General features: G+C 60.0%; 59 protein-coding genes (1 of these 59 only partly in view). 34 read left to right on the forward strand and 25 right to left on the reverse strand.

Features of this window, described 5'->3' with window-relative positions; genetic code table 11:
* The gene (locus P3T25_RS01035) at positions 1-1,698 is read left to right on the forward strand and encodes an adenylate/guanylate cyclase domain-containing protein (protein WP_429357263.1); all 1,698 of its coding nucleotides are present in this window, start codon (positions 1-3) and stop codon (positions 1,696-1,698) included.
* A 6-nt stretch (positions 1,699-1,704) separates the two neighbouring features.
* Here the strand turns inward: P3T25_RS01035 and P3T25_RS01040 are convergent, their stop codons facing one another.
* Both P3T25_RS01040 and P3T25_RS01045 read right to left on the reverse strand, forming a co-directional pair.
* The gene (locus P3T25_RS01040) at positions 1,705-2,493 is read right to left on the reverse strand and encodes an anti-sigma factor family protein (RefSeq protein ID WP_429357264.1); all 789 of its coding nucleotides are present in this window, start codon (positions 2,491-2,493) and stop codon (positions 1,705-1,707) included.
* A complete protein-coding gene (locus P3T25_RS01045; protein WP_429357265.1) occupies positions 2,490-3,029 on the reverse strand; it encodes a sigma-70 family RNA polymerase sigma factor in 540 nt (179 codons plus the stop codon). The genes P3T25_RS01040 and P3T25_RS01045 overlap by 4 nt, the downstream gene beginning before the upstream one ends.
* A 261-nt stretch (positions 3,030-3,290) precedes the next feature.
* Here P3T25_RS01045 and P3T25_RS01050 point away from each other — a divergent pair, with 261 nt between their 5' ends.
* The gene (locus P3T25_RS01050) at positions 3,291-3,536 is read left to right on the forward strand and encodes a DUF4148 domain-containing protein (protein ID WP_154559155.1); all 246 of its coding nucleotides are present in this window, start codon (positions 3,291-3,293) and stop codon (positions 3,534-3,536) included.
* A gap of 139 nt (positions 3,537-3,675) precedes the next feature.
* Positions 3,676-3,996, forward strand: a complete 321-nt coding sequence (locus P3T25_RS01055) for a DUF4148 domain-containing protein (RefSeq protein WP_154559156.1) — start codon at positions 3,676-3,678, stop codon at positions 3,994-3,996.
* A gap of 143 nt (positions 3,997-4,139) precedes the next feature.
* Here P3T25_RS01055 and P3T25_RS01060 read toward each other — a convergent pair whose 3' ends face one another.
* Entirely contained in the window at positions 4,140-4,436 is a 297-nt protein-coding gene (locus tag P3T25_RS01060; protein WP_233464776.1) for a cupredoxin domain-containing protein, read from the reverse strand.
* A gap of 85 nt (positions 4,437-4,521) precedes the next feature.
* On the reverse strand, positions 4,522-5,466 hold the full coding sequence (locus P3T25_RS01065) for a metallophosphoesterase family protein (RefSeq protein ID WP_429357266.1): 945 nt from the start codon (positions 5,464-5,466) through the stop codon (positions 4,522-4,524).
* 455 nt (positions 5,467-5,921) lie between these two features.
* Between P3T25_RS01065 and P3T25_RS01070 the strand changes: the two genes are divergently transcribed.
* On the forward strand, positions 5,922-6,185 hold the full coding sequence (locus P3T25_RS01070; RefSeq protein ID WP_429357267.1) for a hypothetical protein: 264 nt from the start codon (positions 5,922-5,924) through the stop codon (positions 6,183-6,185).
* 333 nt (positions 6,186-6,518) lie between these two features.
* Here P3T25_RS01070 and P3T25_RS01075 read toward each other — a convergent pair whose 3' ends face one another.
* A complete protein-coding gene (locus tag P3T25_RS01075) occupies positions 6,519-6,836 on the reverse strand; it encodes a DUF4148 domain-containing protein (RefSeq protein ID WP_154559160.1) in 318 nt (105 codons plus the stop codon).
* 382 nt (positions 6,837-7,218) lie between these two features.
* Here P3T25_RS01075 and P3T25_RS01080 point away from each other — a divergent pair, with 382 nt between their 5' ends.
* Together P3T25_RS01080 and P3T25_RS01085 are read left to right on the forward strand one after the other, a co-directional pair.
* The gene (locus P3T25_RS01080) at positions 7,219-7,521 is read left to right on the forward strand and encodes a hypothetical protein (RefSeq protein ID WP_233464777.1); all 303 of its coding nucleotides are present in this window, start codon (positions 7,219-7,221) and stop codon (positions 7,519-7,521) included.
* A gap of 245 nt (positions 7,522-7,766) precedes the next feature.
* Positions 7,767-8,810 (forward strand): patatin-like phospholipase family protein, encoded by a 1,044-nt coding sequence (locus P3T25_RS01085; protein ID WP_154559162.1) that lies wholly within the window; start codon positions 7,767-7,769, stop codon positions 8,808-8,810.
* Between the two features lie 99 nt (positions 8,811-8,909).
* Here P3T25_RS01085 and P3T25_RS01090 read toward each other — a convergent pair whose 3' ends face one another.
* Together P3T25_RS01090 and P3T25_RS01095 are read right to left on the reverse strand one after the other, a co-directional pair.
* Positions 8,910-9,287 (reverse strand): copper resistance CopC family protein, encoded by a 378-nt coding sequence (locus tag P3T25_RS01090; protein WP_429357268.1) that lies wholly within the window; start codon positions 9,285-9,287, stop codon positions 8,910-8,912.
* A gap of 80 nt (positions 9,288-9,367) precedes the next feature.
* Positions 9,368-10,537 (reverse strand): porin, encoded by a 1,170-nt coding sequence (locus P3T25_RS01095; protein WP_429357269.1) that lies wholly within the window; start codon positions 10,535-10,537, stop codon positions 9,368-9,370.
* A gap of 441 nt (positions 10,538-10,978) precedes the next feature.
* Here P3T25_RS01095 and P3T25_RS01100 point away from each other — a divergent pair, with 441 nt between their 5' ends.
* The gene (locus P3T25_RS01100) at positions 10,979-11,299 is read left to right on the forward strand and encodes a DUF4148 domain-containing protein (protein WP_154559165.1); all 321 of its coding nucleotides are present in this window, start codon (positions 10,979-10,981) and stop codon (positions 11,297-11,299) included.
* Between the two features lie 237 nt (positions 11,300-11,536).
* Here P3T25_RS01100 and P3T25_RS01105 read toward each other — a convergent pair whose 3' ends face one another.
* Complete coding sequence (locus tag P3T25_RS01105; protein WP_154559166.1) at positions 11,537-12,046, reverse strand: DUF1269 domain-containing protein; 510 nt, start codon at positions 12,044-12,046, stop codon at positions 11,537-11,539.
* Here P3T25_RS01105 and P3T25_RS01110 point away from each other — a divergent pair.
* From P3T25_RS01110 to P3T25_RS01120, 3 genes are all read left to right on the forward strand, one after another.
* Positions 12,045-12,488, forward strand: a complete 444-nt coding sequence (locus P3T25_RS01110) for a cytochrome b (protein ID WP_429357270.1) — start codon at positions 12,045-12,047, stop codon at positions 12,486-12,488. The two genes, P3T25_RS01105 and P3T25_RS01110, sit on opposite strands and share 2 nt — an antisense overlap.
* Before the next feature lie 360 nt (positions 12,489-12,848).
* Positions 12,849-13,190 (forward strand): DUF4148 domain-containing protein, encoded by a 342-nt coding sequence (locus P3T25_RS01115; protein ID WP_429357271.1) that lies wholly within the window; start codon positions 12,849-12,851, stop codon positions 13,188-13,190.
* Between the two features lie 67 nt (positions 13,191-13,257).
* Positions 13,258-13,638 carry a DUF4148 domain-containing protein gene (locus P3T25_RS01120; RefSeq protein WP_429357272.1) on the forward strand — a complete coding sequence of 127 codons (381 nt, stop codon included), beginning with the start codon at positions 13,258-13,260 and terminating at the stop codon, positions 13,636-13,638.
* A gap of 205 nt (positions 13,639-13,843) precedes the next feature.
* On the opposite strand, the gene P3T25_RS01125 is transcribed toward P3T25_RS01120, so the two are convergent.
* From P3T25_RS01125 to P3T25_RS01135, 3 genes are all read right to left on the reverse strand, one after another.
* Positions 13,844-14,443, reverse strand: a complete 600-nt coding sequence (locus P3T25_RS01125) for a lytic transglycosylase domain-containing protein (protein WP_429357273.1) — start codon at positions 14,441-14,443, stop codon at positions 13,844-13,846.
* 970 nt (positions 14,444-15,413) lie between these two features.
* Positions 15,414-15,623 carry a hypothetical protein gene (locus P3T25_RS01130; RefSeq protein ID WP_154559172.1) on the reverse strand — a complete coding sequence of 70 codons (210 nt, stop codon included), beginning with the start codon at positions 15,621-15,623 and terminating at the stop codon, positions 15,414-15,416.
* Positions 15,616-15,927, reverse strand: coding sequence for a hypothetical protein (locus P3T25_RS01135; RefSeq protein WP_154559173.1), 312 nt, complete (start codon positions 15,925-15,927; stop codon positions 15,616-15,618). Before P3T25_RS01135 ends, P3T25_RS01130 begins: the two co-directional genes overlap by 8 nt.
* Before the next feature lie 331 nt (positions 15,928-16,258).
* Here P3T25_RS01135 and P3T25_RS01140 point away from each other — a divergent pair, with 331 nt between their 5' ends.
* Both P3T25_RS01140 and P3T25_RS01145 read left to right on the forward strand, forming a co-directional pair.
* On the forward strand, positions 16,259-16,567 hold the full coding sequence (locus P3T25_RS01140; RefSeq protein WP_154559174.1) for a hypothetical protein: 309 nt from the start codon (positions 16,259-16,261) through the stop codon (positions 16,565-16,567).
* A gap of 53 nt (positions 16,568-16,620) precedes the next feature.
* Complete coding sequence (locus P3T25_RS01145) at positions 16,621-17,463, forward strand: transposase (RefSeq protein ID WP_429357274.1); 843 nt, start codon at positions 16,621-16,623, stop codon at positions 17,461-17,463.
* Positions 17,464-17,529: 66 nt separating this feature from the next.
* Here P3T25_RS01145 and P3T25_RS01150 read toward each other — a convergent pair whose 3' ends face one another.
* The 3 genes from P3T25_RS01150 to P3T25_RS01160 all read right to left on the reverse strand — a co-directional run bounded on the left by P3T25_RS01150 (position 17,530) and on the right by P3T25_RS01160 (position 20,983).
* Positions 17,530-18,402, reverse strand: coding sequence for a substrate-binding periplasmic protein (locus P3T25_RS01150; protein WP_429357275.1), 873 nt, complete (start codon positions 18,400-18,402; stop codon positions 17,530-17,532).
* 213 nt (positions 18,403-18,615) lie between these two features.
* A complete protein-coding gene (locus P3T25_RS01155; RefSeq protein ID WP_429357276.1) occupies positions 18,616-19,578 on the reverse strand; it encodes a substrate-binding domain-containing protein in 963 nt (320 codons plus the stop codon).
* Positions 19,579-19,612: 34 nt separating this feature from the next.
* A complete protein-coding gene (locus P3T25_RS01160; RefSeq protein ID WP_168435603.1) occupies positions 19,613-20,983 on the reverse strand; it encodes a leucine-rich repeat-containing protein kinase family protein in 1,371 nt (456 codons plus the stop codon).
* A 213-nt stretch (positions 20,984-21,196) separates the two neighbouring features.
* Between P3T25_RS01160 and P3T25_RS01165 the strand changes: the two genes are divergently transcribed.
* The 6 genes from P3T25_RS01165 to P3T25_RS01190 all read left to right on the forward strand — a co-directional run bounded on the left by P3T25_RS01165 (position 21,197) and on the right by P3T25_RS01190 (position 25,006).
* Positions 21,197-21,835 (forward strand): methylated-DNA--[protein]-cysteine S-methyltransferase, encoded by a 639-nt coding sequence (locus P3T25_RS01165; RefSeq protein WP_168435604.1) that lies wholly within the window; start codon positions 21,197-21,199, stop codon positions 21,833-21,835.
* Between the two features lie 161 nt (positions 21,836-21,996).
* Complete coding sequence (locus tag P3T25_RS01170; RefSeq protein WP_429357277.1) at positions 21,997-22,323, forward strand: ArsR/SmtB family transcription factor; 327 nt, start codon at positions 21,997-21,999, stop codon at positions 22,321-22,323.
* Positions 22,320-23,399, forward strand: coding sequence for an ACR3 family arsenite efflux transporter (arsB, locus tag P3T25_RS01175; RefSeq protein WP_429357278.1), 1,080 nt, complete (start codon positions 22,320-22,322; stop codon positions 23,397-23,399). Before P3T25_RS01170 ends, arsB begins: the two co-directional genes overlap by 4 nt.
* A 20-nt stretch (positions 23,400-23,419) precedes the next feature.
* On the forward strand, positions 23,420-23,842 hold the full coding sequence (arsC, locus tag P3T25_RS01180; RefSeq protein WP_266238987.1) for an arsenate reductase (glutaredoxin): 423 nt from the start codon (positions 23,420-23,422) through the stop codon (positions 23,840-23,842).
* A complete protein-coding gene (gene arsH / locus P3T25_RS01185; protein WP_154559181.1) occupies positions 23,842-24,606 on the forward strand; it encodes an arsenical resistance protein ArsH in 765 nt (254 codons plus the stop codon). Before arsC ends, arsH begins: the two co-directional genes overlap by 1 nt.
* Positions 24,607-24,700: 94 nt before the next feature.
* A complete protein-coding gene (locus P3T25_RS01190; RefSeq protein ID WP_154559182.1) occupies positions 24,701-25,006 on the forward strand; it encodes a panthothenate synthetase in 306 nt (101 codons plus the stop codon).
* Between the two features lie 96 nt (positions 25,007-25,102).
* On the opposite strand, the gene P3T25_RS01195 is transcribed toward P3T25_RS01190, so the two are convergent.
* On the reverse strand, positions 25,103-25,927 hold the full coding sequence (locus tag P3T25_RS01195) for a GNAT family N-acetyltransferase (protein WP_429357347.1): 825 nt from the start codon (positions 25,925-25,927) through the stop codon (positions 25,103-25,105).
* A 276-nt stretch (positions 25,928-26,203) separates the two neighbouring features.
* On the opposite strand from P3T25_RS01195, the gene P3T25_RS01200 reads away from it, so the two are divergent.
* Positions 26,204-26,806: a phosphatase PAP2 family protein gene (locus tag P3T25_RS01200; protein ID WP_266238989.1), complete on the forward strand. Its 603-nt coding sequence runs from the start codon at positions 26,204-26,206 to the stop codon at positions 26,804-26,806.
* Positions 26,807-26,824: 18 nt separating this feature from the next.
* Here P3T25_RS01200 and P3T25_RS01205 read toward each other — a convergent pair whose 3' ends face one another.
* The 3 genes from P3T25_RS01205 to P3T25_RS01215 form a co-directional block, all read right to left on the reverse strand.
* On the reverse strand, positions 26,825-27,817 hold the full coding sequence (locus P3T25_RS01205; RefSeq protein WP_171925946.1) for a helix-turn-helix domain-containing protein: 993 nt from the start codon (positions 27,815-27,817) through the stop codon (positions 26,825-26,827).
* 55 nt (positions 27,818-27,872) lie between these two features.
* On the reverse strand, positions 27,873-29,459 hold the full coding sequence (locus P3T25_RS01210) for an alpha/beta hydrolase family protein (protein ID WP_408517021.1): 1,587 nt from the start codon (positions 29,457-29,459) through the stop codon (positions 27,873-27,875).
* A gap of 265 nt (positions 29,460-29,724) precedes the next feature.
* Positions 29,725-30,432: a dienelactone hydrolase family protein gene (locus P3T25_RS01215; protein WP_154559186.1), complete on the reverse strand. Its 708-nt coding sequence runs from the start codon at positions 30,430-30,432 to the stop codon at positions 29,725-29,727.
* Positions 30,433-30,658: 226 nt separating this feature from the next.
* Between P3T25_RS01215 and P3T25_RS01220 the strand changes: the two genes are divergently transcribed.
* The 5 genes from P3T25_RS01220 to P3T25_RS01240 all read left to right on the forward strand — a co-directional run bounded on the left by P3T25_RS01220 (position 30,659) and on the right by P3T25_RS01240 (position 37,027).
* A complete protein-coding gene (locus P3T25_RS01220; protein WP_429357279.1) occupies positions 30,659-31,624 on the forward strand; it encodes a hypothetical protein in 966 nt (321 codons plus the stop codon).
* Positions 31,625-31,762: 138 nt separating this feature from the next.
* Entirely contained in the window at positions 31,763-32,161 is a 399-nt protein-coding gene (locus P3T25_RS01225) for a hypothetical protein (protein ID WP_429357280.1), read from the forward strand.
* 119 nt (positions 32,162-32,280) lie between these two features.
* Positions 32,281-34,389: a response regulator gene (locus tag P3T25_RS01230; protein ID WP_429357281.1), complete on the forward strand. Its 2,109-nt coding sequence runs from the start codon at positions 32,281-32,283 to the stop codon at positions 34,387-34,389.
* Positions 34,386-36,398 (forward strand): hybrid sensor histidine kinase/response regulator, encoded by a 2,013-nt coding sequence (locus P3T25_RS01235; protein WP_171925941.1) that lies wholly within the window; start codon positions 34,386-34,388, stop codon positions 36,396-36,398. Before P3T25_RS01230 ends, P3T25_RS01235 begins: the two co-directional genes overlap by 4 nt.
* Entirely contained in the window at positions 36,395-37,027 is a 633-nt protein-coding gene (locus P3T25_RS01240; RefSeq protein WP_171925940.1) for a response regulator, read from the forward strand. The genes P3T25_RS01235 and P3T25_RS01240 overlap by 4 nt, the downstream gene beginning before the upstream one ends.
* Before the next feature lie 715 nt (positions 37,028-37,742).
* On the opposite strand, the gene P3T25_RS01245 is transcribed toward P3T25_RS01240, so the two are convergent.
* Positions 37,743-38,174 (reverse strand): Lrp/AsnC family transcriptional regulator, encoded by a 432-nt coding sequence (locus P3T25_RS01245; protein WP_054040707.1) that lies wholly within the window; start codon positions 38,172-38,174, stop codon positions 37,743-37,745.
* A 218-nt stretch (positions 38,175-38,392) separates the two neighbouring features.
* On the opposite strand from P3T25_RS01245, the gene P3T25_RS01250 reads away from it, so the two are divergent.
* Together P3T25_RS01250 and ctlX are read left to right on the forward strand one after the other, a co-directional pair.
* Positions 38,393-39,469: an ornithine cyclodeaminase gene (locus tag P3T25_RS01250; RefSeq protein WP_429357348.1), complete on the forward strand. Its 1,077-nt coding sequence runs from the start codon at positions 38,393-38,395 to the stop codon at positions 39,467-39,469.
* Positions 39,470-39,526: 57 nt separating this feature from the next.
* Entirely contained in the window at positions 39,527-40,465 is a 939-nt protein-coding gene (gene ctlX / locus P3T25_RS01255) for a citrulline utilization hydrolase CtlX (RefSeq protein WP_154559192.1), read from the forward strand.
* Positions 40,466-40,620: 155 nt separating this feature from the next.
* Here ctlX and P3T25_RS01260 read toward each other — a convergent pair whose 3' ends face one another.
* From P3T25_RS01260 to P3T25_RS01270, 3 genes are all read right to left on the reverse strand, one after another.
* Entirely contained in the window at positions 40,621-42,933 is a 2,313-nt protein-coding gene (locus P3T25_RS01260) for a hypothetical protein (protein ID WP_429357282.1), read from the reverse strand.
* 939 nt (positions 42,934-43,872) lie between these two features.
* Complete coding sequence (locus P3T25_RS01265) at positions 43,873-45,789, reverse strand: SMP-30/gluconolactonase/LRE family protein (protein WP_429357283.1); 1,917 nt, start codon at positions 45,787-45,789, stop codon at positions 43,873-43,875.
* Positions 45,790-46,017: 228 nt separating this feature from the next.
* Positions 46,018-46,896 (reverse strand): LysR family transcriptional regulator, encoded by an 879-nt coding sequence (locus P3T25_RS01270; protein ID WP_429357284.1) that lies wholly within the window; start codon positions 46,894-46,896, stop codon positions 46,018-46,020.
* A gap of 115 nt (positions 46,897-47,011) precedes the next feature.
* Here P3T25_RS01270 and P3T25_RS01275 point away from each other — a divergent pair, with 115 nt between their 5' ends.
* Complete coding sequence (locus P3T25_RS01275) at positions 47,012-47,890, forward strand: NmrA family NAD(P)-binding protein (protein ID WP_429357285.1); 879 nt, start codon at positions 47,012-47,014, stop codon at positions 47,888-47,890.
* A 34-nt stretch (positions 47,891-47,924) separates the two neighbouring features.
* On the opposite strand, the gene P3T25_RS01280 is transcribed toward P3T25_RS01275, so the two are convergent.
* Positions 47,925-48,071, reverse strand: a complete 147-nt coding sequence (locus tag P3T25_RS01280; RefSeq protein WP_093637406.1) for a DUF3096 domain-containing protein — start codon at positions 48,069-48,071, stop codon at positions 47,925-47,927.
* Between the two features lie 39 nt (positions 48,072-48,110).
* Positions 48,111-48,536: a hypothetical protein gene (locus P3T25_RS01285; RefSeq protein WP_233464773.1), complete on the reverse strand. Its 426-nt coding sequence runs from the start codon at positions 48,534-48,536 to the stop codon at positions 48,111-48,113.
* Between the two features lie 265 nt (positions 48,537-48,801).
* Between P3T25_RS01285 and P3T25_RS01290 the strand changes: the two genes are divergently transcribed.
* From P3T25_RS01290 to P3T25_RS01320, 7 genes are all read left to right on the forward strand, one after another.
* A complete protein-coding gene (locus tag P3T25_RS01290) occupies positions 48,802-49,716 on the forward strand; it encodes a LysR family transcriptional regulator (RefSeq protein ID WP_429357286.1) in 915 nt (304 codons plus the stop codon).
* A 111-nt stretch (positions 49,717-49,827) separates the two neighbouring features.
* Complete coding sequence (locus tag P3T25_RS01295; protein ID WP_154559198.1) at positions 49,828-51,018, forward strand: CaiB/BaiF CoA transferase family protein; 1,191 nt, start codon at positions 49,828-49,830, stop codon at positions 51,016-51,018.
* A 13-nt stretch (positions 51,019-51,031) separates the two neighbouring features.
* Positions 51,032-51,988 (forward strand): hydroxymethylglutaryl-CoA lyase, encoded by a 957-nt coding sequence (locus P3T25_RS01300; protein ID WP_429357287.1) that lies wholly within the window; start codon positions 51,032-51,034, stop codon positions 51,986-51,988.
* A gap of 10 nt (positions 51,989-51,998) precedes the next feature.
* A complete protein-coding gene (locus P3T25_RS01305) occupies positions 51,999-52,385 on the forward strand; it encodes a VOC family protein (RefSeq protein WP_154559200.1) in 387 nt (128 codons plus the stop codon).
* 102 nt (positions 52,386-52,487) lie between these two features.
* Entirely contained in the window at positions 52,488-53,276 is a 789-nt protein-coding gene (locus tag P3T25_RS01310; RefSeq protein WP_429357288.1) for an NAD(P)-dependent oxidoreductase, read from the forward strand.
* Positions 53,212-53,430, forward strand: coding sequence for an NAD(P)-dependent oxidoreductase (locus tag P3T25_RS01315; RefSeq protein WP_429357289.1), 219 nt, complete (start codon positions 53,212-53,214; stop codon positions 53,428-53,430). The genes P3T25_RS01310 and P3T25_RS01315 overlap by 65 nt, the downstream gene beginning before the upstream one ends.
* A 32-nt stretch (positions 53,431-53,462) precedes the next feature.
* Positions 53,463-54,920 (forward strand): MFS transporter, encoded by a 1,458-nt coding sequence (locus tag P3T25_RS01320; protein ID WP_171925931.1) that lies wholly within the window; start codon positions 53,463-53,465, stop codon positions 54,918-54,920.
* Positions 54,921-55,087: 167 nt separating this feature from the next.
* Here the strand turns inward: P3T25_RS01320 and P3T25_RS01325 are convergent, their stop codons facing one another.
* Positions 55,088-56,082: the 3' portion of an NAD(P)/FAD-dependent oxidoreductase gene (locus P3T25_RS01325; RefSeq protein WP_154559203.1), read on the reverse strand. 808 nt of this gene lie beyond the right edge of the window; the window shows 995 of its 1,803 coding nt (coding positions 809-1,803); the start codon falls outside the window, past its right edge; it ends in the stop codon at positions 55,088-55,090.

Raw genomic sequence — 56,082 nt, forward strand, 5'->3', positions numbered from 1 at the left:
ATGTTGCGCTTTCCCAGTATTCAAAGATGGCGGCCGGCGGGAGTGCGATCGGTTCGGTTGACCACCGGACTGGTGCTGTTCACCTATGTAGGGGCGCACCTCCTGAATCACTCGCTAGGGAATATCTCGCTCGCGTTGCTGGAGCGTGGTCTGCTTGTACAGAAGTTTATCTGGCAGGGATGGCTTGGAACAGGCGTGCTGTACAGCGCGCTCGTGACGCATTTCTTCCTGGGTCTGTGGGCTCTGTATGAGCGGCGCTCGGTGCATTGGAATCGGGGTGAGGCGACGCAGCTCGTCCTCGGTCTTTGCATTCCGCCGCTGCTAGCCAACCATCTCGCCAATACTCGGGTCGCATTTGCCGCGTTCGGCCTGAACAAGGGTTACGCGCAGTTGTTGTACTCGTTCTGGATCGCTTCGCCGTTCTTCGGTCGAGCACAGTTGGTGCTGTTGGTGGTCGCCTGGTCGCATGGGTGTTGCGGCGTCTGGTTCTGGTTGCGGTTGAAGCCATGGTTTGGGGCGTGGCGAAGCGTGTTGCTGAGCGTCGCTGTGCTGCTCCCGGTGCTCGCTCTGCTAGGCTTCCTGCAAGGCGGACGGGAAGTGATTGCGCTTGCGCAGGATCCCGTCTGGCGCGCCGCGGCGACTCGGTCGACGGTCGTCGGGACGGGATTGCAAAATCTCTGGCTCGCCGATCTGCGCAACGACTTTTTGCTCTTCGATGGTGGCGCGCTGCTGTTGGTACTTGGGGCGCGGCTGCTGCGCACGGTCCGGGAGCGCCGGCACGGCCGGCTCTGCATCTTGTACCCAGAGGGGCGCAAGGTATTCGCGCCGCTCGGATTTTCGGTGCTGGAAGCGAGCCGGATGGCCGGAGTTCCCCATGCGAGCACGTGCGGTGGCCGTGCCCGCTGCACATTGTGTAGAGTGCGCGTGCTCAGCGATGTGCCGCTGCCCACGCCAGCCGAAGCGGAGCGGCGCGTCCTGGAGCGACTGGGCGTTGACTCGCAGACAGTGCGTCTTGCTTGCCAGCTGCGGCCGATCCATGATCTCTCCGTGTGGCCATTGGTGCCGCCGGCCGCATCCACGGCCTTCCTGCAACCGCGTCAGCGGGACGTCATGCCGCAAGAGCGATTCGCGGCGTTCATGTTCGTGGACATGCGGGGTTCCACACAGCTTGCAGCGGCGCAACTACCGTTCGACAGCATATTCGTAGTCAGTCGCTTCCTGAGCGCTGTCTGTGCCGCGGTGGTAGAGGCAGGCGGTATGCCAAACCAGTTCATGGGCGACGCTGTGCTCGCGATCTTCGGCTTACACGGCGAGCCAGCCATTGCTTGTCGCCAGGCGCTTTGTGCGGTGCCGTTGGTGGCAGCCAACATTGATCAACTCAACGCTGCGCTCGAACAGCAGTTGCAAACGCCCATCCGGTTTGGCATTGGATTGCATTGCGGCCGGGCTGTAATGGGTGAGATTGGCTTTCGCGAGCATGTGACATTCACGGCAATTGGTGACCCACTGAACGTGGCCTCAAGACTTGAGGAACTGACAAAAGAAATCGCTTGCGACGCTATCGTGTCCGAACAGGTGTTCCAGCATGCCGGCGTTTCGGCGGCAGACCTGCCGCAGCTTGAGGCACACCTGAAGGGCCGCCATGACCCGGTTCCCGTCCGCGTGCTGTCCAAGGCGTCCCAGATGCCTCAGGCCTGACGCCACCTAGGAAGCGGGATGCGCTCGCAGGTCCGTGATGAAGCCGTTCAGTTCCATGTTCCCGGCATCGGTAATTGCCCAGTAATTCATTCCTGCAGCACTCCAGTGCGCGAGATGATAGCCCTGCCGCTGATAGATATGAGGCGTGGCGCCCGCGTCGTCGCCCGGCCATACATAAAGATTGATCGGGTGCAGCTTGTACCGATAGACCATCACGGCCACCGGCCGCCCGTCCAGGTAATCCAGCCGCCCACCGACCAGGGGATATCCCTGCTGCGCCAGATCGACCACCGGCGGCGCAAAGTCCAGCTTGCCGTCAAACCACGGTTTCACTGTGTGCCGGTCGGTTGAAATCACATCCGAGAGATGGTTGAACTGCAACGAGCGGATATGGTTGTCCACAAGTTCCTGACTCAGGCGCGTCTCGCTCGACGGCACCGAGAGGTACAACCCCGCGCTCCACGTCAGCGCGACCACACTCATCACCATCGCACCAACTGGTGCCCAGCCCAATGACCCACCGCCGCTGCGCCAACCGAACAGCTCAACCAGCCGTTGCCAAAGCGATGGCCGCCCCGGCAACGCCGCCTTGATGCGTTTCACCAGTTCAGCGGGCGCCTCGACGCGCAAATCCGCCCGCCTGAGCTGCGCACTCACCTGGCGGTGCTGCGAGTAGACCTGCTGACACTGCTCGCAGCCTGCCAGATGGCGCTCGCATTCGAGCGCCTCGGACAGGCTCAATTCCTGGTCGAGATAGCCGGGCAGCAATTCGAAGGCCTGTTCGTGATCCATCATGCCTCCTGATCCGTCGGGGCGAGCAGTGCCGCAAGTTGCTGGCGGCCCCGTCCGAGGCGCGACATCACGGTCCCCATCGGGATGCCCACAATGGTGGCGATTTCCTTGTACGACAATTCTTCCAGCTCCCGCAGGACGATCACCTCACGGTATTCCAGACGCAGACTCTGCAACGCCTTGTGTACCCGCCTCCGGCTCTGGCTGCTTATGAGCATCGCTTCAGGATTGTCGTCGTGATCAGCGGTACTCGTCTCAAGACTATGCATATCTTCCTCAAACTCCAACGTATCCGGTGCGTGGCCCCGGTTCTGCTGATACCAGGTGTAGAAGGTATTGCGCACAATGCTTAGCAACCAGGCACGGGCATCGTCGCCGCGGAATCCGCCAAAAAAACGGAACGCGCGCAGATACGCTTCCTGCACCACGTCCTGGGCATCCTGGTCGTTATGCGTCAGCCATCGCGCTACATTGAAGGCGGAATTCATATGAGGTAACACGAGCTTCTCAAAGCGCTGCGCGCTGACTGGATCGGCCATGTGAAATTCCTGCAGTAACCGTGATCCGTGACCGACAGTAATCAAACCGCCAGCACGTCGTTTTTATTCCCCGCCGGTCAAAATCGCTCAGTAGTACTCTGGCGTAGGTCGACATCACCCCGACCAGCCATCCGATATATGTCGCCGATCGCAAGCTGACGCGGACAGTCAGGCCAATGCTTTTATCGAAGATTTGGGAATATCTGATGACGAAGCGGCGTCTACTCATTGCATACCGCACGCTATTATCAGGAGTCTGAAATGAAGAAGCTCGCCATTGCCGCCATGTCGCTGTCCGTTCTCATGTCATCGGGCGCATTTGCCCAGAGCAAGACACGCGCCGAGGTCTATCAGGAACTGATCGAAGCGCAGCAGAACGGCCTGAACTATGTCACCGATACCTCGTACCCGGATGTCAATCCGATCTTCGCGGCGCAGGTCGCGCGCATGAAACAGGAGCATCTTGCGCAACAGCGCGCAGCCATGAAGAACAGCACTACCAATTGAACATGCGTTTCGTCCCGCCTGATCTTCCCTGGCGGATGACGGCACGCCTGCGTCCCGTCCTCTCACCACCGCTCGCATTATGTGCAGCCCAGGCTGATCTTCGCGGGAATCAGCATCCCAGGAAGCAAGGAGCAGCATCATGAAATCGGATTCAATGAATCAGTTTGTTGACCAGCCACTACGTGCGCTGGTTGTCGCGGGCGCGGTGCTGATGGCTACTTCAGCCAGCGTGTATGCACAATCTTCGTCTGCCCCTGCCGCACATCAGCTCACTCGCGCGGAAGTGCGACATGAACTCGAAGAGCTGGAGGCGGCCGGGTATAACCCGGCCCAGGGCGACGACGTTGACTACCCCGCCGACATTCAGGCCGCGGAAGCAAAGGTTGCCGCCAAACATCAAGCGGAAAGAAGTGCAGTGATGGGCCTGGGGCAGACCGGGCAGACGAAGCCGACACCTTAAGTCGGCGCAGCGTCACGATTCGGAACGTGATAATCCGTGCTGCGCACCTGCATTGATAGTGCGCAGCACGGAGCTCCCCCCTCGCGCCTTCTTCCGGACAGGTACTCAACCTCTGGCGGCATGAGCTCAGGGAGAGAGTGCACCTAATTGACGGTAATCGTCGCTTTCATATACGGGTGAATGCCGCAGAATACCTTGTAGACACCGGGTTTATCGAACTTGAACTGGAAGGTGTCGTTCTGATCGAGCGGGCCGGAGTGGAACAGGCCGGCATCGTTGACAACCGCATGCGGTTCGCCATCGAGATTTTTCCAGGTCACGGTCGAACCAGCTTTGACCGTGAGCGACATCGGCGAGAACATGAAGTTCTTTATCATGACCGCATTGGCCTCCTGCGCCTGCGCGACGGCGAAATCGGAAGCGATTCCCCACATCAGCATCCCGATGCCGAGGGAGACGACGAAGGCGAGACGAAAGAAAGTGGTTCGCATGATTAGGATCCTTGTGGGTGAGTGGTGTCCGAAATCAGACGAGTGTCGTGTCGGCAAGTGTCGCCTTCAGCGGGTGGCGCGCGATCTTGATGCTGGTCACGCCAAGCATCCTCGGAAGCTGATCGCTCGCCACCGTCAGCGGCATGGGGCCGGGGCCATTGCCGGCCGTCGGTTGGGGATACGCCGTCGAGCGCGCTGTATGGAAGGTGATATTGCCCTCCACCTTCGACACGATCTGATGGATATGCCCGTTCAGGACGGTGACCGAACCAAAGCGCTTCAGATAGCTCATCGCCTGGCCAGAATCGCCGGTTCCCCACCCCCACGGTTCGTAAATCGTCCACATCGGCATGTGCGCAAAGACGACGATCGGTGTGCTGGACGAGCGCCCCTTCAAATCGTTTTCCAGCCAGGCGAGCTGGTCGTCGCCCAGGCCTCCCAGACCATTCGGCTTGAAATGCATGACGTTGACGAGCCCGATGAAGTGCACGCCATTGTGGTCGAAGCTGTAATAGCCTTTATTGTCCGAGGCTTGACCGAAACGGTTGAAGTATTCCGTCCCTGGCCCGTCTGTCACATCATGTTCGCCGGGCACGGTATGCAGCTCGGTGATATTCAGGCCCGACAACAATTGGGCCGCGAGGTCGAACTCTGCCGGTTTGGAAAGATGGGTAATGTCGCCTGTGTGAATCGTCAGCGCCGGCTTGACCGGCATGGCGTTGACAAAATCAATCGTCTGCTTGAGCGTACCGGCGACATCCGGATTGGCTTCCTTGTTGAAGCCTATATGAGTATCACTGATCTGAAGGAACAGGGGAACACCCGAGGCAACTGACGAATCCTTCGCCGTGGCGGCAAGGGCTAATTCCACCGGCGTGAGAACACCGCCGGCCAGGACAAACACGGTGCCTACGCCACCGAAGGCAAGACATTTCAACGCGCCGCGGCGCGACGGATCGGATGGAATATCTGACGACATAGTGCCCTCTCGACTAAGGTTCAGGAGGTAGCCCGCCAGATTATCCGACGGGCCTCCGGACTGGATTCAATACATAGACTGCCGGGTCCTCCGTTTTATTCCCGCTCGCTGCACATTTCGAATGTGGTCGTGGGGTCGGCGCAACCGGTTCGCACCCTGGTTGGCTGCGGTGGCCGCGTACCAGGATCGCATTGTCACGCACGTAACCGCGACGTGATCAGAATCGGTGACCAATACCGATCCGCCGCCTGATGCTGACGAGCCGACGGCGAACTGATTTTGCTGTCGGCCAAGTGTGTTTTATTGAAGATGCGGGAATATCCAGCGACGAAACAGCGTCTACATAGCTAACCAATTGTGCACCTCGATTAGACATGCTCATGGCCATGCGAGGCCGCGCCTGAAAGTGCAAAGACCTGCAGCCCCCGCTCCAATTGAATACAGGAGATGCGAAAATGAACCAGTTTGATCTTCGCGAAAGCCCGATCCCCGGCGCGTACAGCGCTGGCGCAGCCCGCGACCACAAGGCGGCGAACGGCATTCCAGGTTTGCGCAGCCGGCCCGTAGGCAGGAAAGCTTCGTCGCGCATCCGCCGCGCAGTCTGGCTCCCTGCCGCCTTCGCGGGAATGATGGCTGCGGGATGCACGTCCTTGCCCCAGGCCGGCAGCAATGAATGCGTAGGTCCAGTCAGCTACTGCCAGCCGTTCTTCGGCTCCTGAATGGCAACTCTCCCCATGTCTGGTATCAAGGGCGACAAATGTGCATAGCAGATGGCTGGTGATTGCAGACAGAGGCGCATCGCAAAAAGGGGGCGCCTCCGATGCCGATCACTATCGTTGTCTACTTGCCAGATGCCTTGCGTCGTGGCGTTTTCTACCAGCAGCACGCAAGGCCCGGTTGTCACTTGCTGAGCAACGCGAGACCTGCACCTATTTGCCTGCGCTCCTCGTCAAGCCGAAAGCGTTGTTCGTAACTATCGATGGGCGAACCTCAAACCGACCCTGCCCGGCCTCGACAAACCGTGTGCGACCTGTACGCGCAATCCGTCGCATTCATGGCGTGTGCTTCGTCTGCGCCATCTGGCTTCCCCCCGTCAGCGCATCCTGTTGCGCTTGATGTTTGGCCTCCAACCTTTGTTCCGCCGCCTGAATGTCCTCTGGGTAGTAGAGATCATTGGGAACAGGGCGATATCCGACCGACGCCAACTCCTTGAGTTCTTGCCGCACTTCGGCACGGGTGACCTGATGCGTGCCGGGCTCCGCCGACGTTTGCGCGTACACACAGGCTGACGTTGCCATCAGCACCGCACTCACGATGAGCGAACTACGCGCGGATTGACCAACAAGCCGATTAAGCGAATTCGATTTCATGATGCTACTCCTTGGTTTTCGAGCGCGTGATGGCCGCGATCCACTCGACTCCAGCGCACAGCGCTCTGCATGGGTAAACCACGGAACCGTCATCCTTATTCCCTACTCTCTGGACCCGCCCTGCGCGGTATCGCTCCATCCGGCCTGAAGATATGGCCGGATGACCCGTCAACGGGACCACGGCTCGTTTACTCACACCGCAGTCGATCTCTTTTCTTAGGTATTTCGATCGTGACAATTTCCATTTTTTTCACAGGCTGCGGGAATATCCGGCGACGAAACAGCGTCTACTCATTGCGTATCGCAAAACGGTATGAGGTCTGCAATGAAGGAATCTGACATGAAAAGCGTATTCAAGAGAGCGGGCGTGCCGCGAGCACTGATGGCATTGAGAGGACTCCTGCTAGCGGTATCGTGTATCGCCGCGGGCAGCGTCGCAGCGCAAGGTCTCAGCCCGTATGACGATATCAACTCGCCTGAAAACAGCACCCGGTTGATGCCGCAGGCTGCACGCGGGAGCGAGTATCCCACCCACGGTGATCGGCAGGCGGGAGAGCTGAATCTGAATCCGACGGATCCGCGGGCGCAACTCGCCAATGGTTTGCCGAACAATGCGCAGTCTGGTGGATACGGATCGCCACTAGCCGGCGTGAGGACCAATGTCGTGCCGCCGCCGAAGAACTGAGGGTCAAGACGAGCCGGGTTGGTGCATGATGTACTGCAGATAGCTGACTGCATTGAATCGGAAGTCTGATCGCCATCGAATCCAGGCATCTCACGTGGCTGATTCGAATGCGCGCTGGCGGGCCATCAACGGCACCCTGACTGGATCCAGTGTTGGTCGCGCCGCCTGATCATAGGCGTGCGAGAACGGCAGGGACGGGTAGCTAGTCGGGGGCGTGGCTGGACCCGGCATTGAGGAGGTTTCCGATGGCGACGACGAACAGGAAGCGGCCGATCGCGCAGAAGACGATCACACTCGCACTTCAAGGCGGCGGAATGCACGGAGCGTTCACCTGGGGCGTGCTTGACCGCCTGCTGGAGGACGGCCGGCTTTCAATTGAAGGCGTCAGCGCCACCAGTGCAGGTGCGATGAATGCCGCCGTCCTGGCCCACGGTCTACTAACGGGTGATTCCGAAAACGCGCGCCAGGCGCTGCACGACTTCTGGCGCGCCGTTGCACAATCGGCGGAGAGCTACGACCCCTTCGGCAAGATACCGTGGTTAAAAGGAGCTCACACGCTCGGACTGGACCACTCGTCCATGTACCTCATGGCGGACATCGTTCTTCGCATCCTGTCACCGTACCAGTTCAATCCCCACAACATGAATCCGCTGCGCGACATACTGAACCAACACGTCGATTTCGCCGCGTTGCGCAGACATTGCCCGATACACCTATATCTATGCGCAACTAACGTTGAGACCGGAAAAATACGAATCTTTTCCGGCGAGGAACTGTGCATAGAGGCTGTGCTTGCTTCGGCCTGTCTCCCGACACTGTTTCAGGCAGTAGAAATCGACGGAGAACACTACTGGGACGGAGGCTATGTCGGTAACCCGGCAATTTTCCCTCTGATCTATAACTGCGGAACACACGATGTCGTGATTGTCCACATCAATCCGATAGTGCGCCCCGGCGTACCAACCACGCCGGCCGACATCCTCAACCGCATGAACGAAGTGAGCTTCAATTCGTCACTGATGCGAGAGATGCGCGCAATCGCTTTCGTAACCAAGTTGATCCAGCAAAGAAGGATTGAGCCCGGCGGGATGAAGGAAATGTTGATCCACTCGATTCGGTCCGACCAGACAATGGCCGCACTCGGTGTGTCGAGCAAGTACAACGCCGACTGGAACTTCCTCTGCTCTTTGCGTGACCAGGGACGGACCGAGGCCGGGGCATGGCTCGAGGAGAACTACCACCACATCGGCCAGCGATCGAGCGTCGATATCAGCAGGGAATTCCTTTAAGGCTACGTTGAACAAGCCGCGCAACGGACTTGAGCGCCGAAGATTGCAGAAAGAATCACTGAACTCCTAATGCAAACACAACGCTAGGCAAGATCGCCGCTATTTGACCGTGAAGGTGTATTCGGCTTCCGTGCGATGCCCGTCGGCAGCGACCGCAACCCATGTGACCGTATACACACCGGGCGTTAGCGGGTTCAGCAGCACCGCCATGTGTTTAGGGTTCGACGAATCGACCATCGACTTACCAAGCGAGACGGACCTCCGCTGTGCATCCGTCACCGTGATCGCGCTAAATGCCGCTTCGAGTCCGTCATCGAAATCGATCGACACCTCCCTGGGCGAAACAGACATGCTAGCCCCAGGCGGCGGCACCTGACGTTTTGGATAGGCATGGGCGTTCGCCAGTTGCGCGATCGCGAGACTCAACGCGGCGACGGCGCCGCGTGCAGTGGAGCCGTTCAGGAAGGAGTTTTTCATAGACGTATCGTCAATCTTGATCAAGGCATGGATCGGGTATGGATAGCGCGACAGTTACGTCACGCGCCGACGTGTGACGATCAGAACCGCGTACGGATCCCCAACCGGCCCACCGCCTGATGCTGATTAGTCGACGGCGATACGCCGTTCACGTTTGCGACGGCGGGCGCTCCCGTCGAATCCCGGCCGTTGACCGTCTGATAGACGACCGCTGCATAAACGTCGGTGCGCGGCGACAACGTGTAATTCGCACCGATGGCGAACTGGTTGTAGTTCACGCCGCCGACCTTGCCCGTCACCTCGCTACCACGCGTGTAGTTATAAGAAATACCCGCGAGGAAAGCGGGCGTCACGTGATACTGGAAGCTAGCTTCGGCATCGTTGAACACCGCCGTGCTGCGCGCAAGCGCCGCGATATCACCGAACCGGATGTTCGAATAGGTTGCGCCGAACACAGCAGCTCCGAGCGCATAGGAACCGCCCCAGCCGATAACCTGATACGACTGCGCCGTAGCGTAGCCGCTAAACACCGGCGTGCCCGTCAGTCCATTGGATGTTGCCGTATCGGCCGGGTTGCTGCCGAACAGCGAAGCCGCCGGGTTCTTCACGTTCAGGTAAGCCACGCCCATGGCCAGCGGCCCCTGCTTGTAGCCCACCCCGAGCGAATAGACCTGGTCCGTCGTAAACGACCCCGCCACGCCTCCCAGGCTGTATATGCCGCCGAACGTCAACCCTGAGTAATCGATGCTCCTGAACTTGATCGCGTTGTTGGTTCGACGGCTGTTATTGAAGTTATCCAGATCGCCTGGGTGAGCCGAGTGCGCTGTACCAACATTCGAATCCCCGAATTCGAAATTGCCCAGATAGTCCACCACGCTGTCGTACTGACGGCCGAGCGTGAGCGTACCGAACCGGCTGCTGCTCAAGCCGACGAAAGCCTGGCGGCCGAACTCCGCACCGCCCTGCCCGAGCTTGCCGGTATTGAGGTCGAAACCATTCTCAAGCGTAAATATCGCGGCAAGGCCACCGCCCAGATCCTCGGTGCCTCGCAGACCCCATCGTGTGCCGTTCAGTCCGTTGATGGCATCGAGCGCGTATTTGGTGCCGCCGCCGGCCTTGCCTGCCACCGGTACATTGCTGACGGCCTCGAATCCTTCATCGATCAGGCCGTACAACGTCACGCTGCTTTGCGCATGGACGACACCTGCCAGCGGGCACAAAGTTGCTAATGCCAGAAGTTGCTTCTTCATTGAGTGATCCCCAGATAGCCTGCAATTAAGCCGCAAGAAATTGGCGCATCCGCACCACGGATGTCCGTGTTTCAACCATGCGCGACCTGCTCGACGTCGCCCGACGTTCTGGTCCTTCGCGCGTGGCTCCATCCGGCTTGACGACGAGGCCGGATGAAGGCGTTTACCAGGGCCGTCGCACGTTTATTCCCATCTAGCTCGAAATTATTTGGCGTGTTGCAGGGTGCCCGCGTTCTTTTTCACAAACCCGGGAATATCCGTCGACCAACTGTGGTTAACTCAAATGCACATCTCGCAATATTCACCAGATACTAAGGAATCTGAAATGAATAGATCAATCTTGTTAGCTCGAGCCAACGCTGAGTCACTGACATTCATCTGATTCTCGGCCCGCCCTCTCTATCCTGCGAACCAGCACCTTGAAACACCAGGAGTATCGTCATGAAATCAATCTCACAAATTCGGTTATTCGACCAGTCGTTGCGCAACCTGGCGGTCGCAGGCGCGATTCTGATGTCGACTTCGGCTGGGGTGTTTGCGCAAACCATGCCTGAGCCGCCGACACATAGAGTCACGCGCGCAGAAGTCATGCAAGAACTCTACGAACTGGAGGCGGCAGGGTACAACCCGTCCCAGGGCGACGACGGTTCATATCCCGCAGATCTTCAGGCAGCGCAAGAAAAGGTTGCCGCCAAACATCGAGCGGAACGAAACGCGGTGATGAGCGCAGGCCAGAATGGGCAGGCGAAGCCGGCGCCTTGAGGTGCAGGCGGTCGCCAGTATTCCGTGTACATCGTTGATGTCGCGTACGCGACGTGATGCACGGTAGTCAGGTGTTGCCGCGGGCGATGGTTGTGCAACGTAAAACGCAGCGTTCGGGGCGAGGGCACCACCTCGCCGCGCCGCCCCGCACGACAACGAGCTTTCTGTCGTTCATATTGGTCCGCACATCACGGCGGACCACGTCATTGCGATGGAACCAGATGACATTACGCGGCGTCACGGAAACGCCGGGATCGTCGGGTCCGTTCCCTGGATGTCGGCCTCGGCGTGACGCAGCTTGATCACCTCCTCGATTTCTTCGACGCGATCTTTTGCGACGTCGACCATCATCAGCAGTTCGCCTTTTTCTATAGCCTGTTCAAAGCGCTTGAGCCGCGTATTCGGTACATCGACACCAATCATCGTCGCCGTCCATGCACCAAAGCCGGCGCCACAGAGCGTGATCGCCACGACCGCGCCGCCTGCAATCGTCAGGCCGGCCGGCGGGAACGCCAGTGCGACAAGTCCGGCCAGCGTCCCCGTGAGGCCGCCCATCGCCGCCCCTCTCGCGAGGGCGGGCAACAGATCGCTGCGTTGCGCCAGGGTTGCTTCTGGCAAATCCTCGAGCGGCACATTGTGATTGGCGATCACGTGGACATGTCGCCACTCGACCCGCGATAACAGAAGTTCGTTGATGATCATCTGTGCACTATGCACATTCGGTAATAGCAAATAGATACGTCTCATGTCCTTCTCCCGAACGGTGGCTCACCAGTCCCGAAGCATCGGGAGGGTGTCTTGTCCATACCGCAACTCGAGTGAGGTTATTCCCGAAGGACTGGCCTGTTGGCAATCGACCGGGAATAGATCGCGCGTACTTTCGCCCAGCATTCCGAGGTGGCAAGCGTATTCCGCGAGCGTGTTGCACGGAACGCTGTACGTACTGCTGTTCCTGGTGCCGCTTGCCGGTTACGTGCACCGACTGGCGGGCGCACATCCGGTAAGTTTTTTTGGTTTGGTGGATATGCCGGTCTTCATCGGCCGGGACGAACCTTTGCGTTTGCTGACTGACACGCTGCACCACGGGTTGGTGCTGACGCTTGCGCTCTTGATGATTGCGCATAGCGCCGCCGCGTTGAAACACAAGTTCATCGACCGCGACGGCGTTGCTGGACGCATGGGAATTTGATCTACAGAAACTTCACGGGAGGCGCCCTCTCCCGGCATCCTTCGAGATTTTCGTCAACGTAGGCTTGCTGGGCGACGCGGTCGCCAATGCATCATTTTTTTCCTGCACCCCTGGTAACTTTGGGAATAAACGGCGCCCGCTCCCTGTATACCGTAGTGTGAGCACGCCTGATGAAGACTGCGGCGTTCCATCCCCTCACATTGAAGCGAACAGAGAAAAGGGGAACGCGGTGTCCAACGTTCTGGATCACTGGGTTCCGGTCGGTTGCGATGCATGTGGTCCGACGGAACCCGGTTGAGTTTTCCGCGCACTTCATGATGCAGAACTAGCAACTTCCTGTCATTTATATTGGAGTCCAAAGTGAATAAGCGAACCATTATTTTCTCCCTGATCTTTGCCGCCGCAGCGGGCGTTGCGATCAACGCGCAGGCTCAAGAAAAGACCCGGGCGCAGGTGCGGCAGGAGTTGATTGAAGCGGAACGAAACGGTCTGAATTTCGTGAGTGATACGTCGTACCCAGACGTTGCGCCGATCTTTGAACAGCAAGTCGCGCGACTCAAGCAGCAAAACAGCGACAGTGGGATGGGTGTTGCAACGACAGGCACAAGCGATGCCGGCCGCATCAAACGGGAGACGCCTCCTTCAGATCCGTCAGCCTGCGTTGGACCTGTCAGCTTCTGCACTATTTATTCCGGCTCTTGAGCCACACGTCAACGTGCTTCACTAGTTCCCCGGCAAACCGGGTCCCTTGTTGGAAGGAGTCAAGATCATGAAAAAGCTCGCCCTGCTGGCACTGACGCTCAGTGCGGTCGTCATCTCCACATCGACTTTTGCGCAGTCAGCGTCCGTCCCGCTCACCAGAGCGCAGGTACGCGCCGACCTCATCAGGCTCGAACAGGCCGGATACAATCCGTCGGCCAGCGATGACGCGACTTATCCCGCCGATATCCAGGCTGCGGAGGCGAAAGTAGCCGGCCAGGACGCTGAACAGCAAGCCGCCACACCCCAGCAGCAAAAAAGCGACAGCGGCATGGGCGCCGAAATGAAAGGCACGAGCGATTCCGGCCACAAAAAACAGGATATGCATCCCTCGAATCCGTCGACCTGCGTCGGACCTGTCAGCTTCTGCGATATTTTCTTCGGCTCTTGAGCCACAAGCCACCGTGCTACGCCAGAAGTGGTTTCATAAACGCCACGTGCTAACTTCTCGTGTGCCGTATTAGCTTGCCTGGCATGGCACGACGAGAAAAACTTGCAGAAGAGCAAGGGTGCGAAGCTCATGTTTTTTTCAGATGCTCATGGTCTTTCACTCTTACTTCTTGAACGCCATCAGCCGATCCCAAACCAAGCCGCGACTACAAACCGAGATCCGCTTTCATTGTGCTCATGTGATTCACTACGCGTCGCGCATAACCCCTGGCGCCGCCGCTATAGCGATATAACGCGTTCTCGAGATTTCCATCCGCCGCTTTTATGTAGTTCTGAAGAATTTCTGACCCGATTTGGACATTCGTGCGCGCGTCAGTCAGATCGGACGTGCGAAGGACGCGGTCTCTGTGCTGAGATGGAAGCACTTGCATGAGTCCCGTGGCGCCAACCACACTTATCGCGAATCGGTCGAAACTGGATTCGACTGCGATCACTGCAAGTAATAAGAACGGCGAGATTGTGTGGCGCCTGGCTGCGTTCAGCACCGCGTGACCGATTTCCAATGCCTCGGGCAACCCAATATGAAAGCGGGCGCTCACAACAGTTGCGATTTCCTCTGCTGTGGGCGTGCTCTCTCGGGGCGCGTCGAAAGTGTGGGTGGGCGTTTGCCAAACCTGCGAATCAGCGCCATAACACAGTCCCGCTAGCGACCCGAAGACCACAATTGCCGCGAAGACAATACCGCGGAAGCGGTGCGCGATAGCGCGTGGCCAATCAATGAATTCTTCGCTCAGGTCCGCAAACATGGTCTATGTTCCTGAAAATTACTACCGCGCACCATGAGCATTCCCCAGGTAGGCACGGGGCTGCATTGACGGACACTTTCGTCGCTGACACACTCAAATGACGGCCGTCCAGGCGTTTGGCCGGCACAGGCATCATTCAATAGAATTTCGTCACCGGACGCGGTGTAGCTGGCGGAAAAACATTCCACGTACCGTCGATGTGCCTGAAGAACAAGAAGGAAACCCGTCGCTCCTGTCGCGACACCTCGACGCGCACGAAGCGCGTGCCGCCGATTGCCATTCGACTGAAGTCGCTCACTCGGGCAGGTGCGGCCGGCGTTGGCCTAAGCCATTTCTCCACCACAGAACGAAGCGATTGCTGCGCGAATCTCACACGCTCCGGTGCGGAATTCAATGTCATTGGGCTCATTTGGCTTGCCTCCATACCGACAGATAGTCCCCTTCCCCCTGGTACGCGAAATTTGCCGGGAACACTACGCCGAGCTCACGTACAGCAGGCCAAGGTTCGAAGATCGGACTTTCGCCAACAATCGACCCTGGTCTTTTTCGATTCATCGAATTTCGATGATGGTCATTATGTTTTCCGCTTGTACAGTTTAGACTAGTGCAAAACTTACCCCACGTAAAGTATTGCGGGATTGGGACTATCCCTATGTGGCGGCGCCCTGCGAACACGAGAATCATCAGAGCTTTATCGTGAGCTGTGGGGACCGCACGGCCACGGCGAGCCAATCAAGCGGCAAAAAATGGGGACCTGAACAGGGGCGTTTAACCTCGACTGCGGCATGCAAGTAACGCCTTGATTCCCGGCACAGCATGCACGCTTCGCCTCTGCTCCCTACCCGCCCTGAGCCCGCCACGCCGGTTGCCGCAATAACGTGCGAATTATCCAGGCTATGCTCGTCACTAAGCTGAGCGTAGAAGTCGCGGATCAGGTCGGCGTGCCTTGCGGAATATTGAAGTGCCGAAGTCAGTGCGCGACGCCGAAAAATGCTTCCGCGCCTTCGGCCGGCGTGAGTCCCACTCTGAAATAGCCCTCAAGCCGTTCAGCCATCCCGTCGTTCAGGGTGAACGGCGGGTGGAGGAAACCGACCGAAACGGCATGGTCGTACCATGCCAACATCCATGCACGCAGACCTGCTTCGTCCGGCGAAAATTCATTCGACAGATCTTCAGCCATGCGCTGCCTCCTTCGCCATTGCCTCGCCGTTCTGCGGCAACACGGCGGCGCTCATCGAAGGACGAGCGTCTCCGGGCGGAAACACATGCCAGATCCCATCGCTGTGACGAAAGAAAAACAGCGCGAGCGAACCACCCGGCCGTTGCACTTCGAGGCACACACGACGAGTCCGGCCAGATCGTGAGCGGTGTATCGACAGCACGCGGACCGACTGGCGGCATTCCGTACCAAGCAGCTTTCCAACCAGCCCACGCAACGATTTTTCAGCCACGATGTCCGCACTCCATGATGCAAGTGAAGTCATCGTAAGGTGCCTGAAGCGGAGGTTCCGTCGGGAGCGCCGGATAGTTCATTAAGGAAAGGCTGATTCGCATGTCAGGATTCCCCTAATCCAACCGCTGCGCTGATCAATTCAGCTTCCGCTATTCGGCGGCGAGGCGGCATCCGATCGCATAGTGGGTCAGTTCAGACTACCGTTGAGCCGAATCAACAGAGAAAACACAAGCAGCGCATAAGGATTTCCTGACACGAAGTTCAGCATCGACCGGCCTATCTTTCTTGATGTCCTGACAGCGCCGCGATAACTGTCCACATAGGATGAAGACACATCAATCGTCCTGTTCCCGAGTGTGGCCATGGTTCCGTATTTGTCTGAGCGAGAAAACGCGGTTGAGCATATCAACGCGAAGTGCATCCACCTGTTCGATCTGTGGTGCGAAAGCAGAAGCGTCGTGCCGCTGACGTATCTGTTAAAAGGCTGGCCACTGACGAACAGCGATCCCGAGGCCATCCGGCGCCTCGGCAACGCGCTACGCGATCTCCGACGACACCATCTGCATGACACCAACGCCGCGTCATTTCAGGAACTCTGCGAGTTATCGGATTGCGTCGAAGACCTGCTTGTTCTGTCGGCCATGACAACGTGGGCGATGAACAGCGGGTAGCGTGAACGGGGATATCGAACCCGCGTAACGCAACTGGTATGGGGGGAAACTGCGTGCAGTTCAATGAAATCAGTGACGAAGAGTGGCTTCTGCTGGCGCCCGTTCTGTCGGATGACGCCATCGTTCATGGGCAGCGCGGCCGGCCTCGCGCGCAAGTTCGTCTCGTGGCGAATGCCGTGCTGTGGGTACTGGTGACCGGCGAACCCTGGTCGAGATTACCGAACATCTATCCGTCGGTGCCGACGTGCCGGTCACGGTTCGAAAAGTGGCGTACGAACGGCACCCTTGCGGGAATGCACAGGCTTCTTTCGAGCCGCGGTCGCACCTTCCGTTGCGGTCCGGATGGCCTGCTGGAACCGCAGCATATCCAGCCGCGCTCCATCGACCGTCAATCCAGGGACGAGGGCCTTCGCAAGGTGTTCTGGACAAGTCAGGCGTCCTGGCAAACACCGCACGGCGCACGCCGGCCACCCCATGCCGTGGATACGTTCACTCAAGTCGCGCAGCAGCTCCAGGATTCTTCGCATGTAGTGCCTGATCGCGTCGAATCCCGCACCCCGATGAACGCCCCTCAATCCATCCACCAGCCTGCCTCGCCATGGATGGGCCTCGCCTCGCAAGGCAAGCGCGAATCCGACCCGCGTGGCTACGTCATATACGTTGCGGCCGATCGGGTGGCGAACGCCCGGTTCCGTGGATGGGCCGAGATCGTGAGGGACGCGCAGCGGGTCGCCCGTTCCGGGCTTATCGGTCCGAGCTTCACGAGCTTCGAGGCTGCGCAGCAGTACGCATTCGAATGGGCCCGGCGGTGGATCGATGAGGAAAGCGACGTCGCAAGAGATGATGTCAACGCCGTGAAGTGCGATTCGTGGCAACGGAAAGTCCGGTCCGGGTGAGCAACGCATCGGCGCCGTGCCCGTGAGAGTTGCGCAGGCGCAATGGAGCAACAGTCCGCGGCGGCGTCAGCTCATCCAGTAGTCGTGCGGAATTCTGCGGTCCGCTTCTGAGAGGTAGGGATTGTCCAGCCGGAAGGTCTTCCGGAACGCGGGTTTTGTGCGCGCCAAGGCATCCTGAATGTAGGGATGGGAGTTGAACAGTTTCAAATAGGTGCCATCGCGATACGCCTGCACGAGTCCCTTCTCAATCGTCTTCGCCAAGGCTTCGTGGCCGGTCGCGACATAGAAAATAAAATCGGACCGATACTTCAGCATCAAACGATTCTCGACCACCAGATCAGGCTCACGGTGCTGGCGACCCTCGAGTTCGGCGAACGCTTCGACAACACCTCGTGGAAAATAGTCGACGCGCCCGCTCTGGACCATCTGGAACATCGTTTCGTAAGTCGACGTCTGAACATCCAGACCCGTCGCTTTCAGGATATCGACGTCGATCCACCCTAGCCCCTGGCCACACGTGAATGCCTTCAGATCAGAGAAGCGCTCGACCTTGTCGAAATCCCGTTGCCGGTCTTTTCTTATGACGAACACGCGGTAGCCAATCAGCCCGCGATGGATTGGAATCCGGACCACGTTCAGTCCGCGTTCGGCCGTCGCTTCCATGCTCGTCCAGTGCAGACTGATCGTATTGCGGCCGTTCGCAAGCTCGGCTAGCGCGCGGCCACGTTCCATGACGATTTCGGCCTGCCGCGCCGTGTAGGCGGCATTCGCCGTTCTCATCGCCAGATCGAGGACAGCGAGCGCAAATGCGGCATGCACATCGCCGCCAGGACGAATGCGCGGATAGACGATATCGAAGGGTTCTGCCGACACGGCGCGCGCGCCGACTGTGACGCCTGCAGCACCCAGCGCAGCCAGTACAAAGCGCCTGCGATGCATAAATGGTGATTTCCTGACACGGAATGATGCGTCCGGATCGACGCATGTTCGCACAGGCTCCCACCTGAACGGCTTCCCATCGTGCCATGCGCGATGCATGCTGGCAAACCGTGTTTTCCCGCTGGTGCGGGAGATTCCTGTCGCCGTCTCTTTTGTTGCTTTTTCAATCCTGGTCGGCGCTATGTGCGCGCAGCGAGCAATGAGTTTTTTACCTCAGTGATTCACGCCAGTCACCAGTTGCAGCGGCGTTTCAATGACCCGCGACAATTCACTCTGCTTCCTATGTTCAGTGACCGCCTTCAACGCCACGTCGACGCCGAACACAGCTTGCCGATCGGCAAACTGGTTCATCGTCGCGAGCACGCGGCCGTCGGCGAGCAGCGGTTTGAGCGCGTCGCTGCCGTTATACCCGGTGACATAGACACCGCCGGTTCTCCCCGCATCGCGAACGGCATCCACCGCCCCCATCGCCATATTGTCGTTGCCGCACATCAACGCACGGATCTGAGGATAGTCACCCAACATCTTCGATGCAGCGTCCCGTCCTTTCCCATAGTCCCAGTCGCCTGCTTGTATCGCGACGATCTTCATGCCGGCCGCGTTCATTGCGTCCTTGCTGCCGGCCGTGCGTTGCTGCGCATTGCGGTCGGCGGAAATGCCCTCGATGATCCCGACCTGATCGCCCGCCTTGAGCTGCCCCGCAAGATAATCACCCACCTGCCTTGCGCCGTTGCGATTGTTCGGACCGACGAACGGCACGGAGATGTGGGCGGCATCCTGCGACGCATCATCGAGCGGGTTATCGATCGTGACCATGATGATGCCGGCCTTGATCCCCCGCGCCACGATCGCTGTCAGCGCCTTCGAGTCAGTCGGCGCGATGACGATCGCGTTCATCTTCGCTCTAATCAATTCGTCGACCATCCGGATCTGCGCGGCAGTGTCGTGCTCCGTTGCCGTGCCGCGAATGGTCAAGCCGAACTGCGGCGCGAAGTGCTTCTGATAATTCTGCGCAGCGTTCGCCATAGCTACCGTGAACGGATCAGTCACCGACTTCAACACGAGGGCGAGCTTCAGTTTGCCGCCCTGCATGGCATCGACACGAGCCGTACCTGTCAGGCCTGCCGCAGCAAGCGTGCCGGCAACCAGCACGCGGCGGCGCATCCTCTGCGTCATTGATTTTCTCTCCTTGGACCACACAGACGAAGGATCAAACCGCCGCCAACGCTGCCGCGTCCCGATCGTCTGCGCCCGTTAGCTGCCGCAAAACGGCAGCGATTTCGTCGAACAGCGGCCGGCTGCCGATCTCCTCGCTCAGGCAATTCTCTCTCAACGCTACCAGCCGCGCCGCAATATCCGCTTCCGTGTCGACCCAGTCGCATCGGTCGATCAACTCCTCGAGCAGACAACCATACGCCCTGACTTCCAGCCGCTGCAGCGCGGAGCGGAAGTCTCGATCATCAGTCGCATAGAACGACGCCGCGCCAAAATCGCCCAACAATGCGCGGCCCTGCCCACAGTGCAGAATATTGTGTGCGTACAGATCACCATGCATCACACCTTGCCGATGCAGATGACACGCTGCCGACGCCATGCCGTATGCAATGCGTAACACCGAGGCCAACTCGAAGCGCGTGTCGGCATCGTAGACGTCGCGCGTGCATGACTCGAGGCTCGGCGGTCCGGCAAGGTTCGTGAATTGCGGGTCGATCAATTCCATCACCAGGCCATGCGCGCCCGCCGGATGGTCCTTCACCTTGCCCACCACCGGAATCAGATTCGGATGATCGCCGGCACCAATGCAGGCCGCCATCTCGCAGTCCGGCAATCCATCGCTAGTCACGGCGCCCTTGAACAACTTGACGGCCACAGGCCTCTTCGCATGTTCATGACGAGCAAGAAGCGCGGCACGATAAATGACACCGGAGGCGCCCTCGCCTAACCGCTGTTCGAGTCTCAACTCATCCCATCGAATATCGGCAATCGGCGTATCGGTAAGCGCCGCCGTCTCCAGCGCTTCGCTGAACGGATTGCCGGCGAACGCCAGCCAGGAAAGCCGTGGCAAACGCAACAGCCACGCAGGCAGCCCGCTGAGTTGATTCGCCGCGAGACGCAGCAGTTCGAGCCGCGAGCAGGCGGCCAATTCCTCGGGCAGTGTGCGCAACCGGTTACCGGCAAGCATCAACTTCTGAAGTTGCGTGCAGGCGCCGATTTCCGCAGGCAGTGCCTCGACCTCGTTGTCGGTGAGAACCAGCCAGCGCAGCAGCGGCGGCAGCGATTGACCCGACACCTTGCGAATGCGGTTCGCCTTGAAGCCGACCATGCTCAGTTGCGAACACTGCCCGAGGACTTCCGGCAATTCGGTGAAGGGGTTGTCAGACGCAAAAATGATGCGCAGCTTGCGCAGCCGTGACAAATCATCGGGCAGCCTCGAGAGTGCATTGCCCGATAGATCGAGAATTTCCAGCGTATCGGCCAGATCGAAAATCTCGCGTGGAAATTCGCTCAGCCCGCACGCCAGTTTGAGTCGGCGAGTACCCGCCAGTTGTCCGGCTCGCAGTTGTTCGAGGGTGGTTGTCACAGTCGTAGAGAAGAGTTCCGGTTGCCAGTGAGCGATGCGCCGAGGGTATCAATTCTACTGAGTCGCGGGCCGCGCGCGGAATTGGATAGCAAGATCCGGCGTGACCTCTGCGAGGGCGAGGGTTAAGCTGTCAGGTATCGGAGCCATGGCAGAGCGCGTTCGCAGCCTCGCATGAAGCCATCTCAGTCTCCAGCCAGTCAGGAACCCAGCAAAGTGACATACGCATACAAGTTAATGAATTCGCCCGTCGGCGAGCTGAAACTCGTGGCAAACGGCAATCGGCTCGCCGCCATTCTGTGGGAAAACGACAAGCCGAACCGGGTGCGCCTGCCGGAAATGATCGAGGCGGATGAGCGCCCGATCCTGATTGAAACCGAGCGGCAATTGAACGAATATTTCGCAGGGACGAGAGACCGGTTCGACCTCGAACTCGACTTCCAGGGAACGGACTTTCAGAAGAAAGTTTGGGCGGCGCTCCTGACGATCCCGTTCGGCGAGACGCGCAGCTATTCGGACATCGCTACGCAAATCGGGAACATCAACGCGGTGCGAGCCGTGGGCGCGGCGAACGGCAGAAATCCGATCTCCATCGTGGCGCCGTGTCATCGCGTGATCGGCGCGTCCGGCGATCTGACCGGCTTTGCCGGCGGACTGGCGAACAAGATGTTTCTTCTGTCGCTCGAAGCCGGGCAGACTTCGCTGGAAGCGGCTGCGGATTCGAATGCCGCTGCGACTGCCACAGCGGCTGCTGCTTCAAGCGCGACTCCGGGAACGGTCGTCCGGGAAGCGCCGGTGAAACCAGCACGCCCGGCGCCGAGCCGTGGGACGCAGCACTCGTTGTTCGGCAACTGAGCGGATTAGATGGAACGGTCGTGACATCACGAGGCGGCGTTCAACGCCGCCTGATGCGCCACATCACCTAATGCAACCAAGCCTCGCTCGCCTATGCGCTCATCGGTCATATCATTTCAACAATACTTGAAATGTGAAAACGATCAGCGTATCGTTCGGCCATGGACTCGAACCTTGTTGTACGCGCCCTTGGCGCGCTCGCTCATGAATCGCGGCTGGCGATCTTCCGTTTGCTGGTCGTCGCTGGGCCGGATGGCATGGCCGCCGGTGAAATCGCGCAGCAGCTCGGACTTTCCCCGTCAAGCCTCTCCTTCCACCTCAAAGACCTGTCACATGCCGGGTTGGTGACACCCCGGCAGGACGGGCGCTTCATCATCTATTCGGCGAATTTCGAGGCGATGACAGGCCTGATCGGCTTCCTGACCGAAAACTGCTGCGCCGGCGCACCATGCGCCGCGAGCGATCTCCCCGGCTGCTGCGAAAAATGAGTACCACCAGCACAGTGGCGCGCGGCGCACGGCCGGCGATCGGATTCTTCGAGCGTTACCTGACCGTCTGGGTGGCGCTGTGCATCGTATGCGGCATCCTGGTCGGGCAACTGCTTCCGCAACTCTTTCAGGCGATCGGCCGCATGGAAGTTGCGCAGGTCAATCTTCCAGTTGGCGTGCTGATCTGGGCGATGATCATTCCGATGCTGGTCAAGATCGATTTTGCCGCGATGACGCAGGTGAAAAGCCAGTGGCGTGGCATCGGCGTGACCTTGTTTGTAAACTGGTTCGTCAAACCGTTTTCGATGGCGTTGCTCGGCTGGATTTTCATTCGGCATGTGTTCGCACCATGGCTTCCTGCGAATCAACTCGACAGCTATATCGCCGGTCTCATTCTGCTTGCCGCCGCGCCCTGCACGGCGATGGTGTTCGTCTGGTCGCAACTCTGCAAGGGCGACCCGTATTTCACGCTATCGCAAGTGGCGCTCAACGACGCCATCATGATCGTGGCATTCGCGCCGCTCGTTGCCCTCCTGCTAGGTTTGTCGGCGATTTCGGTGCCATGGGACACGCTGATCGTTTCGGTCGGCTTGTACATCGTCATCCCCGTCATCCTCGCCCAATTTCTACGCCGCCATCTGCTCGCCAAGGGCGACGCGTATTTCCAGCAGGCGGTCGCGCATCTCGCGCCCTATTCGATCAGCGCGTTACTGGCAACCCTCGTATTGCTGTTCGCCTTCCAGGGGCAGGCAATAGTCAAGGAACCACTGGTCATCGCGATGCTCGCGGTGCCGATTCTGATTCAGGTGTTCTTTAATTCCGGCCTCGCCTATCTGCTCAATCGCCGGCTTGGCGTCGCGCATTGTGTTGCAGGTCCGTCGAGTCTGATCGGCGCAAGCAATTTCTTCGAGCTTGCGGTGGCCACGGCGATCAGCCTGTTTGGATTTCATTCGGGCGCGGCGCTTGCCACGGTGGTCGGCGTGCTGATCGAAGTGCCGGTGATGCTGTTGGTGGCCGGCGTCGTCAATCGTTCGCAGCACTGGTACGAGGCAAAACACAGCGTTAAAGGACAATGAGGACAACGAGGACAACGTGTATGAGCGTTACGATCTATCACAACCCGGATTGCGGCACCTCGCGCAATACGCTCGCAATGATTCGCAATGCCGGCATCGAGCCGGAGGTCATCGAGTATCTGAAGAACCCGCCTGATCGGGCCACGCTGAAGGACCTGATCGAACGCGCCGGGCTCACCGTGCGCGCCATGCTGCGCGAGAAAGGCACGCCGTATGCCGAACTCGGCCTCGCGGAGGCGTCCTTGAGCGATGAGCAATTGCTCGATGCGATGCTGGCGCATCCGATCCTCATCAATCGCCCAATTGTGGTCACCCCGCTCGGCGTGCGTCTATGCAGACCGTCCGAGGTCGTTCTCGATATCCTGCCCGCAGCGCAACAGGGGGCGTTTATCAAAGAGGACGGCGAGCAGGTGATTGACAGCGCAGGACGGAGGGTTCGTTGATGCCCGGGAATCTGCCTAACATCAGCGCCCCACATTTCCACGCGCCGGATCTGCAAAAACTCGAACCGCACGCGGTTTCGCAGCACGCCCCACGCATTCTGCTGCTGTACGGGTCGTTGCGTCCCACTTCGTTCAGCAAACTGCTCACGCTCGAAGCCGAACGCATCCTGCGCCAATTCGGCGCTGAAACACGCATCTTCGATCCGCACGGTCTGCCGGTCACGGACAGCGTAGCGGCCGATCATCCGAAGGTCGTCGAACTACGCAAACTGTCGGAATGGTCGGAGGGACAGGTGTGGTGCAGCCCGGAGCGTCACGGTACGCTCACGGCGGTGTTCAAGAATCAGATCGACTGGCTGCCGCTCGAAAGCGGTGGCGTGCGCCCCACGCAAGGACGCACGCTCGCGGTGATGCAGGTATGCGGCGGTTCGCAATCGTTCAACGCCGTCAACGCGTTACGCGTGTTGGGCAGGTGGATGCGGATGGTGACGATCCCCAATCAGTCGTCGGTGCCGAAGGCGTATCAGGAATTCGACGCCGACGGCCGGATGAAACCCTCCGCCTACTACGATCGCGTCGTTGACGTGATGGAGGAGTTGTACAAGTTCACGTTGCTGGTGCGCGACCGTTCGGACTACCTGACCGATCGCTACAGTGAACGCAAGGAAGCGCATCCGGAACTGGCGAGCGCGTTGGCGGCCAACGCGATGGTTCATGAAGCAGCGAGCGCCAATGCCGACACCGACGACAGCGAAACGGAATGACAGCAGCGGCACTCGGCAGTGCTAACCCTGGCGCTCGCAGCGCATAAAGCTCCTATCCTTAAGATGCCCTTTGGGCATCAACCAGGAGGATGACATGCGCATGCTACTCAACGTACGTATTCCGCACGAACCGTTCAACACGCTAGTGCGCGATGGCACCGCCGGCGAAGTGATAGGACGAATACTTGAAGACATAAAACCGGAAGCCGCCTACTTCACCGAGCAGAACGGAACACGTGGCGCGGTACTCATCGTGAACCTCGACGATCCATCGGGAATTCCCGCACTCGCAGAACCATTTTTTCTGAAGTTCAACGCCGACTGCGAGTTCCGCGTCGTCATGTTGCCGCAGGACCTGATGAAAGCAGGACTGGAGAATCTCGGCTCAAAATGGAAGTAGCGTATACGTTCGTATCAAACGATGGACTTGCCGTCTGCGGTTCATAAGACGCACCCCAGACGGCAACGTACGCAAAGGCGCCGACGTGCGCTCCGATCACCCGAGTTCGAATGACGTCACGCCAAATACCTGTTCGATTTGAAGAGCGGGCGGGTCCTGCGTATACATCCGCGCGGTTTCAAATACGCTTGTCATGCCATGCCGCTCGGCCAGCGCGACGGCAGCGGGATTGGTCTCCGGCACATCGAGGACGATGACCTCGCCCGGCATGCGCGCCGCCAACGCATCGAACAGATCGCTCGCGATCTCGTCGCTATCGGCGAAGAGCGGACCGATCTTGCATCCCGTTCTGCAACGACGCAGTACGCCGTATCCTGCAACCTGACCGTCACGAACTGCGGCCAGCGCCGTGGCGTCCGGTTGGCCCAGCCATGTCGCGAGAAAACGCTCACGCGCGGCGGGAAAGCACTGGCGATCGTAGTCAAGCAGCCGTTCGAACGGCAGCGCCGACGCATTCAAAATGTTCGAACCCGTCGCGTTCTGGACGGATGCCTGAACGACACCCTGAAAGCGAATGTTGCGATACGCAAGCCGAAAGCCGGACTTTCTGTAATTCGCCTGCTGAGCGACGACGCCGTCTAACCCAACATTGCGGTTACCCAGATAATCCATGCCGTGCTGCCAGACGCGCATGCCGAAGCCTCTGCCGCGAAACGCCGGCTTCACGATATACAGGCCGATAAAGCCGAAGTGCTCGCCGTAAGCGACCGCGGAAATGCAGGCAACCGGTTCGCCGCGCCACGCTCCGATGAAAAAACCGTTAGGGTCCCCGGCGCGAAAGCATTCGGCATCGTGCAGGCCGGGGTTCCATCCCTCCACCGCAGCCCATTCGACCGACAGCGCTACTTCGTCGGCCGACATGGTGCGTACGATAAAATCACGGTGCTCGTCCAGGTTCATCACGATCGCCTCGCTCACTGCGCCTGAAGCATAGCGGCTACCGCAGTGGCCGCCACCTGGCTTCGTTTGATGTTTGCCTATGCCGGCGGCATGTTTGCCGACATGCATCGACAGATTACACGGCCCGGCGCCGGACGATTCTGTCAATCGTTTCCGCCCGCGCCTAAGCTTCCCCTAAGCCTGGCCCGCTAAGATCGGGGGCGCGATTCATCACACGTCCCTCAAAAACCTCACCGCATGAATACACTCGAAGCGTTCAATCAGGCGCTCTTTCTGATGATCAACGCCACGCCATCGACACCCGCCTGGCAAATCGACATGGCGCGAATGATTGCCGATTACGTCATTTATCTCGTGCCGCTGTCGCTGATCGCGATATGGCTCTTCGGCGATGCGCGTCAGCGTGAAGTCGCCGTGCGTGCATTTTGCGTAGCCATGCTCGCCCTCGGGCTCAGTCAGATTATCGGTCTGGTTTGGCCGCACCCTCGGCCATTCGTGATCGGAATCGGCCATACGTTCCTGGAGCACACGCCCGACTCGTCGTTCCCCAGCGACCACGGGACCCTCTTCGCCACCATCGCGCTGACCCTGTTGCTGGGCGGCGTGAGGCGCTACGGCATGGCGATCCTGCTGTCCGGACTTGCAGTGGCTTGGGCGCGCGTGTTTGTCGGCGTCCACTTCCCGCTTGACATGGTTGGCGCCGTCGCCGTGGCGTGCGTGGCGTTCCTGCTGATCGCGCCGCTGTGGCGAGTGGGAGGCGCGACGATGACACGCAGCCTTGTCACGGTGTACCGCAAGCTGCTGGCGTGGCCGATCGAGCGCGGCTGGTTGTCCTCATAGGGCGTTGTGAAACCGCGTCTACCGGGTCAGCGCCCGAAAATCACTCGGCGACATCTCATACGCACGACGAAACGCGCGATTGAAATCCGACGCGCTATTAAAGCCCACGCCATAGGCGATCTCGACGATCGCCTTCCCCGGGTAGCGATGCAGTTCATCGGCCGCCTCACGCAGCCGCCGGTTGCGAATATAGGCAGCCAATCCACCTTCGGGTTCGAAGAGACGATACAACGTGGGCCGGGAAAGTTGCGACGCGGCCAGCACGCTCTCCGGCGTGAGATCCGCCTGCCCCAGATTGGCTTCGATGTAGCGGCGCGCCGTCGCGAACATAGCGGTGCGAGCGGCCGCGCGCGCATTGCCGGTTAGACGCGCCTCCTTGCCGAAGGCCGCCGCAATCAATAACGCACAGGTGCGCATCGCGCGATACGCTTCCTGTCCATTCATCTTGTGCAGGTTCTGGGTAAGGTCGGCGAGATGGCCCGGAATCATGCGCGCGAGCGGCGAGTGGTATTCGATCGCGCTGCCATGAATCGACTCCGCTTCCGGCAGGACGGATTCCACCAGCGCACGCGGCAGAAAAAAAGCCTGCACACGGCACGCGCTACGCACCATATGCATCGGCTGGTTCATATCCAGCGCGAGAATGCCCGGCCTCGTTTGCAGCGCCTTGCGCTTCGGATACAGACCCGTTCCGGTCTCGATGCTGCCCTCGACGGCCACATGAAAAACGAACTGGCGGACCGAATCGGTTGAAATCCGCGCGACGGATCGCGCCTGCGATACCGGGTCTGTACGGCAATCCATGAACGTCAGATCGGCGGCCTTGTAGCTGTCAATCGTGCCGCTGAAACCATCGGCCAGTTGCCAGCGCGAGATCGGCACGTCGAGAAAGTGGCCCAGACGGTCCCGCCACGCGGGCAGTTGCTCGCGCGGCGCTTCGCGGTGCGTATCAAAGTGGCTGTAAATGCACGCCGAGGGCGCCGCGTCCCCGGCCACGGAATCGGTCGTCAAAGCTTTCCCCCGCGCAGTCTTGTTGTCTGCACATGATAGCCGCAGGCAGCAGCGCTCAAAAGTTCGTGAAGAAGGCCCGGGCGGCGACCATGCAGAACGACGCGACCAATTCACCGTGATAGGCCTGGAGCACAGCCGAGGCGCCACCGTCAGTCGCACCGCCCGCTACGGCCTGATTCGCGAGCGTCGCCTTCGCACTCGCGAAACCCTGCTTGATGGGCGCGTACGGATCGTTAGGCCCGGAGATCGGAGAGTCCACGTCCAGCACGGACGTGAGCCCTGCCGGTACTTTGGCGTTCTGCCAGTAGGCCTGCTCGATGCGTGCGTTGAAGAAAAACACGGTGGGATCCGAGCCGCCGCCGCACAGCAGAACCGGCGCGCGCGGCAGCCAGTTGCGCAAGTCATTGCGCTTGAACGCCTGGCGCAGCGGATGCATGGGATTCGCCGCCGGCGTCAAGGCCACCGTGCTGTTGGGAAACGCGCCATCGGGATTGGCCGCAGCATCGTCCAGAAGACTCAGGCGATAGGCGTTGCGCACGAGATTGGCGTTGCCGAATCCGGCAGCAAACACCGGCGTCAGCGAGGGCGGTGCGAGGGGCGGCGAAGTTGGCGGCGTCATCGAAGCATATTGCGGCGCGGGCGGAACGCTGCTGAAGAGTTGCGTCGAGGGCAGTTTCCCTTTCGAAAACAGCGTATCGAGCGGCTGCAGGCTCGGCAGGAGATTCTCGATACCCGGGGCATAGGCCGCTTCATAGAAGTCGCCGGGCTTGCGGTAGATGTTCTCGTAGGCATGCTGGTAGCCCGTCACGACCAAAGTCGTGAACAGCGTCGACCCCAGGTTCACCTCGCCTTCGATGAGCGCGTCCGCAGTGGCGGCAAGCGCATACGGACCCGATCCTGGTGCGGATGCCGTGACCTTGACACCGGCCGCCTGCAAAGCACGATGCGTCGCGAGAGCCACGAAGCCGCCTTGCGAATAGCCGGTGACGAAAAGCTTGCCGTTCTCGCGCGTCTTTCTCTCCGGCTTCATTCCACTCAGTACGGCCCGCGCTGCCCGCAGCGAATCGACCACATCGGCGGATTGCTGGTCGGCATTCAGATAGGGGTGGTATGTGAGGTCGGAGCCGGCATAGCCCGCATAGTTAGTCGCCACCACGATATAACCCTGGGCCGCGTACATGGCGGCCACGCTGATGCCCTCCCCGGCGCCGTCGCCGTTGCCGGGATCGGTTTGGGTGATATCGGCGATGTTGTAGTTGCGGTACGCGGTCGTGCCGTGCGCGTAGAGCATCAGCGGACGCGGCCCGCTACATGCCGCCGACCGTCCGCCCGGAATCATCAATGCGCCACTGGCGGTGGTGGGCTCGCCCGCGCCGCCGATGGTGCGGTAGCGGAAGGTCACGATCTCCACCCCGCAGGCGGGTCTGCCGGCGATCTGCGCGAGTTGCTGACCGGATGCGTTCGATGCAAGCACTTTCGAAAACGCTGCGGCGCTGAGCCGAAGCGTGACGCGCTGTTCGAGTAGCTGGCCCCGGGCCTTGCATCCCTCGTCGCAACCGGAACTGGCTTGCACATAAGCACTGCCGCCCAACGTGAAACATGTCAGCAGCACGAGGGCCGCGTTCCGCATCGCTACAGGCATGTGAGGCTCCGTCTTGTTGGCTCTTCTTGGCGCTTGTTGGTATTGCGGCGATTGGGCTGCCTTACATACAGAGTGAGAGGAGTATAGGTAAACAGATTGGCACGCCGCCAGCCTCATCCTTCACTAATATTGCAATGGAATGCTTCATGAGGTGTCCGGCCGTCAAGCCCGGTCGGCATGAGAAACGCCGACCGGCCTCACCGCTGGCTGACGAGAACAGGTCGCGGCTTGCGTCCACCTTTCAATGTGGGTCCGTGCTTGCCGCTTACTTCCAGAGCGTGCGGCCGAAGAAGGTCAGCGTGCGGTCCCAGGCCTGCTGCGCCCAGACCGGATCAAACTGGGTCCTGGAGATGCGGCCCGGCCCGACTGCCGTTTCGTTCGCGAACGCGTGGTACGCAAGATAGCGATGGAACTCGACGTCGACGTTGGCCGCACTGAGCTTGGACTCCAATGCATCGACCGTTTCAGCCGGGAAGAATTCGTCTTGCGTCGCCCAGTGACCGAGAACCGGAACCTTGATTTTCGATGCGTCGATGTACTCGAGCGGGGGGCAGCCGTACCACACCACCCCGGCCGATACCTCAGGGATATTACATAGCGCAAGCAAAGTAAGCGCGCCGCCCATGCAATAGCCGGTCACGCCGACGTTCGCCGAGTGCTGCTTCAAATACTGGACGGCGCCCCGCACGTCCTGCGTCGCGGCATCGCCGAAGTCGAGTGCGCTCAGCAAATGGTTCGCCTCCGCCTCTTCAACCGTCGACTTCCCGCGAAAGAGATCGGGCACCAACGCCAGATAGCCGGCCTGCGCGAGCCGGTCCGCCACGCCGCGAATCTGATCGTTCAAGCCCCACCATTCCTGAATCACGACGATGGCAGGCGCGCCCTCCAGTTTCTGTGGCTTGGCCAGATAACCCTGGACGTCTTTGCCGTCAGGGCGGTTAAACGTGATCATTGATCCTGCTGTCCGTTGCATCAGTTGCTCCTCGAAGTAGCCGAAGCCGCTAGCATAGCGCCAGAGTGGCAGGTTCTGCTGAGCGCCCGGCAAGCAGATCAATACGACCTGTACCACCCGACTTTGCGGCGATGATCTCTTTCGTCACCTCATTGCGATCCATGGTCCAATTCTTTATTGATTTTGGCCAAAGCGGCCCCTCGAACCCATACTGCGGCTTACCCGTCGTTTCCGGTTCAGGCTACTCATGTTCGCCCTCGATCACCTTGATGGAATCCGCCGGTTCAGATCCCGCGGACGCTTCAAACTATCAGTGGTGCTCTCCCTCATTGCCTGCGCCCTATTGAGCCCGGCGTTCGGCAGCGCCGGCGCGTCCGGCCCGTCGACCGCCGCCCTGACTCATGTGCGAATTCTTCGCCTATCCGGTGACGTGGTGAGAGAGGGCCGCTGGGCCTTTCTTATCACCGCGCTGAACCACACCGTAGCGGCCTACGGCCCATACGTCATCGACGCCTATTTTTCACCGATGTCGGCCCAGCGCGAGGTCGACGAGGTGATATCCGGCCGCCTCATCAATGTCCTCGCGAGCGAGCCCGGACACCCGGAACTCGACGCCGCGGCGATTCCGGTGCCGATCCCCATCGACCGTGGCCTGCTCGGCTATCGCGTGGCGCTGATCAATCAGGGCGAACAGGCGAAGCTCGACAACATCCACGACCTCCAGGGTCTTCGCACACTCAGCATTGGCCAGGGTCAGGGTTGGGGCGACGTCCCCATCTACCGCGCGGCCGGCGTTCCACTCGTCACCGCAAGCCGCTACGACCTGCTTTTTCCGATGCTGGCTGACCACCGCTTCGATATGTTCCCGCGCGGCGTGGTCGAGATCACGCGTGAAATCAAGGCCTTTCAGCCGAGCTACCCGAATATGAGGATCGACTCTCACCTCCTGATCCGCTACCCGTACGCGCAGTTCTTCTATGTCAGCCAAACCGAGCCGCTGCTGGCGAAGCGGATTCGGGACGGCCTTGAAGCCATGCTGAAGGACGGGAGTTTCGAAGCGTTATTCCGCGAACACTTCGCGCAAGGCATCGCCGATCTGCACCTCGAGCGCCGCGTGCTGATCGATTTGAAGAATCCCTTGCTCCCGTCATGGGTGCCTCTCGATCGCAAGGAACTCTGGCCCGATCCGTTCGACGGCAAGAAACGGAATTGATGCGCGGGACGATAGACGTTAAGGATTTCCTGACCCAAAAATCAGGAAACCACCAGTCCATAGTCCGGACTACCTGACGGCAACACTCAAGCGCGGCGTTTAAAGTGGTTCATTACATACCATCGCCGGATCCCCGTTATGAACGACTACTTTTTGCCGCGCGAGAATACAGTCGAACGCATCGACGAGCTGTGCATACGTCTATTCGAGCTTTGGTGTGAAGAAAGAAAACTGGTACCGCTCGCCTATCTTTTGCACTGCTGGCCGTTGACCGGTCACGATACGGTTGCGGTCAAGCGTCTGGCTGACGCCATGTCGGACCTGTGCCAGTTCCAGACGGCGAAACTCAGTACTCGTGAGTCGACCCTGATCCGCGAAATAATCGGCAACGCCCGCGAAATCATTGGCGAGTCATTGCCGCGTGGCGCCACTGCCGCGAACGGTGCGGGCATCATGTGGATGCGAGTGCGGCTCGCGAAGGCAGCGCTTCAAGTGCCAGCGTTCGCCGCAGCGGACTTCCTCGACGGCCCCTTATAGACCGCGATTCGGCGACGAGTGCAAAATACACAAACAAAGAAGCACAGCACTCGCGGGGAAATATGGTGGCGAATAGCGTTGGTTCACTCTTTGCCTCGCCCGGCCGATTCAGGCACAGCGTGGTTTTCCGGCTGCTGGCCACCGTGCTGCTGTTCAGTTGCGCGGTCACGTTATTGCTGACCGCACTACAGCTCTATCGCGACTATAGCCGCGGCGTCGAACTGATCGAAACACGTCTGTCAGACATCGACCGAAGCAATCGCGACAGCCTTGGCGAGGGTCTGTGGCAGCTCAACCGCACTGAACTTCAGCTTCAACTGAACGGCATCCTGCGGCTTGCCGACATGTGCGCCGCCGAGGTGCGCGAGACCGGATCGAGCGAGACGCCACTGGTCGTGACGGCTGGCGAGCGCAGGACAGGCGCCGTGATATCCCGCGAATTTCCGATCTTTTATCGCATCCACGGCGCCCAGCAGAAGATCGGCACACTCTATGTGCAAGCGACGCTTGCCAACCTCTATCAGGCGTTAGCGCAAACCGCGCTGGTCATTCTGGTCAGTCAGGCTACCTATACATTCATCGTTGCGCTGTTCACCATCTACATCTTCTCGCGCCTCGTTACGCGGCATCTCGCCACGATTGCCCGACTGGTCGGCGAATACGACTTCCGTGCGGCGCCAAAGCCGTTCGTCCTGCCGCGCCGCCAGCCGCGCTGGCCAGACGAGCTCGATCGCGTGGTAGCCGCGTTCAACAGCATGGGCGCGCGGCTGCATGACGCCTATCTCGCCGAGCGCGACGCCACTGCGCAGCGGGAAGCGCGGCACCTCGCCGAAGCCGCCAACCGGGCCAAAAGCGAATTCCTCGCGAACATGAGCCACGAACTGCGTACGCCGCTGAACGGCATCCTCGGCTATACGCAGATTTTGCTGCGCGACGGCAGCCACAGCGAGCGCCAACGCAACGCGGTCGAAGTAATCCACCGCAGCGGCGAACATCTGCTCACGCTGATCGACGATACGCTCGATTTCGCGCGCATCGAAGCCGGCAAAATGCGCATCGAAATGGCCGACGTCCCGCTGCCGGGCGTCCTCGATACGATCAGCGACATCATCAACGTGAAGGCGGAACAAAAACGCCTGCGATTCCTATGCGACCTGGCCCCCGACCTGGGCGGCGCAGTGCGGGCAGACGAGCGCCGCTTACGGCAGGTGCTGCTTAATCTGCTGGCGAATGCAGTCAGATTCACGGACACAGGCTGCGTCAGCCTGCAAGTCGGCCGTGCGCCCTCCGGCGCGGTGCGCTTCTGCATACGTGACTCGGGAATCGGCATCGCGGCCGACAAGCTCGGCGTGATTTTCGAGCCTTTCGAGCAGGCCGGCGGCCCCGAACGACGCGCCGGTGGCGCCGGGCTTGGCCTTGCGATCAGCCAGCAGTTCGTTCGCGCAATGGGTAGCGAAATCCACGCGGAAAGCACGCTCGCGCATGGGAGCGTCTTCTGGTTCGATCTCGCGCCGGCCGTCGTCGATGTGTCCGCGGCGCGTACCGACGCGGCAACGGCGGCCGCGCGGCGCGTGACGGGCTACACCGGTCCGCGCCGCAAAGTGCTGGTGATCGACGACGAGCCCGTCAATCGGGCGGTCCTGGTCGAGCTTCTGGGTCAACTGGGCTTCGACACCATCGAGGCCGCCAGCGGGCACGAGGGACTCGCGAAGGCGCGCAGCGAGGCGCCGTCGCTCATCATGACCGACATCCTGATGCCTGAAATGGACGGGCTCGAAACAACGCGCAGATTGCGTCGATTACCGGGACTCGGCGATATTCCGATCATCGCCGTGTCGGCGAATCCTTCCTGGAGCGACGAGAAACGAAGCACCGACGCAGGCGCGAACGCCTTCCTTTCCAAACCCGTCGACTTCGACCGGCTGCAGGCCCATCTGGCGGATTTGCTGGCGCTGAAGTGGACTGACTCGCCAGCGCCTCGCTCGCCGCAACCTGGCGCATCGCGCACGCCCTCTCCCGCGTTGCCCGTTGACGAACTCAACAACCTGCATCATCTCGCCCGTCTGGGCGACATGCGTGCCATCGCCGAATGGGCCGACAGGATGGCGGCCCTCGACGAGCGCAATCTGGTATTGACAACAGAGTTGCGTGCACTCGTGAAAGGCTATCAGTCAAAGGCCATCCTGCTGCTCGCGGAGGAATATCTCGAGAGGAGGCCCAAGCCATGAACGACACAACGATCGCGGCAGAGCCGGCCACCATTCTGGTTGTGGACGACGCACCGATCAACATCGGTGTCGTGGCCGACAGTCTTGAGGATAAGGGCTTTCGCGTGTTCGTTGCGCTCGACGGCGAGGAGGCGCTCGAACGCGCGCAATTTTCGCAGCCCGACCTGATCCTGCTCGACGTGAAAATGCCGGGCATCGACGGCTTCGAAACCTGTCGCCGGCTCAAGCGCAATGAGCAGACCCGTGAGATTCCGGTGATCTTCATGACGTCGCTCGCCGATACGGACGACCTCGTCGAAGGATTCTCGGTGGGTGGCATCGACTACGTCACCAAACCATTCCAGATCGCCGAAATGTTGGCGCGCATTCGTACCCACCTCGCGCTGCGCGCCATGCACAAGGCGCTCCGATCGCGGAACGAAAGTCTCTCGAGCGAGGTGGCGGTTCGGCAGCAGGCGCAAGAAGCCCTCTCCCGCGTGCGCGACGAACTCGAAGACCGCGTCGCCGAACGGACCGGCCAACTCGCGCGCGCGAATGCAAGCCTGCTGGTCGAGATCGACGAACGCATACGGACCGAAGCGAAACTCGTGTCGAGCGAAGCGCGCTTTCGCACGATCGTCGAAACGAGCCCGGTGCCGTTGTGCATTACGTCCATGGACGAAGGGCAGGTCCTTTACATGAACGGGCCGTTCCGCTGGCTGTTCGGTTTCGGCGCGGACGATCACGGCGTCACCTACATGGGCGACTTCTATGTCGACCCGACGGAGCGCGACAGAACGGTCGAACTCCTGCGCCACGAAGGCGGATTCACCAACAACGAAATCCAGTTCAAGAATTCGGCTGGTGAGCGCTTCTGGGCAGTGGCGACCGCTCGCATTGCGACGTTCGCCGACGCCCCAGCGATCTATGTCGGTCTCAACGACGTCACCGCGCGCAAACAGGCAGAAGAGAAATTGCGCGCGAGCGAAGCCAGTCTGGCGAACGCCCAGCGGCTGGCCAAACTTGGCGACTGGGAATGGACTGCGGCCGCCGGCGTGACGCACTGGTCGTATGAGATGTACCGGATTCTCGGTTTCGAGCCGAACGGCGTGCGGCCCAGCTATCGAACACTGCGCGCGGCGATTCACCCCGAGGACCGGGCCGCTGTACGACAGGCCGTGCGTGCGGTGATCGCCGACCGGCAGCCGCATTTTCTCGATTGCCGCCTGACCGGTGCGGACGGCGAGCCACGCATCGTGCAGCTTCACGTCGAAGCGGCGCATGAAGGGCCCGGCTATCCGCTCAAGCTGGTCGGTACGATTCAGGACATGACGGAACGCAAGCGAGTCGAACAGGAACTGCTCGAGTCGCGCGAGCGGTTGCGCGAGTTGTCCGCGTACATGGAGGCGGTTCGCGAAGAAGAACGAAAGTGGATCGCCATGGAAATTCACGACGAACTCGGGCAATTGCTGACCGCGCTGAAAATGGACGTGTCGCTATTGCGGATGCGGCTCGACAGCGATTCGGAAGCAGCCAGAAAAACCGAGGACATGCGTGAACTGGTCGAGAAGACCATCTGGATGGTCCGCAATGTGGCCAGCCACCTCAGACCGGCTGCGCTAAACTTTGGCATCCTGTCGGCGCTCGAGTGGCTCGTGGACGACTTCGTTCGACGTAATCGCATGCCGTGCCAGTTGTCGATCCTTGGCAGCGAACCGGTTCTGCCGGACGCGCATGCAACGGCCGTGTTCCGCATCGCGCAGGCCTCGTTGACCAATGTTGCGCGCCATGCCGGCGCTTCGCGCGTCGATGTCACGCTCGCCGCAAGCAACGGCGCATTGACACTCCATATCAGCGATAACGGATGCGGCTTCGATCTGCCCGTTGCACGCCGGCGCTATTCCTACGGACTGCTCGGCATGAGCGAACGCGCGCGGCTGATTGGCGGCACGTTGCAGATCGAGAGCGCGCCCGGCGCAGGCACAACCGTCTCTATTCACATCCCGCTCAGGACCGAGAAAAGCACATGATAAAAATCCTCATTGCAGACGACCATGCGATCGTGCGAGGTGGCCTGAAGCAGATCATCGCGACCACCACCGACATGATCGTCGCCGACGAAGCGGCCGAAGGCGCCGAAGTGATCGAGAAACTACGCGCCCGGTGTCCCGACCTGTTGCTGCTCGACATGACCATGCCGGGCATTAGCGGCATCGACCTGATCCGGCGCATCAGGGCGGAGTACACCGCCCTGCCCGTGCTCGTGCTGAGCATTCACAACGAGGCCCAGGTCGTCTCGCGCGCGCTGCGCGCCGGCGCAACCGGCTACCTCACCAAAGACAGCGATCCGGAGATCCTGCTTGCCGCGATTCGCAAGCTGGCCGAAGGCGGCAGATTCATCGATCCGAAGCTGGTGGACTCGATGATCTTCGGCACTCACTCCGGCGATACCCCACCGCACGACATGCTGTCCGATCGGGAATTCCAGGTGTTGCAAGCTTTGGCCGCTGGAAAGAGCATCAACGATATCGCTGAAGCGTTCGCGCTCAGCGCGAAGACCATCAGCACACATAAAATGCGCCTCATGCAAAAACTGGGGATCACTAATAATTCGGAATTGATTCGCTACGCGATCAGACATCACATTAGTACGGAATAAAATTCAATTAAGGAAATCCCTAGACGAACATCAGGACTCCCCGATTCCGAATTCGGCGACGGCCAATCGACAAATTTTTTTGATGTCCTTATGCTTGGCCAAAGCTTTTCGTTTATGATCTCTCCCCAACGAACTCGGCACTCTGAAAATAACCCTCTTCTGAGAAGAGCACGCCGCCAGATTGTTAAATCCTGGTATGTGGCAATAATGTCCGAACCTTACACTGCAATCCGTAAAATTGACTGATTAACGTCTCTCAGGTTCTGGCATGCAATCCTCGGACGCCAGAGTCTTTCCGGCCGACACAATGTGTCGGCCTTTTTTTGCCGATTACTTATTGAAATATAAATCCGGCTGATTCTCCAAGTCATTAATTCAATAGAGAAATTAGTTCTTCCGCAAACCTTTGCAGGGTTAAACCCTTTGCGAATAAGTGCCGTTATACGGACTAGATAGCCGGCACTGTCATGACCGACAGACCGAGGTGTCAGAGTTAAAAGAAAAGGATCGATTAACTTTCGCGAATAAGATATCCGAATTATATTTGTATGAACAATAGACGGATGCCGGCGGAACACTACGCGACGCGGCAATCTGTTGACAGGTATCTGCGTCGTCGCATGGAGAAGTTCGAAATGACGTTTGTCGCAGGGTGACGCGAATCGCGCATGGAGCTCGCATGAAGTCGACAAAGCGCGCGGACGCTCCTGGCCGCTCACATCTTGTGCGTCGATAGAAAGATGCTGGTCTCGGTACTCGCGATTCCGTCGATCAAGCGGATCGCACCGAGCACCCGATCGAAGTTCTCCAGCGAGTCCGCCCGCAACTCCGCGACGAGGTCCCACCGGCCATTGGTGCTGTGAATCGTTGCGACATTGGGATGGCCACGTAGCACCTTGAGCACGTCAGCCGCACGGTTGCCTTCTACAGCAATCGACATCAGCGCCCGAATCCGATGCGCTTCGGCGGCCGGTTTCAACCGCACCGTATAGCCCACGATCACGCCACTTTCTTCGAGGCGGGTGAGCCGGTTCTGCACCGTTGCGCGCGCCACGCGCAGTTGCTTCGCCAGTGTCACCACCGACATGCGTGCGTTGTCACGCAACAGAGAAATGAGCTGCCTGTCGATGTCATCGAGATTGATCATGGTGGTTACCTGAGTGCCCGGCGACGGCGCTCCGCCATCCGCACGCTACCTGGCGAAGCCTTCATGCGGAAATGTACAAAATGCCATTTCAGGTGCGCATTTTGCCATTTTATCTGTGAAATTTGCGAAGTCTGCTGTCTTTTTGTTGGCGAGGTCCAAAGGAATAATTCCGTCATTGCTCCCGCACCGGAGCCCACATGAATCACGGAGACATGACCATGACCTGCTTTCTCGACGTACCCGCCACGTACCGACTCGTCGCCGATATCGGCGTGCCGCGATTCCTGAGCGAACTCGCCGACACCATCCGCGCGGACTATCTTCGATGGCGCGAATTCGATAAGTCGCCACGTGTTGCATGCCACTCCCAGGCAGGCGTCATCGAATTGATGCCGGTCGCCGATTCGAACCTGTTCGCCTTCAAATACGTGAACGGGCATCCGATCAACGCCGAACGCGGCATTCACACCGTGATGGCGTTCGGTGCGCTCGCATCCGTCGATACGGGCTACCCGTTGTTCCTCTCCGAACTCACCCTGACCACCGCCTTGCGCACCGCGGCAACGTCCGCGCTCGTCGCAAGAAGCCTGGCCCGCCCCGACTCGCGACGCATGGCCTTGATCGGCAACGGCGCGCAAAGCGAATTTCAGGCGATCGCGTTTCACACACTGCTCGGCATCACTGAGATTCGCATGTTCGATGTCGATGCGCGCGCAACCGATAAACTGGCGCGCAATCTTGCCGCGTGGCCGGCCCTGCGTATCGTCCGCGCGACATCGACAGCCGACGCGGTACGCGGCGCCGATATCGTCACGACCGTCACCGCCGACAAAACCTATGCAACGATCGTCACGCCGGACATGATCGAGTCCGGCATGCATCTGAACGCAGTCGGCGGCGACTGCCCCGGCAAGACCGAGTTGCATGCGGACGTGCTGCGTATGAGCCGCGTGATTGTCGAATATGAACCGCAGACGCGCATCGAAGGTGACATCCAGCAGCTCCCGGCCGATTCGCCCGTCACCGAACTGTGGAGCGTGCTTGCCGGAGAGGTTGTGGGGCGGGAAAGCGCGGAGCAGGTCACCGTGTTCGACTCTGTCGGCTTCGCACTCGAGGATTACTCGGCGCTCCGCTATCTCCACGCACTGGCACAGCGCCACGACGTGGGCGTCGATGTCGCGCTGATCCCGACAGTCAGCAATCCCAAAGACCTGTTTGGGGGCCTGATACAGACGGCAGCCACGCCGGCCGCCTTCACCCCGGCAGCCGCCGACGCATTCGCCTTCGCGCGCTGATCGAGCCCGCCATCCGGCCGTTTCGCCCTATCTTTCCGCAACCCGCTAACGAACCCCATGAGCCTTCTGTCGATGCAGGCACCCGCCGCCGTTGTCATGATTCGCCCTCACCGCTTTCATCCGAATCCGGAGACAGCGGCCGACAACGCTTTCCAGCGTGCTGGCCACGCCCTTGATTTCACAGAAGCGACAGCGCTTGCCGCGGCGGCACGCGACGAAGTCAGCGCTGCGGCGGCCAGCCTGGAAGCGGCCGGCGTATGCGTTCACATGTTCGACGATGGCGGGAAGAACGAGACACCCGATTCGGTCTTTCCGAACAACTGGTTCTCGACGCACGCGGGCGGCCACGTGGCACTCTTTCCGATGCACTCGGTCAACCGCCGGCGCGAGCGCAGGCACGACGTGATCGAAATGCTCAAGACCGAGTACCGCGTGCAGGACGTGATCGACTATTCCGGGCTGGAGCACGACGATGTCTTTCTGGAAGGCACGGGCGCCATGGTGCTCGACCATGTCGCACGCGTTGCGTATACGGCACGTTCACATCGCGCCGACCCAGTGGCGCTCGAGCGCTTCTGCACGCATTTCAACTTCGAACCGATGTGCTTCGATACCGCCGATGCGGAAGGCCGGGCGGTCTACCACACCAACGTCATGATGAGCGTGGCGACCGAATTTGCGCTAATCGGGCTGGACCTTATTCGTGACGACACACGCCGCAGCGAGGTACACGCGCGCCTGCTGGAGAGCGGCCGGACTGTTATCGCGCTCACGCACGCGCAGATCGGCAATTTTGCCGGGAATGCACTGGAATTGTCGGGGAAGGATGGCCGCGTTCTAGCGTTGTCAGAACGGGCGATGTCGTGCCTGACGGCACAACAGAAAACGCTCATCGAGCGGTCTGCACAATTGCTACCGTTGCGCGTGCCGACCATCGAGCTAGCTGGCGGCTCGGTGCGCTGCATGCTCGCAGGGATCCACCTGGCTCGACGTTAAGGCACTCGTTTCCGTAAAGCCGGTGCCAAGCTGGTGCTTGCTGATCGTTGCGTTTGCAACGGGTTAAGCGTTCGGCTCCTGACCGGAGAACGGCCAGAACGGGCCGATCGACGCGCCGCCGCTCCCACCAGCGGCGCGTCGATACGACTCAGCCCTTATTGGCCCGTATACCCGACCGGAACAGTCGCATTGGCCTTGGCGACCGTCGCGTTGTTCGAGACGATGTACTGCGGCACCTCGGTGAGGGTCAGCGTGACTTTGCCGTTGGTATAGGCCAGCGTGCTGGTATTGCCGTAACCATCGATCTTCGTCACATTGCCCGACGTACCGGCCCCGTCGACCTGAAGCGAATAGCTCGTCGAGTAGGTCTGGCTATAAAGTCCACTGCTCGCAGGCCACTGCGCGTTGCTGTGCGCCCATGCAGCGGTCACCACCTTGCCGTTGCCAAGCTGCTGGAACGCATATGCAAAGGTTCCGGACGGCGCGCCCGTAACCCGACCCAATGTGTTCGTGCCGTCCAGCACACGTGTCATCGTCGCGAAGGCCATCGCTTCGGGTTTCGGCGAGAGGTTCGCTGCACCATAAGCGCCTTGCGCGTCATTCAGGTCGAAGAACGAGCCGTATCCCACTTCGCCCGGAAAGTCAGGACCATAGAAAAGCGTCGTCAACTGTGCGCCGCCACCAAGCACAATGATGTGCGACCGCACGCCAACCGCAGCGTGAGCGAACAACTGGTTCTGCGACGGCACCGTGGGGCCGTAGTTGAGACCCGGATCGTAGCTCGTGCCTGCTTCGGTGAAGAAGAGCTTCATGTTCGGCTTGCCCGCCTGCATCACCGAACGCAACTGCGTCATCTGGTTGTCGAGCGCGTTCGCCTGGTTCGCCGGATCCGGATCGGAGTCCTGCAATTCAGGCGGATGTGCCGGATAGGTGCCCGCATTCCAGTAGCCATGCGTTGAGACTGCGTCGATGTAATTCCACAGGCCGAGCGCACCGAACTTCTGCAGATAGCCGGTGGTGCAGGTGTCGCAATTCGCAGGGAACGGGTTGCCGGTACCCATCACGACGGCATTCGGATCGGTCGAGTGAATGCCCTGATACGCGGCCTTGTACATCGCGACGAAGTTCGCGTCGCTATCCGCCCAGCCGAGGCTCGGCTCCCACGTCACCTGGTAATAGTTGCTTTTCTGGTTCGGGTAGTTAGCAGCGCGAATCAGACTCGTATCGGTACCCACCTTGGCCATGAAGCTCTGGAACTCGGGCATGTTCGACGGCGCATAGTAGCTGTCGTTGAATTGGCCCGTCTTCGAATCCCATGCAGGCAGTCCATCGAGACGCACGATGCGCATCTGATCAGGATTCGCCTTATAGAACGGATCGAGGTCGTTCACGCTCGGCGTGTACGTGTTGGGGCCATTGGGTTCCATGGCCGATACCTGACGGTCGTCGATGGTCCACGAGATGCCCAGATCATGCAGCGCGGCGATGTTGCCGTTGAAGCCCTGCATGCCGAAGCGGTGCTGATCCTGATGGGCGTACGTTACGGTGCCCAGTACCGACGTCAGGTTCGGCAACACGCCGAACGTTGCAATACCCACCGGACGCGTTCCGGTGTTGGGCAATGTGCCGCCGTTCGAGCGCAGCGTCGCTGTCAGCGCGCCATAGCCTGACCACGTCGACGTGCATGGAATCGAGTTGGTTTGCACGCCGGAGCTAACCGCAAAACTGCCCGCCGCCTTGATCGCGCCGGTCGAGTCCGCCACGGACCAGACGACCGTATCCGCGCTCGGCGCGTTCGTCGTAATCGCGAGCTTGAACGCTGCGTTGTTCTGGAAAATGCGCATGCCGTCCGTGGTGGGCGTGTCGGCGCTGATCACGCCATTGGCGGTTCCGCCGGCAGTGTGCGTGGGCGTGCCGCACGAGAGGGTCGAGCTTCCCGGGGTCGGCGTCGGAGTTGGCGTCGGAGTTGGCGTCGGAGTCGGAGTCGGCGTCGGCGTTGGCGTCGGCGTTGGCGTCGGCGTCGGCGTCGGCGTCGGAGTCGGCGTCGGCGTCGGCGTCGGCGTCGGCGTCGGCGTCGGCGTCGGAGTCGGCGTCGGCGTCGGCGTCGGCGTCGGCGTTGGCGTTGGCGTTGGCGTTGGTGTCGGAGTCGCGGCAACCGCTCTCACCCAGCATGATTTGTCGTACCCGTATGCGGGATCTGTCTGCGAGACCGCGCCGACATAGCATCCGACGCCGTTGCTAAAGGTAGCGGGGGCCGACAGCATGACCGAAGGCGAGGTGGGCGGAACTGCACCGAACACCACCGAGCCTGTTCCGAGGAATTTGCAGGTGCCGTTCTCTTGTGCGCACAAGTTGTATTGCAGCCCTGCGACGGTGATCGTGCTCGTAGCAGCCTGCGCGTTCTCTGCACCAAACCATGCAAACACTGTTGCTGCCGCAACTCCCAAAAGTTTGAAGTTTCTCGTCATTGTCTGTATGTATCGCTAAAAAGCAGGTTGTCCCCGAGGAGTGAGCAAGATCGATCTAAGCCGTCCCGCTTTGGCGTTCTTTGAGTACCGAGAGATTTGAAGCGGTGAACGCGATGATCGCGTTCATTGCTGATGAAGCTGGCGCTTTCGATGTGCCGGTATCCACTGGCAGATACCGTTACGCATTCGAACGCGCACTGAGCGCCGCCTGGCGGCAGTGCGCTCAGCATTTTGATCTGTCACCCTTCAATAGATAATAATTACGTCATCCTTACTATTAACCAAGAATGTTCGCGTGATGAAGTTCTATCAGTGACTGACGGCGAACCCGGCGTCCTCGATGTCAGTTGAGTCAAATCCAGGGCGTGACAAGGCCCGTCCGGAACCTAAAACTAATTAGGTTTCGAGCCTAATTCCCGAAAAGGAAAAGCTGTGAAAACCGCTGACAGGTAGCGTTAAAGTCGCTCGACTCATTCGCAACCCATTCGTATGAGAGACGCTGGTCCAGCGCCACAAAAACGCCTACCCACGCAACCTTTACTTGACCGATGCCGTTCCCGGCGCGTGCCCGGCATTACTTACAGCCAGTGTATTGGCAGACGAATTATAAACGTTTCATCTGTGTAACGTGGGCACGACCAGGGACGATAAGTAGTAGTTCAAAGAATCTTATGGGAAACGCTCCAGACGATTTTCAAAAGCAGAGGAAACGGAAAATCTCTGCCTCACCGGGGGCGGAAAACGCAGGTCTTTGACTTTCCTTCGAAGAAAAATAAATCGACCTGAGAAAAGAATAACGCGGCTCGTTTTTATATTATTAATATCAATACGTCCACGTACCAAATGCATAGGCAGAGAGAACTGAACGATGCGAATTCAACGAAGCGTGGAACGCGCACCGCATCTTTTTCGTCTGATCATAACCTCGAAGCAAACCGATCATGGCGTCCAGCGATAAACAACAATGCTGGAGCCGTTGTAGTTGTCTTTCGTGATCACGTACTCGCCGGCCGATCTAAGGTATGCCCTCAGGCCATACATCGAATCCACGTCGTTGCCCACATCCACCGTGCCCGCACTCGAGTTGATCAAGGTCGTATCGAGGTTACCCGTGGTGAGATTGAAGGCGTCGATGTTGGGCACCGTATGCACGTAGCCGACGAAAAGATAATTTCCGACGGCCGTGATCGACTTCGGGTTGGCACTGGTGAGGTTGATCACCGGATTGGGCTTCGTGGTGTTGCCCGCGCTCCAGCCGTGATACACCTCGATCCTCGATTGAATCGCCGTCCAGTCCCAGCTCCCGGCGATGCCTTGCGCGAGAATCATGGTGTCGCTCTCCGGCAAATAGATGATGCGTGTCAACGGCCGGATGCTCTGCGGAATGGAGATGGCGATGCCGGGTCCCCATGTCGGTTTGCCGGTGCCATCGAAGCTGACCAGCGGGTAGTGATAGATGTGATTCGTTCTGTCCAGACCGGCCCATACGTCCCCCCTGCTATCGATGCAGAATCCGCCCGTGATCTGTCGCGTCGTATTGAATGCAGGACCTGGAATCGACGCATCCGGAATCGCGATATAGCCGCTCGCCGCATTGAAATGATAGAAGTAAAAGATGCCAGGGTTCTGACCGGACGCGACGAGGATCCGATTTCCACCCACGCTGACGAGCTGACCGAAATGCTCGTCGCGCTGTGTATCGTTCATGTTGAGACGTGGATCGGAGGGATAGCTGAACGGGTCGACGGTATTCGCGACGAAGGCACCACCCGCGGTGCCGGTGTAAATGTTGGTGCCGCCATAGAAGTAGGCGCCGTCCGTAACCGGATCTGGTGCTGCGACCGCCTCGAAGTTGAGGGACTGAAGTTTCCATTGCAGATTGCCGGCACTGTCATACGCGTGAATATCGGTGCTGCCGTTGCGGCCGAGGTCCCAGCCGCCACCCCACGGATTGTTTAGCACATACAGGTTGCCGGCTGCGTCTTTTCCGATGCCGACAACACGGGTGAAGCGCTTGTCGCCAACCTGGCCTTTGACGCCGGTAGTGTTGTCGAGATAGCCGCCCTGAATGCCGAACGTGCCGACCAGAGTCGGCGTGCCCGAGATGTTGTAGAGCTTGATATTCATGTCGGGACCCTGGTCACCAACCATGAGCTGTCCTGACGATGCGTCGAAATACAGCGCTGACGGTCGCGAAGTCGCGGGCATCTGGATCGTGTTCAGCGGAGCACCGGCCGGACTGAATTCGACGATCGCGGCCGCGCTTTGCTGCGCTACCCAGAGATTTCCCGCGCCATCCAAAGCGAGTGCACCGGGACCGGAGACGGTGATGTCCTGCTGCCACACGCCGTCGGTGGTGTAGACCCGGACGCGATTGCCCGGGAAATCGCTCGCATAAAGGAGAGTGCCGATCGTGGCGAGCCCGGTGATGACATCGGCGTGCTTGACCGCGTTCCATGCGCTCACGGGGATGAGGACATCGCGTTTCTGAGTCGCTCGGTTGTATCGCCCTACTGCACCACTGCCGTACACGGTGCTGTACTGCAAGGCCGCGAAAATCGATGTGGCATTCCCCGTAATCGCCCCACCCTGAAACTCGCTGTTGATTCCAATAGAACCGATGCTCTTGCCGTTCTGATAGATCGCGACGCCACCCTCGTTTTCATCCCATAGGGAAGCCGTATAGATCACGCCTTCAGGCGCGACCCACATCGAGCGAGCAGCGTTGCCCACGTGCGCGGCTTGCGTTCCGAATGTGTTAGCCAGCCAGTCGGTGGTGTATTGCGCCTGACACGCCGGCGCAATCACGGTGATCAGTGCGCTAAGCAGTGCAGCACGAATTCGTTTCTTAAGCATGAGCGATGCTCTCCTGACAGTTGTCCTCGATAACGTAAATCACCGCAAATCACCGAATGAAATGTGAAAAATTCAGCAAGCATATTTGTTGCCGGCCATTCGCAAGTTCGCGAGTATCGCTCAAGTTTTTGACATTCCGTAAATGTTCGACTTCACCGTTTTCGGATTCTTCACGGTAGCGATTGCCGCCCCGTTCTTCGCGGCGAAAGATCCGATAACGTCAGCCCGTCAGAACCTGACTGAGTCGGGTTTCAGCATGTCCATAAACGCCCGCACCTTGGCACTCAGCAAACGTCGCGAACTATAGAGCGCCCAGATTTCCACGGGCGGGCCCGCCTCCACGCCCCAACAAACCAGCCGTCCTGTCGACACGTCCTGTTCAACCAGCAAGCGCGGCAGGAGCGCTGCGCCCACGCCTTGCAGCGCGGCCTCGCGCACCATCAGCAGCGATGACATTCGCAGCACCGGCATCGGCCTGATGACCCTCACGCCGCCTTCCGTGCACATGTTCCAGAGCAAGTCGGAATGCGCCGCTATCGACACGACCGCCGGCACCTGCAGCTCGCCGGCTTCGCCTGCGGGCATCGACGGTATCGACAAAGTCGACGAAGCGACCACGAGGCGCTCGTCACCGAGAATGCGCCGCCCAACGAGCTGCTCGTCACGCGGTGGATTGATACGGATGACCAGGTCGTAACCGTCCTCTACCGGATCCGCGACGCGGTCTTCCGCGATGACTTCGAGCTCGACCTGCGGATAGGCCAGCGCAAAGCGTGCAGCGATCTGGCACAGCAAGACATGCGCGAACACGACCGGCGCGCTGATGCGCAAGCGCCCGCGCGGCACCGGCGCACGCGACGCGACCGCCTCACCCGCCTCCTGAATCTCCGTCATGAGCCCCCGCGTGCGCTCGTGGAGGGCGAGACCTTCCTCGGTCAGACGCAGCCTGCGTGCGCCCCGCTCGATCAGCCGCACGCCGAGATCTTCTTCCAGCTCGGCCACGCGCCGCGACAGCGTCGCCTTGGGACGGTCGAGCGCGCGACTGGCCGGCCCGAAGCCGCCATGCAGTGCAACGGCGTTGAAATCCGCCAGCGAAGTCAAATCCATGATCGTTCCATTTCCGAGACGAGATGTCTTGATTCTGGCACTTTCGATCGTCCAATGGAACGACTATTGTTCGTCTCACGGACTAACCCAGTCCATTCAACCCCAGGAGAAAGTCATGGCAATCCTCGTAACAGGCAGCACAGGCGTGGTCGGCAAGCAGGTTCTCGACCATCTGAACGGCAGCGGCGCCGAAGTGCGGGCATTGACCCGCTCGCCGGAAAAGGCCCAATTCCCCGCTGGCGTCACCGCGGTCAAGGGCGACCTGTCCGACATCGACGCAGTGCGGCGCGCACTGAACGGTGTCAGCACGGTGTTCGTGCTGGCCCCCAACGCCGCGGACGAACTGACACAGGCACTGCAGACGCTGAGCGTCGCGCGGGAGGCCGGTGTGAAAGGCATTGTTTATCTGTCGGTTTTCAAGGGCGCGGAGTATGTCGATGTGCCGCACTTCACCGGCAAGCACACGGTCGAGCGCATGATCGAACACTGCGACCTGCCGGCGACGGTGCTGCGCCCCGCCTATTTCATCCAGAACGACGTCCGTCAGAAAGACCCGTTACTGACGCACGGTGTCTACGGCATGCCGATTGGCAGCAAAGGAATTTCCATGGTCGATGTCCGCGATATCGGCGAAGCCGCGGCACGCGAACTCCTGCGCCGCGAGCGCGCCGCCAATCCGCTACCGCGTGAAACGTACGAACTCGTCGGTCCTGACACGCTGACTTCGGAGAATATCGCTGCGATCTGGGCCGAAGCGCTGGGACGCCCGGTCCGCTACGGCGGCGACGATCTCGATACCCTCGAACAGCGTCTCAAGGCGGTCGCGCCGGGTTGGCTTGCCTACGATATGCGCCTGATGATGCGCCGGTATCAAGAGGACGGCGCAGTCGCTTCGAAGGCGGAAGTCGATCGTCTGGCTGCGCTGCTCGGGCGGCAGCCGCGATCCTACCGGGACTTCGCAGTTGCCACCGCCGCCGCGTGGGCGAAGGGCTGATTGATCAGGAGGGGCGAAAAGGAGAGACGTGCGTTCAACGAATGTGGCTTCCGAAAAGCCCCAGCAGTCCAATCACGATCAGATAGATCGCGACGATGTAGTTCAAGAGGCGCGGCACGACAAGAATCAGAATACCGGCGATCAATGAAACCAGCGGACCCGCATTGGTGAGCATATGCATGATTGTCTCCTCGCTCCTCGTGCGCGCACTGCACAGACATCAATGCCCGTTGCAGAAAACGGCGGTGAGAAAAAGTGGAACGACGTCGCGAATGACCGCATCGCTGCCGGCGCGTCGTACGCTCGCCTCAACCGACGCGGCAGAGCCGGTCACCACCACGCCGTATGTCGGGGGCGTAACCGGCTGGCCGCTGCCTTGTTTGAAGATGGGATCGTTTTGCTCATACCCGAAGACGGCATAGACATGAAAGCCGAATGCCGTCAGGTTGCTGCCGCGCGCGGGACGAAATGCGTTGACCGAGTTCGCTTCAATGCGCATTGGCTTTGCATCGATCGACTGCTCGTCCAGAAGCGGAGCAATGAAATCATGCGGGCTCGACTGGCAGTCCAGTTTTGCATCGAGCGCATAGGCATTGCACACGGGTGCAGAGAATCCCACGCCCAGCGACGGAATGGCGATCAGCATGCGGAGAACGGACGGTTTCATCGTAACAGCGCGATCGTTCTGCTGGATTGTTCGAAAAGCTCGAAGACATGAGGCAGCAGATCGTTGAGACCCCAGAATCGTACGGATGACCCGGCAAGTCTGTACGGTGACGCTCAGATCCGTCAAGGCCGGCGAACGGCAGCGGCGTGTGGCGAAAGAGGATGTCGCCGTGAGGCAAGCCTACTATGATGCGTGGGCCGCTTCACTTTCCGTCGACTTCCAGCGCGCTAAACGCCACACACCCATGACCAGCTCCTCACATTACGACCTGCAATCGCTGCGCCTTTTCATCGTCGTAGCAGAACTCGGCAGCCTGACAAAGGCGGCTGAGCGCACCTGCATGACGTTGTCAGCGGTCAGCAAGCGCATGGCCGACCTGGAGCGCAGCATCGATTGCACGCTCATGTTGCGGCAGCCGCGCGGCATCGAGCTGACTGCCGCCGGCAAGGGTCTGCTCGCGCATGCCCGGCAAGTCGCCGACCGCGTGAACCGCATGGCCAACGAGATGAGCGACTACGCCGCCGGCGTGCGTGGCCACGTGCGAGTCTGGGCCAACACGTCAGCGATCATCCAGTTCCTGCCGCACGACGTGCAGGCTTTTCTGTCCGACAACCCCAGCGTAAAGATATCGCTCGAGGAGCGCTTGAGCGACGAAATCGTCGCGGCGATCCGCAGCGGCACCGCCGACATCGGCATCTTTGCGGACAACGTGCTGGCGCCAGGTATCGAGAAGGTCGCTTATCGTCAGGACAAGCTCGTGCTGCTGGTGCCGAACGGCCATCCCCTCGCGTCCCTCGAAGAAGTCGCCTTCGCCGATACGCTCGACTTCGAGTACGTCGGCCTGAACGAAGGCAGTTCACTGCTCGCGCGGCTGCTCGATGCCGCATTCAGCGCGGACCGGGCTCTCAAGCTACGCATCCAGGTGCACAGCTTCGACGGCATCTGCCGGATGATCGAGCACGGGCTCGGCATCGGCGTATTGCCCGAGGGCGCCGTACGCACCGAAATTCTCGCGACGGGCCTGCGCGCCGTGAAACTCACCGACGCGTGGGCGCATCGCACCTTGTGGATCGGCACGCTGTCGCGCGAAACACTGTCGCCCGAAGCATTGCGTCTCCTCGACTTCATGTCCGGCCGAACGGACGGCACAGACAGTTAATCCCACGACCCTTTCCAGATGGGAAAGGGTCGTGGAGAATCCATTGATTTTCAGCACGCGCGGGTTGTCGCAAAGTGAGCGTCAAGAGAACGACGTTTGCAAGGAGACAACATGACGAAGCCGCTAGAAGGCGTTCGCGTGCTTGAAATGGGCCAGCTCATCGCCGGTCCCTTCGCTGGAAAAATGCTCGCCGAGTTCGGCGCGCACGTCATCAAGATCGAACCACCCGGCTCGGGCGACCCGCTGCGCAAATGGCGCCTGCTGCATGAAGGCACGTCTGTCTGGTGGGCGGCGCAATCGCGCAACAAGGAATCCGTCACGCTCGATCTTCGCTCGCCCGAAGGCCGGGACGTGGTTCGCCAACTGGTCGCGCAAAGCGACGTGTTGATCGAAAACTTTCGTCCCGGCACGCTCGAAAAATGGGGCCTCGGCTGGGAAGAACTGCATGCCTTAAATCCTGGTCTCGTGATGCTGCGCGTGTCCGGCTACGGGCAGACCGGTCCCTACCGCGACCGTCCGGGTTTCGGCGTCATCGGTGAAGCGATGGGCGGCTTGCGGCATCTGAGCGGCGAAACCGACCGCACACCCGTGCGCGTGGGCATCTCCATCGGCGATTCCCTGTCCGCCTTGCACGGCGTGATCGGCATCCTGCTCGCGCTGCGCCATCGCGACCAGAACGGCGGTACGGGCCAGATGATCGACGTCGCGCTCTACGAGTCGGTCTTCAACATGATGGAAAGCCTGCTGCCCGAGTACTCGGCGTTCGGCGCCGTGCGCCAACCGGCGGGCAGCAGCTTGCCCGGGATCGCGCCGTCGAATGCGTATCGCTGCAGCGACGGCAAATATGCGCTGATTGCAGGCAATGGCGACAGCATCTTCCGGCGTCTGATGGAACTGATCGGCCGCCAGGATCTGGCCGACGATCCCGCACTCGCTCAAAACGATGGCCGCGTAAAGAACGTCGAGCGGCTGGACGCCGCGATCGCCGACTGGACCCTACACCGCACGCTCAACGACGTGCTGGCTGCGCTCAATGAAGCCCGCATTCCCGCCGGAAAAATCTACGACGTCGCCGACATTGCGAGCGACCCGCATTACCACGCACGCGACATGATTCTCGACGCCCAGCTCCCCGATGGCACGCCCGTGCAACTGCCAGGCATCGTCCCGAAGCTGAGCGCGACGCCGGGCACGGTGAACACTCCCGCGCCCACGCTCGGCCAGCACACCGACGAGGTGCTGGAAAACCTCGGCATCGACAGCACGACCCGCGACGCCTGGCGCGCACGCGGCATCATCTGAACAGGAGCACCGAATGAGCAGCAAGCGTCTGTATATCCAGGAGGTCGCCACCCGTGATGGCGTCCAGAACGAGGCCCGCTTCGTCGACACCGACGCCAAGATCGAACTGATCGATCGTCTGAGCGCGTGTGGTTACGCCAAGATCGAAGTGACCTCGTTCACCTCGCCAAAAGCGATCCCCGCCTTGCGTGACGCCGAAGCTGTGATGCAACGGATCGCGCGACGTGAAGGCGTCGTCTATACCGTGCTCGTTCCGAATCTGCGCGGCGCAGAGCGCGCGCTGTCGTGCGGTGTCGATGAAGTCAATCTCGTGATGTCGGTCAGCGAGAGTCACAACCGCGCGAACTTGCGCATGAGCCGCGAGCAATCGTTCGCCCAGTTGCGCGACGTGATCGGCGTGGTCAGGCAAACGAAGGTGGCGATCAACGTGTCGCTGTCCACGGCGATGGGCTGCCCCATGGAAGGCGATATCGACCCAGCAGAAGTGCTGGAGTGGATGCAGCGCTTCGCCGACCTCGGTGTGCATGGCGTGACGTTGTGCGACACCACCGGCATGGCTTACCCGTCGCAGGTTGGCGAACTGTGCGCCGCCGCGCGCGAGCGCTTCGCCGCGCTCGAACTCACGCTGCATTTTCATAACACGCGCGGCATGGCGCTCGCCAATACGCTCGCCGCGCTGGATGCCGGCATCGATCGCTTCGACGCGTCGCTCGGCGGACTCGGCGGATGCCCCTACGCGCCAGGTGCGACGGGCAACGTCTGCACTGAGGAACTCGTGCACATGCTCGAGCTCGACGGCTACGACACCGGCGTGGATCTCGCCGCCGTGCTGTCCGCCTCCGCCCTGCTTCCCGGATTGATCGGCCACGACGTGCCGAGCCAGTTGCTCAAGGCCGGACGGCGCCTGGACCTGCACTCGATGCCTTGCATCGCGGCTGACGGCCTGCCGGAACAACGCGCATTTTCATAAGGAACAGGACATGGCACTCATCGACCACCTCGATCACCTCGTACTCACCTGCGTCGACTTCGCTGTAACGAAGCGGTTCTACACCGAGGTCATGCAGATGCAACTCGAGACGTTTGGCGAAGGACGGATTGCATTTCGCTTCGGCAATCAGAAGATCAACGTCCACGTGCGTGGTGCCGAATTCGAACCGAAGGCCCATGTTCCCGTACCGGGCGCGCTCGACCTGTGCTTCATCGCCACCGTGCCGCTCGACGATGTGATTGCGCATCTGGCCCGCTGCAAATGGCCGATAGTCGAAGGTCCGGTTGCGCGCACCGGCGCTACGCAGAAGATTCGCTCGGTGTATGTGCGAGATCCCGATCTGAATCTGATCGAGATCTCCGAACTGATGGCGTGATGGAATGACACCCTGCTATCCACGATCCGCCGACTTTCACTTGCCGTTCAGCGAACTGAACAGCGTGGCTTTGCGGCCCACGCTGCCCAAGGCGGGGGTTCAATGAACATCGTCCTGCTCGACAGCGGCACGTTGCCCACGCCGCTCACCGCGCCGGCCTGGGCGAGCGAATGGTCCGTTCGTCCGGCCACGCGCGCCGCCGACGTGGTCCATGCGCTCGAAGATGCCGCCATTGCTATCACGAACAAAGTGCCCATCCGCGCGGCCGATCTGCAACGTCTGCCGAAACTGCGCTTTATCTGCGTCGCCGCGACGGGCTTCGATTGCATCGATATCGACGCCTGCCGCGAGTCCGGCGTGATCGTGTCCAATGTGCCGGGCTATTCGGCACAGAGCGTCTCCGAGTGGGCGCTCGCGTCGATCTTCGCATTGCGGCGCAACCTGTTCGCTTATCGTGAAGCCGCTCGCATCGCCTGGCCGGCGTCGCCGCATTTCTGCGTGCACGATGCGCCGATTCTCGATATCGCCGGTTCGACGCTCGGCATTGTCGGGCGCGGCGCGATCGGGAATGCGCTCGCACGGCTGGCCCGCGCGGTTGGCATGAACGTGATGTTCGCGGAGCATCGCGGACGACAAACCGTTCGCGAAGGCTTCACACCATTCGACGACGTGGTCCGGTCCGCCGACGTTTTCTCGCTCCACTGCCCGCTTACGGAGACAACACGCAACCTCATCGACGCGCCCACGCTTCGCGCCATGAAACGCGGCGCGCTGCTCGTGAACAGCGCCCGCGGAGGTCTTGTCGATTCGGCTGGTCGAAGCCCTCATGAGCGGCCACCTCGGCGGCGCCGCGCTCGACGTACTCCCGCAGGAACCGCCCGATCCGCATGAGCCCCTGCTCACCTGTGCGCATCCCAACCTTATCGTCACCCCGCACATCAGTTGGGCGGCGACGCATGCCGCGAACCGGCTCAATGCCGGCATCGAAGCAAACCTCGCTGCGTTCCATGCGGGCGCGCCGATCAACGTGGTGAACGGCGCATAAGCCGACCCGAAAGCAAAGAAACGGAGACAAACATGAACACCAGGAATCTGGACGTGGGCGGCAGTGCGGCCGCCCATTCGCGCATTGCTTCATCCGAACCGGACAAAGCCGACGATACACCCGCCCTTCATGCCAAAGCCACCACCCTGGGTGGCTGGATGGATAACATGCCTGCGGGCTCGCTGCATCGATTTGTGGTGTGGGTGATCGGCATAGGCTTGTTCTTCGACATGTTCGAAATTTTCCTTGTCAGCTCGATCGGCGCGGCGTTGCAGGGGGAATACGGTATCGACAGACACAGCACGGACTTCAAGCTGCTGCTCGCTTCGGCGTTTATCGGCATGTTCTTCGGTGCATTTTTTCTAGGCAGCATGGCCGACCGAATCGGCCGGCGCAAGGCCTTCCTATTCAACCTGATCTGGTACAGCGGCTTTTCGCTGATCGGGGCATTCTCGGTCAACGCCGAGATGCTGGTGATCTGCCGCTTCCTCACCGGCATTGGCGTAGGTGCGATCTATCCCGTTGCCGATAGTTTTTTGTCCGAGATTCTGCCCAAGGAACGTCGTGGGCGAATGGCTGCATGGGCGTACACCACCTCATATATCGCCGTGCCATTGGTTGGATTTCTGGCGCTTTGGCTCAATCCTCTTCACTTTGGCGCCGTGGCCGGCTGGCGCGTTATTCTGGTTATTGGCAGCCTGGGCGCTGTGCTGGTTCTGCTTGTGCAGCATAAGTTGCCCGAAAGCCCGCGTTGGCTACTCGCGCAGGGCCGCGTCGAGGAGGCCCATGCCATGCTTCGGCGCTTTGCCGCCAGTGCCGGCGTGACAGTGTCGGTCATCTCACCTGAAACGACCGTCAAGCGGAATCCAATGACCTTGGGCGAGCGCATTGCCTTGCTGCGCCGCCCTCCCTATAACAAGCGCTACCTGATGTTGACCATCTTCCATCTGCTTCAGGGATTTGGTTACTACGGTTTCGGCACACTCGCCAGCACCGTGGTGAAAAGCCGTGGCTTTGACGTGACGGACGGAACGCTCTTTATCGCCTTGTCGTTTCTCGGCTACCCAGTCGGATCGTTGCTTTCGATTCCGCTGCTCAACTGGATTGAACGCCGTACCCTGGTTATTGGCGCCATTTTGTCCATTGCAGTTTTTGGCCTGGGTTTTGCCTATTCCAACACCTCGGCGCTGATTGTTCTCTTTGGTGTGTTGACAACATGTGCGTCGAACGTGTTCAGCAATGCGTACCACGTCTACCAATCTGAGATCTTTCCAGCCAGCGTGCGCTCAACCGCCATCGGCAGTACTTACTCGTTGTCCCGCATCGTGAGCGGCATGCTGCCTTTCATCTTGCTCCCTGTATTGAACCAGCAAGGAGCAGGCGCCATGTTCGGCATCATCGCGGCGGCGCTGCTAGTCGTGGCTGCCACGCTGCGGATCTTCGGCCCTCGCACTACACGACGCAGCCAGGACGAAATCAATCCAGGTTGAGCCGCTTGTCGTGTTTCGCACGTGCCCGGCCCGTACTGCTTCATCTCTGAAGGCGACGCGCTGATCAACGTCAGTGGCAACCGTATTGCGTCGATGCGCGTCGCTCCCCCATCCGGCCGTCTTAACACTGGGCCGTAAGGAGCGCGCGCATCAACGACACACCAACGTCAGGAAAGGTGATGCACTTCCTGCAGGCCATAAACCGGCGTCGCAATTCCCTCCATGCGCGCCTTCAATTGCAGAGATAAATACTGCGAGTAGTGGCGCGACTGATGCAGGTTGCCGCCATGAAACCACAAGGCAGGCTGCTGCGTGGGCTTCCACATGTTGCGTTGCTCGCCTTCCCACGGCCCCGGATCTTTCGTCGTATTCGAACCCAGCCCCCACACCTTGCCCACTTTATCCGCCACTTCACGCGAGATGAGATCGGCGGCCCAGCCGTTCATCGATCCGTAACCGGTTGCATAGACGACGAGATCCGCCTCCAGCTCAGTGCCGTCGCTTAGCAAAACAGAGTGCTCTTTAAGTTCGACCACATCTACACCACTCTTCAACTTGATCTTGCCATCCGCTACAAGGTCGGCGGCGCCAACATCAATGTAGTAACCCGACCCGCGCCGAAGATACTTCATGAAGAGCCCCGAGTCGTCATCCCCGAAGTCGAGCATGAAACCGCGCTTTTCCAGTCGCGCGTAGAACTCGGCATCGCGCTCCCTGATCGCATCGCACACGGGTTTTTGAAACGTGTGCAGGATCTTGTACGGGATCGACGCAAACGTCAGATCGGCTTTCGACGTCGTCATGCCAGACGCCACCGCGCGCTCGGAATAGAGATCACCAAGAGCAAGTTCCATCAGCGAATCTGACTTCACGATATGCGTGGACGACCGCTGAACCATCGTGACGTCGACGCCCGCTTCCCACAACGCCGCGCAAATATCATGCGCCGAATTATTGGCGCCGATCACGACCACTTTCTTGCCCTTGTACGCATCGGGTCCCGGGTGTTTCGACGAATGATGCTGCTCGCCCTTGAACACATCCATGCCTTTGAACGAGGGAATATTCGGCTTACCCGACATGCCCGTGGCAAGCACAAGCTGCTTCGGCCGCAAGGTCAGCGTCTCGCCGTCGTGCTCGACCTCGACCACCCATTCCGCCT

The sequence above is a fragment of the Paraburkholderia sp. GAS32 genome, assembly GCF_050434225.1.
Lineage (GTDB): Bacteria > Pseudomonadota > Gammaproteobacteria > Burkholderiales > Burkholderiaceae > Paraburkholderia > Paraburkholderia madseniana.

Coding starts and splice junctions, on each gene's coding strand:
- P3T25_RS01270 (WP_429357284.1), bottom strand. CDS start 46,896: ATGGATTTGACTTCGCTGGCGGATTTCAACGCCGTTGCACTGCATGGC.
- P3T25_RS01150 (WP_429357275.1), bottom strand. CDS start 18,402: ATGCATCGCAGGCGCTTTGTACTGGCTGCGCTGGGTGCTGCAGGCGTC.
- P3T25_RS01125 (WP_429357273.1), bottom strand. CDS start 14,443: ATGTTTGCGGACCTGAGCGAAGAATTCATTGATTGGCCACGCGCTATC.
- P3T25_RS01035 (WP_429357263.1), top strand. CDS start 1: ATGTTGCGCTTTCCCAGTATTCAAAGATGGCGGCCGGCGGGAGTGCGA.
- arsC (WP_266238987.1), top strand. CDS start 23,420: ATGAGCGTTACGATCTATCACAACCCGGATTGCGGCACCTCGCGCAAT.
- P3T25_RS01170 (WP_429357277.1), top strand. CDS start 21,997: ATGGACTCGAACCTTGTTGTACGCGCCCTTGGCGCGCTCGCTCATGAA.
- P3T25_RS01260 (WP_429357282.1), bottom strand. CDS start 42,933: ATGACGAGAAACTTCAAACTTTTGGGAGTTGCGGCAGCAACAGTGTTT.
- P3T25_RS01135 (WP_154559173.1), bottom strand. CDS start 15,927: ATGACTTCACTTGCATCATGGAGTGCGGACATCGTGGCTGAAAAATCG.
- P3T25_RS01320 (WP_171925931.1), top strand. CDS start 53,463: ATGAACACCAGGAATCTGGACGTGGGCGGCAGTGCGGCCGCCCATTCG.
- P3T25_RS01290 (WP_429357286.1), top strand. CDS start 48,802: ATGACCAGCTCCTCACATTACGACCTGCAATCGCTGCGCCTTTTCATC.
- P3T25_RS01210 (WP_408517021.1), bottom strand. CDS start 29,459: ATGCCTGTAGCGATGCGGAACGCGGCCCTCGTGCTGCTGACATGTTTC.
- P3T25_RS01065 (WP_429357266.1), bottom strand. CDS start 5,466: ATGTCGTCAGATATTCCATCCGATCCGTCGCGCCGCGGCGCGTTGAAA.
- arsH (WP_154559181.1), top strand. CDS start 23,842: ATGCCCGGGAATCTGCCTAACATCAGCGCCCCACATTTCCACGCGCCG.
- P3T25_RS01240 (WP_171925940.1), top strand. CDS start 36,395: ATGATAAAAATCCTCATTGCAGACGACCATGCGATCGTGCGAGGTGGC.
- P3T25_RS01100 (WP_154559165.1), top strand. CDS start 10,979: ATGAAATCAATCTCACAAATTCGGTTATTCGACCAGTCGTTGCGCAAC.
- P3T25_RS01280 (WP_093637406.1), bottom strand. CDS start 48,071: ATGCATATGCTCACCAATGCGGGTCCGCTGGTTTCATTGATCGCCGGT.
- P3T25_RS01070 (WP_429357267.1), top strand. CDS start 5,922: ATGAACCAGTTTGATCTTCGCGAAAGCCCGATCCCCGGCGCGTACAGC.
- P3T25_RS01140 (WP_154559174.1), top strand. CDS start 16,259: ATGGTTCCGTATTTGTCTGAGCGAGAAAACGCGGTTGAGCATATCAAC.
- ctlX (WP_154559192.1), top strand. CDS start 39,527: ATGAGCCTTCTGTCGATGCAGGCACCCGCCGCCGTTGTCATGATTCGC.
- P3T25_RS01305 (WP_154559200.1), top strand. CDS start 51,999: ATGGCACTCATCGACCACCTCGATCACCTCGTACTCACCTGCGTCGAC.
- P3T25_RS01120 (WP_429357272.1), top strand. CDS start 13,258: ATGAAAAAGCTCGCCCTGCTGGCACTGACGCTCAGTGCGGTCGTCATC.
- P3T25_RS01250 (WP_429357348.1), top strand. CDS start 38,393: ATGACCTGCTTTCTCGACGTACCCGCCACGTACCGACTCGTCGCCGAT.
- P3T25_RS01085 (WP_154559162.1), top strand. CDS start 7,767: ATGGCGACGACGAACAGGAAGCGGCCGATCGCGCAGAAGACGATCACA.
- P3T25_RS01225 (WP_429357280.1), top strand. CDS start 31,763: ATGAACGACTACTTTTTGCCGCGCGAGAATACAGTCGAACGCATCGAC.
- P3T25_RS01285 (WP_233464773.1), bottom strand. CDS start 48,536: ATGCTGATCGCCATTCCGTCGCTGGGCGTGGGATTCTCTGCACCCGTG.
- P3T25_RS01245 (WP_054040707.1), bottom strand. CDS start 38,174: ATGATCAATCTCGATGACATCGACAGGCAGCTCATTTCTCTGTTGCGT.
- P3T25_RS01095 (WP_429357269.1), bottom strand. CDS start 10,537: ATGAAGAAGCAACTTCTGGCATTAGCAACTTTGTGCCCGCTGGCAGGT.
- P3T25_RS01300 (WP_429357287.1), top strand. CDS start 51,032: ATGAGCAGCAAGCGTCTGTATATCCAGGAGGTCGCCACCCGTGATGGC.
- P3T25_RS01215 (WP_154559186.1), bottom strand. CDS start 30,432: ATGCAACGGACAGCAGGATCAATGATCACGTTTAACCGCCCTGACGGC.
- P3T25_RS01315 (WP_429357289.1), top strand. CDS start 53,212: ATGAGCGGCCACCTCGGCGGCGCCGCGCTCGACGTACTCCCGCAGGAA.
- P3T25_RS01090 (WP_429357268.1), bottom strand. CDS start 9,287: ATGAAAAACTCCTTCCTGAACGGCTCCACTGCACGCGGCGCCGTCGCC.
- P3T25_RS01220 (WP_429357279.1), top strand. CDS start 30,659: ATGTTCGCCCTCGATCACCTTGATGGAATCCGCCGGTTCAGATCCCGC.
- arsB (WP_429357278.1), top strand. CDS start 22,320: ATGAGTACCACCAGCACAGTGGCGCGCGGCGCACGGCCGGCGATCGGA.
- P3T25_RS01060 (WP_233464776.1), bottom strand. CDS start 4,436: ATGCTGATGTGGGGAATCGCTTCCGATTTCGCCGTCGCGCAGGCGCAG.
- P3T25_RS01295 (WP_154559198.1), top strand. CDS start 49,828: ATGACGAAGCCGCTAGAAGGCGTTCGCGTGCTTGAAATGGGCCAGCTC.
- P3T25_RS01200 (WP_266238989.1), top strand. CDS start 26,204: ATGAATACACTCGAAGCGTTCAATCAGGCGCTCTTTCTGATGATCAAC.
- P3T25_RS01055 (WP_154559156.1), top strand. CDS start 3,676: ATGAAATCGGATTCAATGAATCAGTTTGTTGACCAGCCACTACGTGCG.
- P3T25_RS01130 (WP_154559172.1), bottom strand. CDS start 15,623: ATGGCTGAAGATCTGTCGAATGAATTTTCGCCGGACGAAGCAGGTCTG.
- P3T25_RS01050 (WP_154559155.1), top strand. CDS start 3,291: ATGAAGAAGCTCGCCATTGCCGCCATGTCGCTGTCCGTTCTCATGTCA.
- P3T25_RS01235 (WP_171925941.1), top strand. CDS start 34,386: ATGAACGACACAACGATCGCGGCAGAGCCGGCCACCATTCTGGTTGTG.
- P3T25_RS01105 (WP_154559166.1), bottom strand. CDS start 12,046: ATGAGACGTATCTATTTGCTATTACCGAATGTGCATAGTGCACAGATG.
- P3T25_RS01195 (WP_429357347.1), bottom strand. CDS start 25,927: ATGTCGGCCGACGAAGTAGCGCTGTCGGTCGAATGGGCTGCGGTGGAG.
- P3T25_RS01080 (WP_233464777.1), top strand. CDS start 7,219: ATGGCATTGAGAGGACTCCTGCTAGCGGTATCGTGTATCGCCGCGGGC.
- P3T25_RS01265 (WP_429357283.1), bottom strand. CDS start 45,789: ATGCTTAAGAAACGAATTCGTGCTGCACTGCTTAGCGCACTGATCACC.
- P3T25_RS01275 (WP_429357285.1), top strand. CDS start 47,012: ATGGCAATCCTCGTAACAGGCAGCACAGGCGTGGTCGGCAAGCAGGTT.
- P3T25_RS01155 (WP_429357276.1), bottom strand. CDS start 19,578: ATGACGCAGAGGATGCGCCGCCGCGTGCTGGTTGCCGGCACGCTTGCT.
- P3T25_RS01110 (WP_429357270.1), top strand. CDS start 12,045: ATGTCCTTCTCCCGAACGGTGGCTCACCAGTCCCGAAGCATCGGGAGG.
- P3T25_RS01045 (WP_429357265.1), bottom strand. CDS start 3,029: ATGGCCGATCCAGTCAGCGCGCAGCGCTTTGAGAAGCTCGTGTTACCT.
- P3T25_RS01190 (WP_154559182.1), top strand. CDS start 24,701: ATGCGCATGCTACTCAACGTACGTATTCCGCACGAACCGTTCAACACG.
- P3T25_RS01310 (WP_429357288.1), top strand. CDS start 52,488: ATGAACATCGTCCTGCTCGACAGCGGCACGTTGCCCACGCCGCTCACC.
- P3T25_RS01075 (WP_154559160.1), bottom strand. CDS start 6,836: ATGAAATCGAATTCGCTTAATCGGCTTGTTGGTCAATCCGCGCGTAGT.
- P3T25_RS01040 (WP_429357264.1), bottom strand. CDS start 2,493: ATGATGGATCACGAACAGGCCTTCGAATTGCTGCCCGGCTATCTCGAC.